Origin of the sequence: Streptomyces piniterrae (assembly GCF_005048155.1) — a bacterium.
GTDB lineage: Bacteria > Actinomycetota > Actinomycetes > Streptomycetales > Streptomycetaceae > Streptomyces > Streptomyces piniterrae.
In genome coordinates, this window is sequence record NZ_SUMB01000007.1 from 230,336 (window position 1) to 288,006 (window position 57,671).

The window sequence follows — 57,671 nt, forward strand, 5'->3', positions numbered from 1 at the left end:
CTCGCTGAAGCAGGCCAACGAGTCCTTCGGTGCCGACCCGTCGGCGGTCGAGTTCGACCCGACCCTGTACGGCATGGCCGCGTCCTACGACGACCAGGGCAACTACATCTACCCCGAGGGCTTCGACCCCGAGACCAACGACTGGCTCGAGGGCTACGAGAGCCAGCGCGAGGCCTGGGAGAACCAGTACGCCGAGGCGCAGCAGCGCTTCGAGCAGCACCAGGCCCAGGTCATCAAGTCCCGCGAGGCCGACGAGCAGGCGGCGGCCGAGGGCGCTGCGGCGCCGGCGGCGCAGGGTGGCGGCCAGGCCGGCGGCGGCCAGGTCTCCGGTGGCTCGTACTCCTCGGAGTCGGCGGACAACTCCGGCGCCCTGGCGTCGGACGAGGCCCTGGCGGCGCTCCGCGAGAAGCTGGCCGGCGGCCAGAGCTGAAAAGGCTCACCCGCTAGGCACTAGCCGATAGGCGAAAGCCAGCTCGAAGGCCCGTTCCCCTCTGGGGAGCGGGCCTTCGGCATATCCTGCGACGCGTCCCGGGCCCCGGGCGCGTGCGTCCGGGCGGGCGTCGGTCAGCCCACCGGGACGCCCGGGTTGGCGATGCCACGACCCCCGGTGACGGTGTTGTCGCCGGCGATGGTGACGGGACACTCCGACGCGTCGTAGTTGGTGACGTTGAATCCGTACTGGCCGGAGCCTGTCGCGCCGCTCAGATCGGACCGGTTGCCGCGGAAGACCGCGCCGCAGCCCCAGCCCGACTGCTGGCTGTGGGTCTCGTAGCCGTTGTTGGTGGTGTGGCGGCCGGTGTTGTTCTCGACGACGACGCCATTGCCCTTCACATCGACCCAGGAATCGTCGAAGTGGGCTCCGGTCAGCCCGCCGCCGTCGAAGGTGTTCCCGCTGATCCGCGCGCCCGTCGTACCTTCCTTGATGTCGATGTTCTCGCCGCCGACACCGGGGCCGATGGTGTTGCCGAGGATCTGGACGTTGTCGCTCTTGTCGTCGGTGCCGCCCGCGCTGCCCACGTACACCCCCTCGCCCATACCGCTGCCGTCCTTGCCGGTATCGCGGATGGTGGAGTTCCTGATGACTCCGTTCCTGCTGGACTTGCGGAAGTGCACGCCCTCCATGTCCAGGTCGTGGACGGTGACGGAGTCGATGACGACACCGTTCGCGGCGTCCATCATGATGCCCTTCTGGCCGCCGGTGACGTTGATCCCTTCGACGGTCCAGTACGAGGCGCCGTTCAGATGTAGCCCATAGCCGCCGCCCGCGGTGAGAACGGCCTTCGACGAGCCGGTGAGGGTGATCCGGGATGCCGCGCTGCCGGCGACGGAGGTCTTGAAGTTCCCGTTGTACGTGCCGTCGGCGAGCTGGATGGTGTCGCCTGGCCTGGCGGCGGCGAGCGCGTCCTTGAGCTCGGCCGCGGTCGACACGTCGACCACCCGGGCGGGGGAGGGGCGGGGGGTGCCTGTCGCGGTGGGCGTGACGGTGAGGGCTGTGCCGGCTGCCAGCAATGCGGCGGCCGACACGGTCAGGAGGGGTCCGGTGCGCATTCAACTGCCTTTCTGTATATGAACGTTGGGCGGGAATGTGAATCGCGAGGGTGGTCGTGAAGGTAGGCGCGCGAAGAAGGGGCGTCAAGGTTCCGGGCTGGGTTGGGGGATTGGGCCTGAGGCCGGGGAGGGTGCCGGGTCGGCTTCGGTGAAGGGATGCTGCAACTCGCCTATGCGGTATGGCCGTTCAGTGATGTGAATTCGCTGGGGGTCGCCCGGGGCCAGGGGCCGTTCCAAACGGCGTCGCCGCCCGGCAACGTGGCGCGATCTCGACTCCGCGACAGGCGCTCGAAGGCGGCGCTGCAGGACCGTGAGGACGCCCGGGAATGCGGGAGCGGCGCTGGGCGTTCTTGCACACGGACATGAGGAGGAGCGGTCACTGTGTTGGATCCCCAGGGGTTGTACGAATGGGAGCCGAGCGGGCTCGCGGCGGTTGAGGCCATCGCGGCCAGGGACTCCGCCGGGCTGGTGTTGCTGTACCACTTCGACGGCTACATCGACGCCGGCGAGACCGGCGACCAGATCGTGGAACGGCTGCTGGGCGGCCTGACGCACCGCGTCATCGCCCGCTTCGACCACGACCGGCTGATCGACTACCGCGCCCGTCGCCCGCTGCTCACCTTCCAGAACCACCGCTGGACCAGCTACGAGACGCCCAGCATCGCGCTGCGCCTCGTGGAGGACGCCACGGGGGCGCCCTTCCTGCTGCTGTCCGGCCCCGAGCCCGATGTGGAGTGGGAGCGTTTCTCGGCCGCGGTGCGCCAGATAGTGGAGCGGCTCGGCGTTCGGCTCTCGGTCAATTTCCACGGCATCCCGATGGGCGTCCCCCACACCCGCCCCGTAGGCATCACCCCGCACGGCAACCGCATCGACCTGATGCCCGGGCACGCCAGCTTCTTCGACGAGGCGCAGGTGCCCGGCAGCGCGGAGGCGCTGATCGAGTTCCGGCTGGCCGAGGCGGGACACGACGTCCTGGGTGTGGCGGCGCATGTGCCGCACTACATCGCGCGGTCCGCCTACCCGGATGCCGCGCTCACGGTCCTGGAGGCCGTAACGGCCGCGACGGGGCTGGTGCTGCCCAGTGCGGCGCATTCGCTGCGCACGGAGGCGCTGCGGACGCAGGAGGAGATCGAACGGCAGATCTCTGAGGGCGACGAAGAGCTGGTGGCGCTGGTCAGCGGACTGGAGCATCAGTACGACGCGGTGGCCGGCGCGGAGACCAGGGGGAACCTGGTGGCCGAGCCGGTGGAACTGCCCTCTGCCGACGAGATCGGCAGGGAATTCGAACGCTTCCTGGCGGAGCGGGAGGGAGACGGGGGCGGGGTCTGACGCGGCGGGGTCAGCAGCTCCCGAAGGTCCCGAAGTCGGTGACCCCGACGTTTCCGGGACCGTATAGCGTGGGCCCATGGTGAAGGTGGGGCTGACCGGCGGAATCGGCGCGGGCAAAAGCGAGGTCTCGCGGTTGCTGGCGTCGTACGGCGCGGTGATCGTGGACGCGGACAGGATCGCCCGCGAGGTCGTCGAGCCGGGGACACCCGGACTCGCGGCGGTGGTCGAGGAGTTCGGGGACGGCGTACTCACCCCCGACGGGAGCCTGGACCGGCCGAAGCTCGGCGGGATCGTCTTCGCCGACCCGGAGAAGCTGAAGGCGCTGAACGCGATCGTGCACCCACTGGTGGGCGTGCGATCGGCCGAACTGGAGGTGTCGGCCGGGCCGGACGCGGTGGTGGTGCACGATGTGCCGCTGCTGACGGAGAACGGCTTGGCGCCGCTCTACGACCTGGTCATCGTCGTCGACGCCGCCCCGGAGACCCAGCTGGACCGGCTGGTACGGCTGCGCGGAATGGCGGAGGACGAGGCCAAGGCTCGGATGGCGGCCCAGGCGACCCGCGAACAGCGTCTCGCGGTCGCGGACCTCGTCATCGACAACGACGGCCCGCTGGAGGCACTGGAGCCCCAGGTCCGCGCGGTGTGGGAGCGCCTGCGGGGCGCGTGAGGCCGGGCGGTAGCCTCACCGCCATGACCGCTACCGATCTCAGCGCTGCCGATCCGAGTGCCACTGATCCGAGTGCTACGGATCTTGGCTCCAAGGCTCCCGAGTCCTTCGTCGTCAACATCTCCGGCCTCGCGGACACCGAGCTGGAGCCGGACCCCCTGGCCCCCGACCAGATCGTCTCCGGAGAGCCCGTGGTGACGGGCAAGGTGCTCTGGGAGTCTCCGGACGGACGGCAGATCCGCGGCATCTGGCAGATCACGCCCGGCGTGGTGACGGACACCGAGGCCAACGAGCTGTTCGTGGTCGTCAGCGGACGCGCCACGATCGAGGTCGAGGGCGGGCCGGTGCTCGAGGTGGGGCCGGGCGACGCCTGTGTCCTGCGCGAGGGCGACCGCACGCGGTGGACCGTGCACGAGACGTTGCGCAAGGCGTACCACATCAGCCTGTAGGGCGCGGTTCCCGGCCCTTGGAGCCCGCGGGAAACCCCGGCAGGTTGGGGCCGATCCGCCGGGGGAATGCGGTGGCCGATGGGATTGTTGTGCCGCACGTGACGCCGGCGGGCGGCGGAAGTCTGCCCGGCTGGCGAGGGAGAGGAGACGGTCGTGCCCGAGCGCACCCCGGAGACGCATGTCATCGACTTCCGCGCCGCGGAGCATCTGCTGGAGGCCCGCGACCCACGCGGTGCTATCCGGCTCTTGGACTCGGTCATCGCCGCGCACCCCGAGAACACGGCTGCCCGGCTGCTGCGCGCCCGCGCCTTCTTCCTCGCCGCCCAACTGCGTCCTGCGGAGCTTGAGTTCCAGATCGTGCTGGAACGCGAGCCCGACAACGCGTTCGCGCACTTCGCACTCGGCCGCACCCTGGAACGCGCCAACCGCCCCGAGGAGGCCCTGCGCCACTTCCGCCTCGCCGCGGCCCTCGAGCCACGCCCCGACTTCATCGAAGCCGCCCGCTTCACGCACGAAACAGGCAACGGCGAAAGCTGAGGGGTGATTTGGTGGCTGGTGCCGCCAGATCCAGGAGTACGTCGACCGCGCTACGCAGCGCCCGGAGGCCTCGCCCTCCCCGCTCCCCTACGGTGCGTTTCCCCCTCTCCGGTTGCCCGCGTTCCATCTGCGGAAGGCTTCGTTGCGGCCTCGGTCAGGTTCGTAGGGGGGTATGTTCCTGCCGGGCTGGTAGTGCGGTCCTTGGTGAATGTGCCGGATCACCATGGCCAGGTCGGTGACTGCCAGCATGGCCAGGGCGGCGCACGCCGCCGCCCATTCCGGTCGGCCTGCCAGTGCGAAGGCCACGGCTCCGGCGATGGCCCACAGCAGCCCCCACAGCGCCAGCCCACAGCGCATCCTCAGCGGGCTGCGTGCGTGAAGGGGCTCATTTCCCGTACGCATCGGCACCCATCTCCCACCTCCAGGATCCTCCCGATCGGTGTTGCAGTCACCTGTCCCTCCGTGTCGTTCGAGCACCCGCCGTAACCCCCGCCGGATCACCCGGCCTGCCGGCCGGCGTAACTCTCGCTGTGACGGGTGGCGCACCGCTCCGGCATTCGGTCCTGGCCCCCGCGCCACCACCTCCGTGATCGCGATCGCGAGCGTCGGCTCGTTCCGTGGGCTTCTCGTCGGCGGGGCGAGGGTCGCCCGCCGGGTGTGCGTTGATCCACGACAGCCCGCCGATGTCGAGTCGCGACCGGGCCCGTGTGACCGCTACATAGGCCAAGCGCGCCTCGTCGATATCGATCGGCCCCGGAAGGGGTGCGCCGTCCTCGCCGTGCTCGTCGAGATCGTCGGGGCCGGTGAAATCGTCCGCGATCCGTACGCTCTCCCATTCCCGTCCCTTGGCGCGATGTGCCGTGGACACCGTCACCTCGGCGGTTTCCTCGGGCGAGAGCCGGGCCAGGGCGCGGAGCAGGGCTTGTGTGCCGTGCTCGTCGACGAGTTCCACCAGTGGCAGAAGATCCCGTCCTGCCGGGTCGAACTCGGCGTATTCCCGCAGTTCCGCCCAGGTCTCGAAGAGCATCAGCTCGGGGTGGGAGGTACGGCGCCCGGCATCCAGGTCGTGAGCGGCCCGTGCCAGTGCGCTCAGCGCCTCACCGCCACCCGCGAGCGCGACCCGGCGGTCCGCCTCCAGCTGCCGTATCACCTCGACCATCGCCCCGACGTTCGATCTGCACAGGATCGCTTGTGGCTCGCGGACCGTGCTCAACTCCGTCTCCAGCAAAGGCGATCCGGTCAGCCGGATCGGCGCGCCGATGATCGTCAACCAGCGATTGGCCTCGGCCGCCAGCGCCGGGCCGAAGCGGAAGGAACGGGAGAGGCTGAGCTGCCGGCCGTCGAATCCGGTCATGACATCGCGGGCACCGCGCCAGCCGTAGATCGCCTGCGCGGAGTCGCCAACCAGCACCAGCTGGGCGTGGTCGCGCTGCGCCGCGAAGACCTGCTCGACAACGGGGTTGGTGTCCTGGGCTTCGTCGAGGAGAAGGAAGTCCCCGGGGATGATCGGCTCTCGCAGGGCCCACATCTTCAGGTAGTGGTCGTGCTCGAAGCGGACGACGCCACGGTCCGGATGTTGCAGATCCGCCCAGGCCTTGCGTGCATAGGGGAGGACGAGACCGGCGAGTTGTTCGTGCAGGGGCTCCGCTTCGGCTCCGCGTAAAGGTGGGACGTGGTGGCGTGCGATCTCTCTGTCGGCCGACTGGCAGAACCGGGTGACGGTGCGCAGGGCCGTGTAGGAGAGCGCCTTGTTGTTGACGTTGCGTGTTCCGACGCGTACGGACGTCCCGTCCTCGATGCCGAGCGCGGCGCCGGTTCTCCAGCCCGATTGCCGAGGGGCGTTCATCCGCGCCGCGTACCTCCTGCCCACCGCGGTGTAGGCGAGGGCGTGAGCGGTTCCGCAGGCCACTTCCGTGGGGAAGGTGCGGGTGGCGTCACGCGCGATGGCCCTGTTGAAGGCGATGTATCGGCCCTGCCGGCGCTGCCGCTGCGCTTCGTGCGCGAGCATGGCGAGGGTGGTCGTCTTGCCTGTCCCGGCTCCGGCCTGGATCACGAGCGGTGAGCCGGCTCGAAAGGCGTCGGCCGCGGCCGCCTGCTCAGCTGTGGGGATGTTCATGATTGCTCCGCATCGAAACTTCTTGATTACCGAGAGTGATGACGTCACTCACTGTAACGGATTTCGGGCGGATGTCGAGAGGCGATCTGCGGGCTGTGGATAACTCTGCTCCAGCCTGCCTGAGCCAGCCGAAAAAGCCGTCGTCGAGCGGCGGAGGGCGGCGCGAGGGACGCATTGTCAGTGCCGTCTGCTTCCATCGATCTCACGCAGGGTCGCCGCGGCGGAACCGCCGCCGACGGCCGGACCGAAACGGGGGAGTGGACGGCATGGGCATCGCTTCGCGGTGGGTCATCAGCCCGCATCACGGCAAGGCCATCGGTACACATCCCATGATCTGCCGGCCGTCCTCCGCGGGGAGGCGTGGTCGCCCGAACGCGACACAGGAGGGGCAGTGCGCACGACCGTAGACTCGCAGGTCGGGGCCGCGAGATTGAGCCGGGCCCGGCAGACGCGGCAGGCGCCACCACCGGCGCAGGGGCATCGGGCTCCGAGGGATCAGACGCTGAACGAACAAGGTCTAGGGGACGGCATGGCGAGGCGGTGGGAGGTGGCACCCAGGGCATCACAGCCGACGGGCGTCCCGCCCGTTGCCGGGCCGGAGGCCGAAGGGGACTCCACCTCCTTCGGCACGGCTGCGGCCCGCTGCGCCGTGGTCTTCCTGCCCGCCCAGCCGCCCCGCGCCGGGAAGCTCGCCTTCTGGCAACCCGACGGCGGCCCGCTGCCGGACGGCGGACCCGGGGGAGAGGCGGGAGCCGGCGGACCGGCCGCCGAGACTGCGCAGCTCACCGTCGCCCGCCACCACGGAAACGGCGCCCGCAGCCGCACGGTCCCCGCCGTACTGCTCCCGCTGGCCGAGGCCGTACCCCTGCTGGTCCGCGCCCGGCACGACCCCACCGCCCACCCGGCCGCGGCCTGCTGGGGTGCGGCCGCCTTGCACGCCCTGCACCTCGCCGCACGAGGAAGGCTGCTCCCGGGGCTGACCGCCGAGGACACCGACGCCTGGCGCGCCGGTCCGCTGGACCCGGACGACATCGCCCACCTCCGGGCCGTCGCGGCGGCCATGCCCGCCGAGGCGTACGCGGTGCCCCTCCCGGGCAGCCGCCCGCTCCACCTGCACGACCCCGTGACGCTGGTACGACTCTTCGTGGACGCGGTCGTCGACGCACTGCCGCGCACCCCCGCCGCCGAGCTCGTGGCCGGCGCCCCCTTCGCCGCGGATGCTCCACAACACATGCCCCGCGCCCGGGAATGGGCCGCGGAGGTCGCGGCCGGGGTCGACGCGGGGGTCCGGCTGTCGTTGCGCCTCGACCTGGCGCCGCACAAGCTCTTCGACACCCGCCAAGACGTCTCGCCAGGCGGCGATGGTGCGGAAGAGCGCAGTGCGGCGGCCGCCGTCCTGCAGGTCCACAGCCTCACCGACCCCACCCTGGTGACCGATGCAGGCCAACTGTGGGAGGGCGCGGGTCCCGACCACTTCGGCCCGCGGTCCCGCGTCGACACCCTCCTCGCGCTGCGCCGTGCCGCTCGCGTCTGGGCCCCGCTCGGCCGCCTCCTGGAGCGGCCCGTGCCCGACGTACTGCCGCTCAGCGAGGACGAGTTGTGCGAGCTGCTCGGCGAGGCCGCGCCCCGGCTGGGCGCCGCTGGAGTGGCCGTCCACTGGCCCAGGGAACTGGCCCGCGGCCTGACCGCGGCGGCGGTGCTGCGCCCCGCACCGGGGTCGGCCGCGGACGGCTTCGGGTTCTTCGACACCAAGGAACTCCTGCAATTCCGCTGGCAGGTGGCGATGGACGGGGCGCCACTGACCGAAGCGGAGATGGACGCCCTCGCCGAGTCGCACCGCCCCGTCGTCCGGCTGCGCGACCAGTGGGTACTCGTCGATCCCGCACTCGTACGCAAGGCCCGCAAACGCGAACTGGGCTACCTGGAGCCGGTCGACGCGCTCGCCGCGACGCTCCGCGGCACCACCGACGTGGACGGCGAACAGGTCGAGGTGGTGCCCCTGGGAGTGCTCGCAGCCCTGCGCGGGCGCCTGACCGCCGACGCACGCCCGCTGCCCCAGCCGCCCGGACTGCGGGCGACGCTCCGCGACTACCAACTACGGGGCATGGCCTGGCTCGACACCATGACCTCGATCGGCCTCGGCGGCTGCCTCGCCGATGACATGGGCCTCGGCAAGACCATCACCGTCATCGCGCTGTACCTCCACCGACGCCCCACCGCCCCCGTCCTCGTCGTCTGCCCCGCCTCCCTCCTCGGCAACTGGCAGCGCGAGATCGAGCGCTTCGCCCCCGGTACGCCCGTACGACGTTTCCACGGCGCCGGCCGCAGCCTCGACAACCTGGACGCCGGCTTCGTCCTCACCACCTACGGAACGATGCGCAGCAGCGCGGCCCAACTGGCCGCCCACGCCTGGGCATGGGTCGTCGCCGACGAGGCGCAGCATGTGAAGAACCCGAGATCCTCCACGGCCAAGGCGCTGCGCGGCATCAGGGCCCCGGCCCGGATCGCCCTCACCGGCACCCCGGTGGAGAACAACCTCTCCGAGCTGTGGGCCCTCCTCGACTGGACCACCCCCGGGCTCCTCGGTCCCCTCAAGACCTTCCGCGCGCTGCACGCCCGAGAGGTGGAGGGCGGCGAGGACCCGGAGGCCACGGAGCGGCTGGCCGCACTGGTGCGCCCGTTCATCCTCCGACGTAAGAAATCCGACCCCGGGATCGCGCCCGAGCTCCCGCCCAAGACCGAGACGGACCACCCGGTGGCGCTCGGCCGGGAACAGGCCGCGCTGTATCAGGCCGTCGTCCGCGAGACGCTCGCCCGGATCGAGGCGGCAGAGGGTATCGCGCGCCGCGGCCTGGTGATGAAGCTGCTCACCGCCCTCAAACAGATCTGCAACCATCCCGCCCAGTACCTCAAGGAGGCCGCGCCGGGCCTGGCCGCCCGCTCGGGGAAGCTCGAACTCCTCGACGAACTCCTGGACACCATCCTCGCCGAGGGCGGCGCCACGTTGGTCTTCACGCAGTACGTGGGGATGGCGCGACTCCTCGAACGGCACCTCGGCACCCGGGGCATCCCGACCCAACTCCTGCACGGCGGCACGCCCGTCGCCGAGCGGGAGCGGATGGTCGACCGCTTCCAGTCGGGGCAGAACCCCGTCTTCCTGCTGTCCCTCAAGGCGGCGGGCACCGGCCTCAATCTCACCCGGGCCGGCCATGTGATCCACTACGACCGCTGGTGGAATCCGGCGGTGGAGGAGCAGGCCACCGACCGTGCGTACCGCATCGGCCAGACCCAGCCCGTCCAGGTCCACCGCCTGATCGCCGAGGGCACGGTCGAGGACAACATCGCCCAACTCCTCGCCGCCAAGAAGGCCCTCGCCGACGCGGTGCTCTCCGGCGGCGAAACCGCGCTCACCGAGTTGTCGGACGCCGAACTCGCCGACCTCGTCTCCCTGAGGAGGCCCGCATGAGCCCTCGCCCGACGTCCGGTCGGCACGCCGCCACCGGGCGCGCCGCCGCAGCGGACCGGCTGGCCCGCGCGGACCGTTCGCGTACGTTCCCGCCGCTGCCGGCCCGTAGCGGCGCCCGCGGCCTGTTCGCCGAATCCTGGTGGGGAAGCGCCTGGCTGGACGCCCTGGAAACCACGGCTCTCGACAGCGCCCGGCTCGCCCGCGGCCGGACCTACGCCCGGGACGGGCATGTGGACACCATCAACATCACACCGGGCCGCATCGTCGCCACCGTACGCGGCAGCAGGCCCCGCCCCTACAGCGCGGAGGTCCGTCTCAGAACCCTCTCCGACACGCAGTGGGACCACCTCCTCGACGCCATCGCCGCGCAGCCCGACCAACTCACCGCCCTCCTGGCCAAGAAGCTGCCCAGCGCGCTGGCCGAGGAGGAGGTGCGCCTCCTCCCGGGACCGGGCGATCTCGTCCCCCGCTGCTCGTGCCCCGACCACGGGCGTCCCTGCAAACATGCCGCCGCGCTCTGCTTCCAGGTGGCCCGCCTGCTGGACGCGGACCCGTTCGTCCTGCTGCTGATGCGCGGCCGAGGCGAACGCGAGCTCCTCGACGAGCTCTCCCGCCGCAACGCCACCCACACCGCCCGCGAGACCCGTGGCCACACCCTCGTCGCGTCGCCGCCGCCCGGCACCGAAAGATCCACCCCCGGGCACACCCCTGACGCCCCCGCAGCGGCCACCGCCCCCGGAGCGCACGCATACCCCACGAACGTCACGCCCCAAGGCGTCCTCGCCCGCGCAGCTCTCGCAGACCGTCCTCGCCCGCCGCTTCCGCCCCCTCTGCCCGTGCCCCGCCACCCCGGTAGACCGCCGGCCCTCCCGGACGCCGACGGGCTCCCCTTCGACCCCGCGGCCCTCGAATTCCTGGCCGCCGACGCCGCGGCCCGCGCCCATGCCTGCGTATCCGCCGTCGGCACCCGGGCTGACGGCGCCCAACGGCCGCCCACCACCAGCCCCTTCCCGGCGCTGCCCCCATGGGAGGACGCCATCCGCCTGGCGGCCACCGCCCATCCCACCGCCGGACTGACCGCCACCACCCGAGCGCTCTTCCGCGACCTCGCGGATGCCACCGGCCGTACACCCACGGACGTGGCCCGTGCCGTCGCCGCCTGGCGCCAGGGCGGCCCCGAAGGGCTCGCGCTCCTCGAAACCCCCTGGGACCCCCCGGCCGGCGACTTCGACCGGGCCCGCGGCGCCCTCCTCGCGGCAGACCTCCCGGCCCTCCGCCCGCGCCACAACCACCTCACCGACCCCGACCGCGGCATCCAGCTCCGCTTCGGCCACGACAGCCGCTGGTACCCCTACGAATCCGAGCCCGGCGCCGAGGACTGGTGGCCCACCGGGCCCGCGGACCCCGACCCCGTAGGCGCCCTCACCACCCTGCTCGCGCGATGACTAACCTCAAGGCCGTGGAAGGCCTCGACACACTCACCCGATCCCTCGCACAGCGCACCCCCGAGCAGCTCGCCGTGCTCCTCACCCGGCATGCCGAACCGCTCGCCCGCCAGCCCGCAGCCACCCAACTCCGTGGTCTGGCCGGTGCCCTGTGGTCGTACGAAACCCTCCACCACCTGGTGCTGCACCTCGACCACCCCCGGCTCCAAGTGCTCGCCGCCGCCGCGCGCATCAGCCAGGAGCGCGCCGGGCGCGCCGCACCGGCCCCCGCCCCGGGAGCCGACTACCAGTCCCTGATGGCGCACCGTTTGTCCTTCCCGCAGCTGGCCACCGAACCCGTCCCGCCCGAGGACGTCTACGCCGCACTCGGCGCCGCCACACCGGGCCCCGCGCGCACCGCCGCCGAGACCGCCCTGCGCTCCCTCTACGAGGACGGACTCGCCGCCCCGGCCGGGGACGGCACCATCGTCGTCCCGCCGCGCATCCCCCAGCTCCTGGCCGCGCACGACCTCGGCCCCTTCGCCGCCCACGCCCCGCGGCCCACCCCCGACGACACCGGTGCCTCCGCAGTCCGCCCCGCGCTCGCCCCGACCTCGCCGTACGACGAATCCCGGGCCGCCGCGGCGACCCTCGCCGCCACCGTGGAACGCCTCCTCGCCTCCCTGGCGACGCAACCCGCTGCGCTGCGCAAGTCCGGTGGCCTGGCCATCCGCGAGATCAAACGGCTGGCCAAAGCAGCCGGCGCCACCGAACCGCACACCCGGCTCCTCCTCGACCTCACCCTCGCGGCCGACCTGATCGCGCTGACCCGCACCCCCGCCGGCATTACCGCGCTTCCCACCGGCGCCTACGACGACTGGCTCACCCGCCCGCCCGGCGAACGCCTCGCCCCCGTCCTGGCCGCCTGGTCCGCGCTCTGGGCCGTCCCCACCCACACCCCGTTCGGCGAGACCCCGACCGCACTCATCCGCGGACACGACCGGCACGCCCCCGCCCTCCGGCACGCCCTTCTGGCCGCCCTCGCCGACGTCCCCCTCGGCGCCGACGCACCCCTACCGCCGCTGCCGCAGCCGGCATCCGCCGAGGAACACCGCGGCACCGCGCCCTTGAAGGCACTGCTCAAGGCGGCCGCCTGGCACCGGCCCCTCGCGATCAGCGGGCAGCCTATGGCCGAGGACCGCGCCGCCCACACCCTGCACGAAGCCGCCTACCTCGGCCTGACCGCCCACGGCACCCTCACCCCCCTGGGCCGCGCGCTCCTCGCCGACCCGCAGTCCCTCGACGAGCCGCTCCGCGACCTGCTCCCCCCGCTCCTCGAACAGGCCCATTTCCAGGCCGACCTGACCGCCGTGGTGCCCGGCCGCCCCGCCGCCGCCCTCGCCGAACTGCTCGCCTCCTCGGCCGACCGCGAGTCCGAAGGCCATGCCGTCACCTGGCGCTTCACCCCCGCGTCCGTACGCCGCGCCCTGGACACCGGCCGGACCGCCGACACCCTGCTCGACGGCCTCACCGCGGCCTCCGTGACCGGCGCCCTGCCGCAGCCGCTCGGCTACCTCATCCAGGACACCGCCCGCAGCCACGGCCGGATGCGCGTCCTGCCCGCCGCCTGCTGCATCCGCTCCGACGACGAAGCCCTGGTCGCCGAACTCGCCGCGCACCGCGCCCTGCGTGACCTCGGGCTGCGGGCCATCGCCCCGACCGTCCTGGTCAGCGGCCGTCCACCGGCCGCCACCCTGGAAGCCCTCCGCGCGGCGGGATACGCCCCCGCCCTGGAGTCCGACACCGGCACCACGACCGTCGAACGCCTCCCCACGCACCGCACCAGGCCCGCCAACCCCGCCCGGGACCCGGGCGCCGCGCTCACCCTCGCGCGGCGCCTTCTGGGGCCCGCAGGTGAGAACCAGGAGGCCGCCCAGCGCAGCGGCGCCTGACGACCGGCCCGCGCCGCGCGCCCGACCACTCCTCGTGCCGCGCCCGACTACTCGTACTCGGTGCCGCCCTTGCGCGTCAGGTACGCGCCGCTGACCACCTTCGCGATGGCCCGCCCGCCCACCGCCGAGCTGTAGCGATCACTCAGCGGACGGACGACCACGCCCTCCCGGAGGTGCACCGCGCGCCCCGACAGCGTCTCGCGTCCCTCGGCCAGCTCCATCACCTGCCGTGCGTCATACGGGCCGCTGAACAGCGTCGGCACCACCGGCAACCGCCCGTCCAGCACCTTCGTGAGCTCCTCCGGGGCCAGCCACCGCACCAGCCCGCCGACCTCCACCGCGACATCGAAGACCGCGTACGCGGGGTCCCCGCGGCGGCTGTCCGCGCCGTACCCGAGGTCCTGTACGCCGTCGCCGAACACCTCGCCGTACACGCCGACCCGCGAAGCCCCCAGCTCCCCGGCGATCTCCGCCGCGACGCGCGCCACGCCATGCCCGCGAACCGCCCGCCAATACAGGTTCTTCGCGTCCTCCACCAGTGCCAGCCGCTGCGCACCGAGTCCCTTGGACGTCACCTGAACACGCTCGTCCTCGGCGCTGTAGGTGAGGCAGCACGCGGTGCCGTGCACCTTCTCCGTGACCGTGACCGGCTCGCCCCCGGTGAAGATCTCCGGATAGCGCTTCAGATTCTCGATATCGATCCACGGCAGCAGATCGGGCGCCGCCTCCACGTCCCCGCTCATCGAAACCGGCACCGGCGGCACCCACTTGACGATCCCGAGCTCCGCCGCGAAGTCGGTGCCGTCCGCCCGCGCCCGCGCCAGGTCCACACCGTCCAGGGCCCGCGGCCGGCAGACCACGCCCTGCGACAGCTCGCCGCGCAGCCGTATCGCCTTGACCCGATTGGCCGCGGAACCGGCCAACTTGCCGGTCAGCCCCAGCTCGGCCACCAACTCCTCGGGGAGCACCGCCTGCTCCGGCACATACAGCGCGAAGTCGCCCGTCCGGTAAGCCCCCTTGGCGACGACGGCACGGTAGAGGCCCACCTGCGCGAGCTCCAGCGCATCGGCATTCGGATGCTCATGAATCGTCAGTCGCTCGACCGTGACGCGCAGCGTCGACATGCCGGTTCCCCGTCCCTGGTCCCTCGTCGGCCGCCGCCCGGTGCGGCAGTCACGCCACCACTGTGATCGACGGCCGGGCGGCCCGGCGAGCGAATTTCGTCGCCCCTCGTCGCGGTCGCGTTGTCAGTGCCGTCACGTAGCGTTACTGACGTAGGGAGTTGGTGCCGATGCCGCTCCCCGCCGCTCGCGACCCATGCGAGCAGCAAAGCGATCAGGGTGCCCGGGAATCGCGAGCGCCGCGGGGCTCGTCCGCGTCAGCCTGCCGGTTTCCGCTTGCCGGTCCCGCCGATGCGCCTGAGCGCCGCCGGTCCGAGGCCGAGCCGGCGGGGGAGGCGCCGGGAGGCGGGCGCCGAGGCGGTGGGGACCGCTGACAGGGCAGCGGAGTCCCCGGACGTCTGCGAGGACGAAGCCGGCGATGCCGCCGGCCCCGGCGATGACACGGCATCCGGCGAGCCGTCGGGAGCCGGGCGAAGGAGCCGGGCCACCGGGACGGCGGGCGTGGCGATGTCGACGTAGGCGCGGCAGACCGGGGGACGGACGACGGCGCTGTGCAGGACGCGCTGCGCGGTATCGCGCACGAGCTTGGAGGCGGAGGGGAACCGCGCCCCGGTAGTGCCGGGGGAGGAGAGGAGAGCCTGGCTGGTGGCGAGCGTCCAGGGCGCCTGGATGATGCGGGCGATGCTCCGTTGCAGGCCGCGCGCGAGCAACGGGTCGTCCAGACCGTGCCGGCGCAGCGCGTCGCGGAGCGCGGCGGCGCCATGGGCCGCGATGGACAGGCCCTGGCCGTAGTCGGGGTTGAACGTGGCCACCGCCCCGCCGAGGGCGACGAACCCGGTGGGCCAGGACCGCAGCTGTTCGTAGCGGCGCCGGCGGTTGGCGCTGTCGCGGGACAGCCGTACCTCGCTCAGCGGCTCGGCGTCGGCGATGAGATCACCGATGACGGAGTTCGGAATGCCACGGGCGAAGGGTACGAACCGGCCCGCATGTTGGGACGGACCGTCGTTTCCGGCGCCGCTGAGCGTGACCAGCCAGCGCCCGCCCTCGATGGGCACCAGCGTCGCCGAGCGCCCAGGAGCCGTACCACCGGCATCCGAACCGACGGTGATCGGGGGGCAGTTCTCGGCGCCGGCAGGGGCACGGAAGATACGCGTGGCACAGACGACTCCGGCGTCCACCACCTCTTCGTGTGCGGCGGGCAGCCCCAGCCCGGTCAGCCGCCGGGGGGTGGTGGAGTGGCGGCCGGTGGCGTCGACGACGAGGTCCGCATCCAGCCGATACGTTTCGCCGGTGACGGTGTCCCGGACCCGCACACCGGTGACATGCTCCGCCGTGCCTGTCAGCTGCTCCGCTTCGGTCGTCTCGAGGACGCTCACCCCGTAGAGGGCCGGCACCCGTTCGCGGATGGCCCGGTCGAGCAGGTCGCGCGAGCAGGCGATCAGATGTTGCGTCCGCGGCCCGCGGCGTAACGGGCGCTGCGGGGGCATGCCGAGCAGACCCGCCGGCAGCGGGATACGGCGGGCCCCCTCGGCCAGCCAGCGTTCGACCGTGCCGGGCAGCAGGGACTCGATGATCCGGGCGCCGTCCGTGGTCAGCAGATGGGCATGCCGGGCCCGCGGAAGATCCGTGGGCAGGGCGGGAGTCCGCGGCAGCCGGTCCCGTTCGACGACGATGACGTCGGCGTGCTCGGACAGCGCCGCGGCGGCGAGCATTCCCGTGAAGCCGCCGCCGAGCACCACGGCGAGATACGGGTGCGTGAACTGGAGGCCGCTGCTGCTTGTACTGCTCGACGCGTTCATGGGCAGTCCCGTTCTCGGCGGTGGAGCGCGATTCCCCCGGGGCGGGGGCGCGGCGCGTCCAGGTAAAGAGGTACGGCATACGGGCGGGACCGTCTGCGGGCGGCGGAGACGACGGCGTCGGCGGCGGCCGTGAGAGACGCCGCCAACGCGGCGGGCAGGGAAGCGGACGCGGTCCGCAGGATGCGCACCGGTGCCGGCGGAACCGGTAGCGCCCGCTGAGGGTCCCGGCAGGCCGACGCGAACGCCGGCCTGCCGCCCCCCGTTTTACCCCTCATGATTCCCCCTCAGGCCATGCCCGCCCCGCCGCACGCACGGCGGCGCCCTTTACCCTCCGCCCTCGCCGGGCGGTACGGACGAGCGCGACCGCCTCGCGGAGGCGCCCTGTCCCGGTGAACGCAGCCATCACATCCGGCCGACGGTGGACACGGTTCCGGATCGTAGGCGGCGCAGATCACATCCGGTACTCGTATGTGATCCAGGGGCGCGAGGGAGCCACCCCACGGATACTGATGGGTATATCCAAAGCAAAACGCTGCAATGGGGAGGAAACGCCCCGCGGCTTTCTCGCGAGGAGAGAAAGTTCCCCAGGATTTCTCGTGAGACGCGGACCGACGGCGCCCAAAAGGCCAAAGGGTTGGCGCGAAATGATCGGGTTCACACGTGCGGTCGAACGCCGTGCCTAACCTGTGCGGGCACAGCACCGGAGAACCAGAGGGAGAGTCGTGCGCGCGATCGTGATGCGAGAATTCGGCGGCCCGGACGTGCTGCGGCTCGAGGACGTCCCCGAACCGGCGCCCCGCGCAGCCCATGCGCTGGTCGAGGTGACCCTGGCCGGCATCAACTACGCGGACGTACACGCACGCGGTGACTCCTACCTGGCGCCCGTCGAGCTGCCGTACATCCCCGGCAACGAGGTCGTGGGGACCGTGGACGGCGGACGACGCGTCGTCGGACTGACCCGCGGCGGCGGCTACGCCGAGCGGGCGCTGCTGCACCGCAAGGTCACCTGGGACGTCCCCGACGGAATCAGCGACGAACACGCCCTCGCGCTGGCGCTCCAGGGCAACAGCGCCTGGCACCTGCTGTTCACCTCGCTCCGCCTCACCAAGGGCGAGACCGTGGTCGTACCGGCCGCGGCGGGCGGCCTCGGCTCGCTGGCGGTCCAGCTCGCCGCGCACGCCGGGGCAAAGGTCATCGGCCTCGCCGGATCCGCCGAAAAGCGCAAGCTGGCCGAGGAGTTGGGTGCCCACGCGGTGGTGGACTCGACCGCGGAGGACCTCACCGAGCGCATCGTCGAGGCGGCCGGCGGGCCCGTCCAGGCGGCGCTGGAGATGACCGGCGGCATCACCTTCGAGCGGACCCTCGCCGCCCTCGCACCACGCGGCCGGCTGGCGGTCTACGGCTATGCCGGCGGCGAGTTGGCGAGCGTGCCCACCCGGGACCTGATGGAGCGGTCGATCACCGTCTCGGGCTTCTGGCTGCCCCAGCTCTACGCGGACCGTACGGCGTTGCCGACCTCCATGCGGGCCCTGTTCGACGCGGTGGCCGACGGCTCCCTCAGGCCGCTGACCGGCGCCACCTACGCCCTCGGCGAGGCGGCCCAAGCACACCATGACCTGGCCGCCCGCACCGCGACCGGGAAACTCGCCCTCGACGTCGCCCGGTAACGCAGGGCGCCGGACGGGCACCGCGGCTCCTGATGTGCACCCCGGGGCCGCCCGGCCGACGCAGGGGGAACCGCGGGCGACGGGCGCGTCGGCCCGCACCGGAATTGCCGTGCGCCTTCGGGCGCGGATCACTGCCAGGGGAGAGAGCACACGATGGGCAACAGCATCACAGCGTCGGGATCCTCGGCTTCGGCCGCCGCCACCACCTCCGCGTCGGACACCAACGGAACGCCGCGGCACACCCCGAGCCGCTCCAAGACCGTGCGCCAGGCGCCCAAGAGCGCCCCGACCGCGGGCCCCCGGACGTCCGGATCCGGCCATGCCGAGCGGGTCTTCCTCGTCCAGACGGCCTTCGCCGAACTCGGCGGATCCGCCCACGGACCTGGCGAGATAGCCGAATTCACCGGCCTGGACGACTCCGTCGTCTACCGCATCCTGCAGTCCGGTATCTATCAGCGCATCTTCGAGCGGGTGGACCGCGGCCTCTACCGCCTGCGGACCTCGGCCGCCCAGCTCGCCTTCACCGCGCTCGACCACGGGCTCGACGGCGCGACCTCGCAGACCGTGCTCCGTGAACTGCGCATGGCGACCGACGGCGGGCTGGCCTTCCTGTACATGGTGGCCCCGTTCTCCGGCGCGCAACGGCAGTGCGTCGACATGGCCGTCGGCGACTCCGACCTCGCCGAGCTGGGGATGACGCCCCGCGATGTGCTGTCCGTGACGCGCTCCCTGCGGACCGGCGCCTCCGGGCGGACGATCCTCGCCTACCTGCCGGAGGTGCTCCAGCAGCGGGTGCTCGCCGAACCCGTACCGGACCAGGCCGGACCGGGCGTCTTCCGGGACAACGACGCCCTGCTGGCGTCTCTCGCGGAGGTCCGCGACCTCGGTCACGCGCTCGGATACGAGGAGTGCATGGCCGGCTGGAACTCCTGCGCGGCGCCCATCATGTGGGACGGCGCCATCATGGGCGCGGCCCTGCTCCTCAAGCTCAAGTCCGTCATGCCGGTGGCCCCCGACAACGTCATCGAGGCGACGAAGGAGGCGGCGGCCGAACTCAGCCGCTACGGAGCGGCCCGCCCGGCCGCCGACCAGCCCTGAACCGCGGCGGCCGGCCTCCCGCCTGGTCATCAGCCGACCCCCTTCTCTACGGTGGCACCAACAGCCGGACGGAGAACACATGACGAACAAGGGGGTCTGATGGAACCGGAGTTGGTGGCACTCGCGGCGTCGGGAGCGACGACGCTGGTGCAGCAGATGGCGACGGACGGCTGGGCGACCGCCCGCAGGAGAATGGCGTCCTTCCTCGCCCGGCGCCGGGGCATGGCGGACGAAGAGGCCCTCGAAGGCGAACTGGAGGTCTCGCGCGCCGATCTTGCCGCGGCCCAGGAGGACGGCGACCGGGAAGGCGTGGAGGGGGTGACCAACGCGTGGCGGCTGCGGCTGCGCCGGCTGCTCCGCGAGGACCCGGCCGCGGCAGACGAACTGCGCGCCCTGCTCGGTGAATTGGCACCGGAGCGGGAGACGGTGCGCGACGTGTACAACACCATCAACGGCGGCGTGCACAACTCCCCGGTGATCCAGTCCGGCATCTCCCACGTCACGTACCACACACCGCCGGGCGGACCGCTCCCCGGCTGACGCCCCGCGCCACCGACCGCGCCGCCGGGCAGAATGGCGGGGTGCGGCTCGAAGCGATCACCTGGGAACGGCTGACCGACGCGCTCACCGAGCGCATCGACACGATGGCGGCCAAGGACGGCGGCCCGTGGCTGCGGGTGGCCGTCGACGGGGCGCCCGCCGCCACCCCCGGCGACCTGGCGGGACGGCTCGCCGAGGCGCTGCGGATCCGGGGGCGGGCGGTGCACAAGGCCGGCGCGTACGGTTTTCTGCGCCCGGCCTCCCTGCGCCTGGAATACGGCCGCCATGACCCGGACGCCTACCATGACGAGTGGTTCGACCGCCGGGCCCTGTGGCGCGAGGTGTTCCAGCCGCTCGACCCGGGCGGCTCCGGGCGGGTGCTCCCGGATCTGTGGGATCCGGTGACGGACCGGGCGACGCGCAGCCCGTACGTGGAACTTCCGCCCGGCGGCGTCCTGTTGCTGCACGGCCCCCTGCTGCTCGGTCATTGGTTCCCCTTCGATCTCGCCGTTCACCTGAAGCTGTCGCCGGCCGCGCTCGCCCGCCGTACCCCGGAGGGCGAGCGCTGGACGCTGCCCGCCTTCGCCCGCTACGAGGACGAGACACGGCCGGAGGAGGCCGCGGATGTCGTCGTACGGGCCGACGATCCCCGCCGGCCGGCATGGAGCGGGCTGGTCTGAAAGCCCGGCCCGGACCGGCCCGGCGGCCTGGCGTCCGCCGCTACGAAAACCGTACGGCCGACCACTGACAATCGACCTCCGACCGCCGCCCGCTGACCGCTGATCAGCGCTTTCGGACCGGCGGATAGCGTGGGCCCGTGACGACTTCATCCAACGCATCCGACGCGTCCACGGCGCTGCCCGGCAGCCAGGGACCCACCGCCACCGTCGAGGCCCGGCCACGCGCCGTCGGCGCCATACGCATGTCCTACGCACCCGACCACGACGGCGACCCGGACCCCGGCGAGATCGTGTGGACCTGGGTGCCCTTCGAGGAGAACGACGGCCGGGGCAAGGACCGGCCGGTGCTGGTCGTCGCCCGCGAGACGGGCGGCACGCTGCTGGCCGTACAGCTCTCCAGCAAGCGGCACAGCCACGACCGGGAATGGGTCGCCATCGGTGCCGGCCCGTGGGACCGCGCGGGCCGCGACTCCTGGGTCGACGTGGACCGGGTGCTGCGGGTGCACCCGGACGGAATGCGGCGTGAGGCCTGCGCGCTGGACCGGGGCCGCTTCAACCTGGTCGTCAACCGGCTCCGCGAACGGTACGGCTGGCGCTGACGGCATCGGGCCGCGCCCGATGCTGCCGGGCGCGGCCCGAGGATCACCAGGACGTCAGGCGTCCGCCAGCGCCAGCAGCTTGGTGACCGTGTTCCAGTTGCGGGAGGTGGCCGTCACCCCGAGCGGGGCGCGGCTGATCGCGTCGGCGAGCTTGGAACGGCCGATGCCGTTGGGGCACCACAGATACAGCTCGCGGCCGATCAGCCGGAACCGGTCAGGCGCGAACGCGGCGAGATCGAGCGCGTCCAGCCTGGCGGTGTCGGTGGGCACCGCCGACAGGAACGTCATATGCAGGCTTTTGGGCTCCGCCGCGGCCTGCGGAAACGGATTCGCGGCGATGGCGGCGGCCAGCTCGTCGCGGGTACGGACGACGACCGGTACCGACAGGCCCAGCTCGGCGGAGATCCGGTCCTCGATGGCCCGGGCGGTCTCCTCCGGCGGCATACCGGGGTCGGCGAAGACGATATTGCCGGTCTGCAGCAGGACGGAGACCTCCCCGAACCCCAGGGACTCGGCCAGCGCCACCTGCCGCGCCTTCGGGAAGGAGTTGTGTCCGCCGACGTTGATGCCGCGGAGCAGAGCGATCTGACGGGACATGACACTGCTTTCGTAGGAGCCGCACACCGGCGGGGAGCGGGAAGCGGTCAGAACAAGGGCGCCGGGAGAACCCCTTCCAGCGCCAGCAGCAGGCGCTTGGTCTCCAGACCGCCACCGAAGCCACCGATTCCGCCGTCGCTCGCCACCACACGATGGCAGGGGACGACGACCGGGAGCGGATTGGCGCCCATCGCCGCGCCCACCGCACGGGCGGCCCCCGGCTCCCCGACCCGGTCGGCGAGGTCCTGATAGCCGACGACGCTGCCGTAGGGAACGTCGGAGGCCAGGGCATGCAGGACCCGGGCGTTGAATCCGGAGGTCAGGGACCAGTCCAGGGGGACGGTGAAGGCGCGCAGCTCACCGGCGAAATAGGCGGTGAGCTCGGTGGTCGCCGTGTCCAGATGGGGTATCTCCGGCAGCGGCGCCGACCCGAAGAGCTGCTCCAGACGGACCAGTGCGCGACGGCTCGTCCGCTCGTCGGCGTGGAAGACGACCTGGGCCAGGCCCTCCCGGGTCGCGGCGAGCAGCAGAGGCCCGATCGGAGTCTCCAGCCGCGCCCAGCCCCAGTCGCGCGGAGGCGTGCGTCCGGCGTCCGGCGTCGCGTCCGGACCCGCGCCCGGTGATGTCGCCGGCCGGGAATCCCGTTCTGCGTCCCGCTCTGAATTCGTCACGTGATCAGCGTAGGACCCGCCACTGACAAAGCGACGGCGAGCGGGCCGGACGGAGGTGTCCGCACCCGCTCGGCGTCGGCCGCGGCCTCAGCGGCGGCTGCCCTCAAGGGCGTCGCGCACCACGTCGGGCTTGTTGGTGATGATGCCGTCGACGCCCAGATCGGCGACCTTGACCGCCGTCGGACCGTCGTCGATGGTCCACGTGTAGAGCTCCATCGGGCGGTGGTGGGGACCGCGCAGGCCGTGCACGGCGGCGATGTAGTCGGAGGTCACCGCCTTGTGGTGCGGGTTGATCTGATCGCAGTACTCCGCGTACTTGGGGAGGTCGGCGACCGACGGGTTGCCCAGGAAGCCCGTTTTGATGTCCGGCCGCACGGTGTGCACGGTCTTGATGGTGTCGGCGTTGAAGCTCTGGATGATCAGACGGCGCTTGACGTGGGACCGGTTCAGCCAGCCCGCGTGGTCCAGCTCGGCGAGGGCCTGCACCTCGATGCCCGGGTAGAGCTCCGGCGACTTGAGCTCCATCAGCAGTTTCTGGCCGTTGTTCTCGACCTCGTCCATGTAGTCCTCGAAGGTGGGCACGCGCTCACCCTTGAACTCCGGATCGAACCAGCTGCCCGCGTCCAGCTTCTCGATCTCATGGAGCGTGAAGTCCGCGACGTTCCACGGCGCGCGGTCGGGAAAGACCTGCTCCACATTGGTCGTCCGGGCGAGCGTGTTGTCGTGCAGGATGACCAGCTCGCCGTCCTTGGTGCGCTGTACGTCGTTCTCGACCCAGCGGATCCCGAGTTCGTGGGCCGCGTCGATCGAGGCGAGGGTGTTCTCGGGCGCGTACGCCGAGGCGCCGCGGTGGGCGACGGCCACCGTTCTGTGCGTGTCGGTCGCGGTCTGGGCGGCGGTTGCGGAGGGGACGAGCGAGGACAGACCCAGGAGCGCACCGGCGACGACGGTGGCGACGGGGCGAATACGCATACGGACTCCTCGTGACGTCGTGGACGTGAGCTGACGTGAAGTGACGTGAACCGGGTCGGACGGGCAGAGGTTCGCAGCCTCGCCGGAGCGGGAGGTAGGCGTGCGATGGCCAGATATTGAACGAGAAGTGGCCGGTGCTGCGTGTTTGAGCCCCGCGGTTGCAGGATGCCCGGAATGGCTGTGCAACAGACGTACGCCCCAACGTCGTCCAACTTGCCGGAGCCACGGCGTCCGCGCATCTCGGCCGACGGTTCGTCACCCATCGGCCTTGTGACCGGTTTTGGTCTTGCGAGCCCATAGCAGTCATCGCTACTGGCTGACGAGGAGAGGACGGCAAGTCGACACGCCGGGAACACACCCGACAGGCCTAACGGGAACGGAGTCGGCGCACCCGAACGGAAGACCTCCGGCGAGGGGAGACCGGAGCCGACCGCGGCGAACGCCGGCCATCGAACGCCGCGTGCTGCTCGCCGCCCGCCGAGCGCTGCCCGCGCGCGCCGACCGCCGGTGGGCATGACATGCGATCGGCGGAGGCCCGCCGGTCGCGTGCCACGCCCACGGCCGCCGCCGCCCCCGGCGAAACCGCTGGTCGGAGCAGCCGCCCCGCCGATTGTCAGTGGCGAGTCGTACGGTGGATCCCATGCGGCCCGTATCGAAGATCGAACGCACGGTGGCGCCTTTCGAGGTCGTCAGCCCCTACCAGCCCAGCGGCGACCAGCCGGCGGCCATCGCCGAGCTGGAACGGCGCGTCCGCGGGGGTGAGAAGGATGTCGTCCTGCTGGGCGCGACCGGCACCGGCAAGTCGGCGACCACCGCATGGATGATCGAGAAGCTGCAGCGCCCGACGCTCGTCATGGCGCCCAACAAAACCCTCGCGGCCCAACTCGCCAACGAATTCCGTGAACTACTGCCCAACAACGCCGTCGAGTACTTCGTCTCCTATTACGACTACTACCAGCCCGAGGCGTACGTCCCCCAGTCCGATACGTACATCGAGAAGGACTCCTCCATCAACGAGGAGGTCGAACGGCTGCGCCACTCCGCGACGAACTCCCTGCTCACCCGGCGGGACGTCGTCGTGGTCGCCTCCGTGTCCTGCATCTACGGCCTGGGCACGCCGCAGGAGTACGTCGACCGCATGGTGCCGCTGAAGGTCGGCGAGGAGATCGACCGCGACCAGCTGCTGCGCCGCTTCGTCGACATCCAGTACACCCGGAACGACGTGGCCTTCACCCGCGGCACCTTCCGGGTCCGCGGCGACACCATCGAGATCTTCCCGGTCTATGAAGAGCTCGCGGTGCGGATCGAGATGTTCGGCGACGAGATCGAGGCGCTGTCCACCCTCCACCCGCTCACCGGCGAGGTCATCAGCGACGACCGGGAGCTGTACGTCTTCCCGGCGAGCCACTACATCGCGGGCCCCGAGCGCATGGAGCGGGCCATCGCCGGGATCGAGGCCGAGCTGGCGGAGACCCTCGCCACGATGGAGAAGCAGGGCAAGCACCTGGAGGCCCAGCGGCTGCGGATGCGCACCACGTACGACATCGAGATGATGCGGCAGGTCGGCTCCTGCTCCGGCATCGAGAACTACTCGATGCACATGGACGGCCGCGAGCCCGGCTCCGCGCCCAACACCCTCATCGACTACTTCCCGGAGGACTTCCTCCTGGTCATCGACGAGTCGCATGTCACCGTCCCGCAGATCGGCGCCATGTACGAGGGCGACGCCTCGCGTAAGCGCACCCTGGTCGAGCACGGTTTCCGGCTGCCGTCCGCCATGGACAACCGCCCGCTGAAGTGGGAGGAGTTCCTGGGGCGCATCGGCCAGACCGTCTATCTGTCCGCGACCCCCGGGAAGTACGAGCTGGCGCGCGGCGACGGCTTCGTGGAGCAGATCATCCGTCCGACCGGCCTCGTCGACCCCGAGGTGGTCGTCAAGCCCACCGAGGGCCAGATCGACGATCTGGTGCACGAGATCCGTGCGCGTACGGACAGGAACGAGCGGGTCCTCGTCACCACCCTCACCAAGAAGATGGCCGAGGACCTCACGGATTACTTCCTGGAGCTCGGCATCCAGGTCCGCTATCTGCACAGCGACGTGGACACCCTGCGGCGGGTGGAGCTGCTGCGCGAGCTGCGGTCCGGTGAGTACGACGTCCTGGTGGGCATCAACCTGCTGCGTGAGGGCCTGGACCTTCCCGAGGTCTCCCTGGTGGCGATCCTGGACGCCGACAAGGAAGGCTTCCTCCGGTCCGGTTCCGCCCTGATCCAGACGATCGGACGTGCGGCGCGCAACGTCTCCGGCCAGGTCCATATGTACGCCGACAAGATCACCCCGGCGATGGAGAAGGCCATCGAGGAGACCAACCGCCGCCGGGAGAAGCAGCTCGCGTACAACAAGGAGAACGGCATCGACCCGCAGCCGCTCCGCAAGAAGATCGGCGACATCGTCGCGACGATCGCCCGCGAGGAGATCGACACCCAGGAGCTGCTGGGCTCGGGCTTCCGCAAGGGCGCCGAGCCCAAGGGCACCCCGGGCAAGGCACCGGTCCCGGCGCTCGGCGGGAAGGCGGCCAAGGGCAAGGCCGCCAAGGCCGGCGCGGTGCTGACGGACCGTCCCGCCGCCGAACTGGCCGAGCTCATCGAGGAGATGACGGAGCGGATGCGGGCCGCCGCGGCGGAGCTGCAGTTCGAGGTCGCCGCCCGGCTGCGCGATGAGGTGAGTGAACTCAAGAAGGAACTGCGGCAAATGAGGGAGGCCGGGGTGCGCTGACGGAGTGCGGGGGGGCGCGGATCTCCGCGCGCTCGTCCGGCGGAATCCGTAGGTTCCCCGCTGGGGCGCCTGGTCCCCCGGGGGAAGGGTTTCGCGGCACGTCGGGCGGCCCGAGTGTTGCAGAAGCGCCACAAACGGCGGGGCTGATGCGCCGTCGACCCGCAGTGGTGCGTAGGGTCGAGGGGGTCGCCCAAAAGGCGGGCGGGGACAGTTCAGAGCAGTACAGAGAGGGGACGGCGCGTGTCGGTCAATTTGTCCAAGGGACAGGGCATCAGCCTGCAGAAGTCCGACGGAGGGACGCTGACCGCGGTGCGGATGGGGCTCGGATGGCGCTCGGCGCCGCGCCGTGGCCTGTTCGGGCGGCGTACCCAGGAGATCGACCTCGACGCCTCGGCGGTGCTGTTCGCCGACAAGAAGCCCGTCGACGTCGTCTTCTTCCAGCACCTGATCAGCGATGACGGCTCGGTCCGGCACACCGGCGACAACGTGGTCGGCGGCGCGGGCCAGGGCGGCGACGACGAGGCGATCCTGGTCGACCTGGCGCGGGTGCCGGTGCACATCGACCAGATCGTGTTCACCGTCAACTCGTTCACCGGGCAGAGCTTCGCCGAGGTGCAGGACGCCTTCTGCCGGCTGGTCGACGAGACCAACGGCCAGGAACTGGCCCGCTACACCCTCACGGGTGGCGGCAACTACACCGCGCAGATCATGTCCAAGGTGCACCGCGCGGGCAACGGCTGGGCGATGACCGCCATCGGCGAGCCCTCCAACGGCCGTACGTTCCAGGACGTCGTGCCGGCGATGGTGCCCTACCTGTAGTCGGTACCCGTAGCGGCAGCGCGCACCGGGCCGCGCGGCCGCCGCACTCCGGGCCGTGCGCCCGTCGCCCGGTCCGGTACGTACGACAACTAGGGGGAACTTCGATGACGGCCGAGCTGGTCCGGGGGCAGAACCATCCACTGGACCGGACCCGTGTGGAGATCCGGGTCGCGGCGGGCGGGCCCGTCATCGCCGGGGTCACCCTCGGCGACGAGCAGGGCAGGCTGTCGGGCGCCGAGGCGGTCGCCCACCCGGGAGCGCCGCGGCGTACCGGAATCGAGGTTCCCCGTCAGGCCGCCGCCGAGCACCGGATCGCGGTCGACCTCGACGCGCTTCCCGAGGCGGTGCACCGGGTGAGCGTGCTGCTGGCGCTGCCCACCGGCATCGGCGGGCTGACCCGGTTCGGCGCCGCCGCCGCACCGTCCGTCGCGGTGACCGGCCTCGACGGCACCGGAATCGCCGGCTACACCGTCACCGGCCTGGGCGCCGAGACCGCCGTCGTCGCCGTGGAGCTGTACCGGAGGCAGGGCGCATGGAAGGTGCGCGCCGTGGGCCAGGGATACGCCGACGGCCTCGCCGCGATGCTGCACGATCAGGGACTGCCGCAGGCGGCGGAGTTGGCCGCGGAGATCGAGGAAGCGGTCAGCCAGGGGCATGCCCGTGCGGTCCCCGCGCCGGCCCCCGTGGCGGCGAGCCGGTCCGAGCAGTCCGGAGCCGGCACGCCGGGCGCGGCCGCCACGGGCCGCCCGGCCCCGGCGGACACCCCGGTCGCGGACGGCCAGGCGGCCACCTCGGCCGCACCCGCCGCGTCCTCGAACGCCGCCCCCGCGAACGGCGGCCCGATCGACTACCGGCACCCGAAGCGACGCGCCACGCCCAAGCCGGCCCCCGCGGCCCCCTCAGGCGCGAACGCGCCGTCCGCCGCAGCCGACGGCACCCCGGCCCCGGTGGCCGGTGACGCCTCCGGATGGAGCATGGAAGAGCGGCTCTACAACCAGGTCTGGGGCATGTTCGAGGATCTGGCCCGCTCGGTCGCGGCCTACCGCAGCGCCTCCGACTTCGCCGAGTCCCGGCTGGAGCAGGAGCTCGACAAGGCCCTCAGCGACCCCCGCAACCGCCTCGGCACGGCCGCCGACGTCGCGCGGGCCACCGCCCGCGACAAGCACGCCTCCCTCATCACCCAGGCCCGCGCCGCCCTCGACCGTGACCTCGCACAGCTCACCGCCGAAGCGGATGTCGTGGAGCCCGCGTTGCCGCCCGCCCTCGCCCGCTGGGACAACCCCGTCTGGCAGGGCTACCACGTCCCCCAGGAGCGCCCCATGGCGCTGCGTCTGGGCGATCTGCACCTCCCGGAGGTGCTCGATCTGCGCATCCCGATGCTGGTACGCCTCCCTCTGGAGCGCGGGTTGTGGATCGACAGCGGGCCGGGCTCCTACGTGGCGAGCGGCGACCCCGAGCGCGAGTACGGCCGTCGGGAGCTGGGCAGCGCGCTGACGGACGGTCCGCCGGACGAGGCCGAGCTCGGCCGGCTCGCCATGGAGACCGCCGTGGCGATAGCCGCCCGGCTGCTCGCCGTGCACCCCGCGGGCGACTTCGCGGTCCAGGTCATCGACCCGGGCGGCACCGCGGCCCCCGCGCTCGCCCCGCTGCTGGAGACCGGGGCGCTCCGGGAGGTCCCGCCGCCCGGCGCCCAGGGCGTGACCACGGTCCTGGAGGCGCTGACCCGTCGGGTGGACCTCGTCCAGATGGCCGTGCGCAACCGCGCGGCGGACTCCCTGCCGCCCGACGTCGACACTGCCGAGCAGCTGCTGATCGTGCATGACTTCCCGCACGGTTTCGACGACCGTGCCCTGACCCAGCTCCGCTATCTGGCCGACGAGGGCCCGTCGGTCGGGGTGCATCTGATGATGGTCGCCGACCGCGCCCAGTGCCAGGAGTACGGCCCGGTACTCGACCCGCTGTGGCGCGCCCTGCTGCGCATCACGCCGGTGCCCGACGCGCACCTCGCCGACCCGTGGGTGGGGCACGCCTGGACGTACGAGCCGCCGCTCGTCCCGAAGGGAAGCCAGGTGGTCCGCCAGGTCCTGGGGCGGCTGGCCGAGGCCCGCGGCTGACCCTTAGGGGACATTCGAACAGATCCCCTAGGGGATGCGAGGGCCCCCTGCGGGTCCACAACGCGGAGGTGGGAGGCGGCTATTCCCGTTACCGGGCGCCGGTAACGGGAATAGCCGCCTCCGCTGCGTGCTCCCCCTTGCACCCCATCCCACCAGCGATTTTACCTTTCTCTTTACTATTACTTGGCTTTCCTTTACCCTTCTTGGTGCGGAGGGGAGTACTCCTACTGCGGCGTACCCGTCATCACGGATCGACGAGCTTCACAAGATCCCGGGGCGCCGGCCCAGCAGTATGCGGGCGGAAGAGACCTCCGGCAGCGACGACGCTGTAAGTGCCGTACGACTCTGCCGGAGGAGCAGTGGACGTTTCCCTGAACCTGTGGGTACTGACCATTCTCGGTCTGTGTGCCCTCATAGCCGCCGATTTCTTCATCGGCGGTCGTAAACCGCACGAGGTCTCCCTCAAGGAGGCCGGAATCTGGACCGGTGTCTGGATCGCGCTCGCCGCGCTTTTCGGCCTCGGATTGCTGCTGTTCGGCGGCGGTGCGCCGGCCGGTGAATTCTTTGCGGGCTTCATCACCGAGAAGTCGTTGAGCGTCGACAACCTCTTCGTCTTCGTCCTGATCATGGGCAAGTTCGCGGTCCCGGCCATCTACCAGCAGCGTGTGCTGATGGTCGGCGTGCTGATCGCGCTCGTCCTGCGGGCCGGCTTCATCGGCGCGGGCGCCGCGATCATCGCCAACTTCTCCTGGGTTTTCTATATCTTCGGCGCATTCCTCATCTGGACCGCGTGGAAGCTCATCAAGGAGGCTCGGGCCGAGGAGCAGGACGAGGAATTCGAGGAGAACCGCTTCCTGAAAATGGTCGAGAAGCGCTTCCCGTCGACCGACAAATACAGCGGCACAAAGCTGTTCATCGTCGAGAACGGCAAGCGGCTGATGACGCCGATGCTGATCGTGATGCTGGCCATCGGCACCACCGACGTCCTCTTCGCGCTGGACTCCATTCCGGCGATCTTCGGCCTCACCCAGGACCCGTACATCGTCTTCACCGCCAACGCCTTCGCCCTGATGGGCCTGCGCCAGCTCTACTTCCTCATCGGGGGCCTGCTGAAGAAGCTGGTCCACCTCTCCTACGGGCTGTCGATCATTCTCGGCTTCATCGGTGTGAAGCTGGTGCTGCACGCCCTGCACGAGTCCGGAGTGGGCGTCCCGGAGATCAGCATTCCGGTCTCGCTGGGCGTCATCTGCGCCGTCCTCGTCGTCACGACGATCACCAGCCTCCGCGCCTCCGCCAAGCAGGCAGCGGTCGAGGCGGCGGACGCACAGGCCGCCAAGCCCAAGGACAGCGTCGACGCCTGACACCCCTGGCGCACCGAAGACGGCGGCCCGCACGCACAGCGGCGGGCCGCCGTCAGTGCGCGACCGTGATGCGCAGCGCGACCCCGTCGACCCGGACCGTGCCGCTGTCTCTCCGCAGGTGGGTTCCCTGAGCGCTACCAGCCGCGTTCGCGCCACTCCGCCAGGTGCGGGCGCTCGGCGCCGAGAGTGGTGTCGTTGCCGTGGCCCGGATAGACCCAGGTCTCGTCGGCCAGTTGGTCGAAGAGCTTGGTCTGCACGCCGTCGATCAGGCTGGCGAAGTGGTCCGGGTTGCCCCAGGTGTTGCCGACGCCCCCGGGGAAGAGACAGTCCCCGGTGAACAGATGCGGGGCGCCGTGCGGGTCGTCGTAGATCAGCGCGATGCTGCCGGGAGTGTGGCCGACCAGGTGGCGCGCCGTCAGTTCGACGCGGCCGACGGTGATGACGTCGCCGTCGTCGACCAGGACGTCCGTGGGGACGGGAATGCCCTCGGCGTCGTGCCGGCCCGCGTAGGTCCGCGCACCGGTCGCGTCGACGACCTCGCGGAGCGCGCCCCAGTGGTCACCGTGCCGGTGGGTGGTGACCACGGACGTCAGGCCGCTGTCGCCGACCAGCGTGAGCAGGGTGTGCGGCTCGGCGGCCGCGTCGATCAGCAACTGCTCATCGGTCGCACGACACCGCAGCACATAGGCGTTGTTGTCCATCGGTCCGACCGCGACCTTCGAGATCATCAGGTCGCTCAGCTCGTGCACGTCGGCAGGTCCGCCGACCTTCACCGCTCCGCTGTAGGCCATCATGGGACCACCTTAAAGCGGCGGGATGGCAGGCAGTGTGGAGCCGGGGGTGTCGAGTTCGCGACCGTCGCCGCGTCCGGTGAGCCAACCGACCAGTGCCGCCGCCGGACCCGTCACCACCACGGGCGCGGCGTCGCCGCCCGCCCCGGTGTCCGTACGCCCGGTGTGCCACCGTCGCCCGTCGTCCGTGCGCAGCTCCAGCGGGGGCAGTTCCGGGTGCCCGGCGAACTTCACCGTGCACAGGAACGTCAGCTCGCTGTCGAGGAACGAGGCCGGCAGCTGGTCGACGGTGTAGCCGACGCCGAGGTCGACGTGGTGCAGCTCCACCTCCGCCAGTCGCCGCAGCGGCAGCCGGTCGGCCCGCTCGACGACGCCGTTGCGCATCTCGACCTCGAACGCCCGACGCCCCTCCGGCAGCGCGTCGGCCGCCGCGTCGAACCGCGCGGCGCTCTGCCGCAGGTCCTCCAGATGGCCGGCCAGCGAGCGGTCGGCGTCCCGGGCGATATCCGCGTCGCGGGCCGCGGCACTGGCGTACATCGGTGTCGGTACATCCGTACGTGCCCAGGTGAGGAGGTTGACCAGGGCGTCCGCGTTGCGCGCGAGATGAGCCAGGACGTGGCCGCGGGTCCAGTCCGGGAGCAGGGACGGTTCGCCGATCGCCGCGTCGTCCAGCTTGGCCACCGAGACGAGGAGTCGGTCGGTGGCCTCTCGGACGGCGGCCGCGTCGTGCGGGAAGTCTGGCGGGGTGATGGTCATGGTCCGACGCTAGCGCCGCGACGGTGAGTTCGGGAGTCGGCCGGCAGGGATCCGTGGCGTACGCGGGTGGTGCGGGAGGGGCGGACGGCGCGCGACGGTGCCAGGGGGAGACGGGGGCAGGGGGCCGGGAGAAGGGGGAGGGGGGACGGGAGAACGGGGGGCTGGGGCGCGGTGCCCCGTGCCACCGCGCCCCAGCCCCCCGTTGTCCCGCGGCCCCGCGTTCGCGGCCCGCCGCCGTGTCAGGTGGCCTCCTCTCAGGCTGCCGCAGCGTCCTCCAGGGTCCCGGTGCCGGGGGCCCCGAACCACCGGCGCAGCGCGGCATCCAGCTCGTCCAGCGGAGCCGGCGCGGCGTCCCGCGCATCGGCCGGTACGTCCGCTACGTCCGCCGCCCACGCCGTGCACCCGTCCGGGCGCACCAGGAGGCCGGCGAGACCCGGCCGCCGCGGGCAGGCGGCGGTGACCAGCCGCACCCGGTCGCCGTAGCCGAGAGCGCGTTTGCGCAGCTCGGGGTCGTCGACGAGGTCGAGCAACAGCGCCTGCCCGCCGTGCAGTTGGTCGGCGAGCCGGCTGCCGTCGGACAGTTCGAGGTCGGGGGCGCTGCGGCTGGTCAGCGGATGCGTACCGGGCAGGTCGTAGCGCTGCCAGACACCGGAGATCTTCTTGGCGAAGAAGGTGGTGGCGTCGACCGACCCCGCCAGCTCGGCGATCACGCCGCGCAGCGCGCGGGCGTGCGGCTCCGGCCGCATCAGCGCCACTTGGGCCCGGGTCCACTCCAGCACCCACGCGCCTATCGGGTGCCGCTCGGCCGTGTAGGTGTCCAGCAGCCCCTCCGGCGCCCGGCCGCGCACCGTCGCGGCCAGCTTCCAGCCCAGGTTCAGCGCGTCGCCGATGCCGAGATTCAGCCCCTGACCGCCGAACGGCGAGTGCACATGCGCCGCGTCACCGGCCAGCAGCACCCGCCCCGCCCGGTAGTCGGGCACCTGGCGGGCGTTGTCCGTGAAGCGGGTGGCGGAGTGCACCTTGGTGATCGTGACGTCCGGTACACCGGAGACATGCCGCAGCGAGGTCTGCAACTCCTCGGCGGTGACGGGTGCTTCGCGGTCCGCGGGCGGACCGTCGAACTCCACGGTGAGGATCCGGCCGGGCATCGGGCCGTGGGCGTATGTCCCGGTGTCGGTCCAGTTCCAGCCCGCCCCCAGGGCGTCGGCGCCGGTCATCTCCACGATGGCCTGATGACCGGTGATCTCGGGGGCGGTACCGGGGAACGGGAACCCGGCCAGCCGGCGGACCGTACTGCGGCCGCCGTCGCAGCCCACCAGCCAACCGGCCCGCAACGAGCCGTCCGAGGTGTGCGCGGTCACGCCGTCCTCGCCGGCGTCGAGGCCGGTCAGGTGTACGCCGCGGCGCAGGTCGACGCCGAGTTCGGCGGCTCGGGCGACGAGCAGCCTTTCGAGGGCCTCCTGGGGTACGAGGCCGACATCGCCCGCCGGGCCGGCCGCGTCGAAGTCCGGGTCGGACTCGTCCAGCAGGTCGCCGCGCAGCATGATCCCGGCGAAGTGCCCGGCGAACTTCGGCGGCCGCTTCAGCGCGGTGGCGCCCGCCGCCTGCCGCTGCCGCAGGAATGAGCTGAACTTCTCGATCGCGCCACGCTGCACCTCCGCGAGGCCGGGCAGCATCCCGCGGCGGTAGAAAGCCTCCGCGCTCGGGGTGTTTATCGCCCCCGCCTTGATCGTCGTATCCACTTCGGTCAGCCGCTCCAGGACGACGACCGAGACATCTGCCAGTGCGAGTTCGCAGGCGAGCATCAGCCCCACAGGGCCGCCCCCTGCCACTACTACGTCTGCGTCATGCTTCATGGGCGATGAGTGTAGTCACTAAAAGTTTGTTGCGGCTAAAATTCTGGTCATGGTGGATGAAGTGCGGGATGAGAGCGGCAAGGGGCGGGCCGGGGGGCGGGAGCGCGGTACCGGTCGTGCGGCGGACGGACAGGCGGCCGATCGCGTGGAGACCGGGCACGTGGAGGCCGGCTACCCGGAGACCGGTTATGTGGAGGACGACGGCCGGCTGACGCTGCGCGAGCGCAAGAAGCTGCGGACCCGTCAGCGGATCTCCGGCGAGGCGACGCTGCTGTTCATCGAGCGCGGCTTCGACAACGTCACCGTCGCCGAGGTCGCCCGCGCCGCCGAGGTGTCCACGATGACCGTCTTCAACTACTTCCCCCGCAAGGAAGATCTCTTCCTCGACCGCATTCCCGAGGGCAGGGAGCTGATCACGCGGGCGATCCGGGACCGCGGGGCGGACGAGTCGCCGCTCGCCGCGCTGCGCCGCCTCGCGCTGGATCTGCTGGCGCGGCGGCACCCCCTGGCCGGGGTGGGGGACAACTTCACGCACTTCTGGCGCACCGTGCTGGAGTCCCCGGCGCTGCGCGCGCGGGGGCGCGAGGCGGTGGAGGAGATCGAGGACGTGCTGGCCGGGCTGCTCGCGGAGGTGGCGGGCGATGCCGGGGGGCGGCGCGGCGACGGCGGGGATCCGAGGCTGGCCGCGGCGCTGATCATCGCGGCGTACCGGGTCGCGTACGCGGGCGCCGCGGCCCGGCAGCTCGACGGTGACCCGGCGGACGAGGTGGCCGTTGAGCAGGCGGCGGTGCTGGAGCGGACCTTCGACGCGCTGGAGCGGGCGCTGCGGGGGTCCCGGGGTTCGGAGTGAGGGGCGGCGGCCGAGGTGGGGCGGTGTACGTGGCCTGCTCGGGACGGAGTGCGCCGGACCGGGAAGGTTATGGGCTCGCCACACGTTTGGGTGAAGAGGGCTTGAGGGCCCCGTGAATCGAATGTGCGTGCTATAGGCTCGTGTATGGCATCACTCAGACAGTGCCGCGGCGGTCCCCATACCCTGGGGCGGGGGCTCCGCTCTTCGCTCGCCGCCTCTGCTCACGTAACTCGGGCGGCGGACGCAGAGCCGCGGCTTCCGCCCCTCATCCCAGAAAGGTGCCGACCGGCGTGGCCGACCGTCTCATCGTCCGTGGCGCTCGCGAGCACAACCTCCGCAACGTCTCGCTCGACCTCCCTCGCGACTCCCTCATCGTCTTCACGGGGCTCTCCGGGTCGGGCAAGTCCTCGCTCGCCTTCGACACGATCTTCGCCGAGGGGCAGCGGCGCTATGTCGAGTCGCTCTCCTCCTACGCCCGGCAGTTCCTCGGGCAGATGGACAAGCCCGATGTGGACTTCATCGAGGGCCTGTCCCCCGCCGTGTCGATCGACCAGAAGTCGACCTCGCGCAACCCGCGCTCGACGGTCGGCACGATCACCGAGGTCTACGACTACCTCCGGCTGCTCTTCGCCCGTATCGGCAAGCCGCACTGTCCCGAGTGCGGGCGGCCGATCGCCCGGCAGTCCCCGCAGGCCATCGTCGACAAGGTCCTGGAGCTCCCCGAGGGCAGCCGCTTCCAGGTGCTGTCCCCGCTGGTCCGCGAGCGCAAGGGCGAGTTCGTCGACCTCTTCTCCGACCTCCAGACCAAGGGCTACAGCCGCGCCCGGGTCGACGGCGAGACCATCCAGCTCGCCGAGCCGCCGAAGCTGAAGAAGCAGGAGAAGCACACCATCGAGGTGGTCGTCGACCGCCTCACGGTCAAGGAGACCGCCAAGCGCCGGCTCACCGACTCCGTCGAGACCGCGCTCGGCCTCTCCGGCGGCATGGTCATCCTCGACTTCGTCGACCTTGACGCGGACGACCCGCAGCGCGAGCGGATGTATTCGGAGCATCTGTACTGCGCCTACGACGACCTGTCCTTCGAAGAGCTGGAGCCCCGCTCCTTCTCCTTCAACTCGCCCTTCGGCGCCTGCCCGGAATGCACCGGCATCGGCACCCGCATGGAGGTCGACCCCGATCTGATCGTCCCGGACGAGGACCGCGCCCTCGACGACGGCGCGATCCACCCCTGGTCGCACGGCCACACCAAGGACTACTTCGGCCGCCTGGTCAGTGCGCTGGCGGATGCCCTCGAATTCCGTACGGACATCCCCTGGGCCGGGCTGCCGCAGCGTGCGAAGAAGGCCCTGCTGTACGGCCACAAGACCCAGATCGAGGTGCGCTACCGCAACCGCTACGGCCGCCAGCGGGCATACACCACCCCGTTCGAGGGCGCCGTCCCGTTCGTCAAGCGGCGGCACAGCGAGGCGGAGAGCGACAGCAGCCGGGAGCGCTTCGAGGGCTATATGCGCGAGGTGCCCTGCCCGACCTGCGAGGGAACCCGGCTCAAGCCGATCGTGCTCGCGGTCACGCTCCAGGGGAAGTCGATCGCCGAGGTCGCGGCCATGTCGATCAGCGACTGCGCCGACTTCCTCCGTGAGATGAAGCTCAACGCCCGCGAGAAGAAGATCGCCGAGCGGGTCCTCAAGGAGGTCAACGAACGGCTGCGGTTCCTGGTCGACGTCGGCCTGGACTACCTCTCCCTGAACCGTGCCGCCGGCACCCTCTCCGGCGGCGAGGCCCAGCGCATCCGGCTCGCCACCCAGATCGGCTCCGGCCTGGTGGGCGTGCTCTACGTCCTGGACGAGCCGTCCATCGGCCTGCACCAGCGGGACAACCACCGGCTGATCGAGACGCTGGTCCGGCTGCGCGACCTCGGCAACACCCTGATCGTGGTCGAGCACGACGAGGACACGATCAAGACCTCCGACTGGGTCGTGGACATCGGCCCCGGCGCCGGCGAGCACGGCGGCAAGGTCGTCCACAGCGGCCCGCTGGCCGAGCTGCTGGCCAACCAGGAGTCGGTCACCGGTCAGTATCTGTCCGGCAAGCGCGCCATCCCGATGCCCGGCATGCGGCGGCCCGCCGACCCGACCCGGCAGCTGACGGTGCACGGCGCGAAGGAGAACAACCTCCAGGACATCGACGTCTCCTTCCCGCTCGGGGTGCTCACCGCCGTCACCGGCGTCTCCGGATCCGGCAAGTCGACGCTGGTCAACGACATCCTCTACACCCACCTGGCGCGTGAGCTGAACGGCGCCAAGTCGGTGCCCGGCAGGCACACCCGGGTGGACGGCGACGACCTGGTGGACAAGGTCGTGCATGTCGACCAGTCGCCCATCGGCCGCACGCCGCGCTCCAACCCGGCGACGTACACCGGCGTTTTCGATCACGTGCGCAAGCTGTTCGCGGAGACGATGGAGGCCAAGGTCCGCGGCTATCTGCCGGGCCGCTTCTCCTTCAACGTCAAGGGCGGCCGCTGCGAGAACTGCTCCGGCGACGGCACGATCAAGATCGAGATGAACTTCCTGCCGGACGTGTATGTGCCGTGCGAGGTCTGCCACGGCGCGCGGTACAACCGCGAGACGCTGGAGGTGCACTACAAGGGCAAGTCCATCGCCGAGGTCCTGGACATGCCCATCGAGGAGGCGCTGGAGTTCTTCGAGGCGGTGCCGACCATCTCCCGGCATCTCAAGACGCTCAACGAGGTCGGCCTGGGATACGTCCGCCTCGGGCAGTCCGCGCCGACCCTCTCGGGCGGCGAGGCCCAGCGGGTGAAGCTGGCGAGCGAGCTCCAGAAGCGGTCCACCGGCCGTACGGTCTATGTCCTGGACGAGCCGACCACCGGTCTGCACTTCGAGGACATCAGCAAGCTGATCACGGTCCTGTCCGGGCTGGTCGACAAGGGCAACTCGGTGATCGTCATCGAGCACAACCTCGATGTGATCAAGACGGCCGACTGGGTGGTCGACATGGGCCCGGAGGGCGGCAGCGGCGGCGGACTGATCGTCGCCGAAGGCACCCCCGAGCAGGTCGCCGCGGTCCCGGCCAGCCACACCGGCAAGTTCCTGCGGGAGATCCTCGGCGACCGCGTCAGCGATGCCGCGTCCTCGGGAAATCCGGGGAATCCGGGGAATCCGTCGGGTAATCCGGGGACGAAGGCCGCGTCGGCGAAGCGGCCTGCGGCCAAGAAGACGGCGGCGAAGACGGTCGCGGCTAAGTCGAGCGGGGTCAAGACGGCCACCGCCCGGACGACTGCCACCAAGACGTCGGCGGCCAAGACGTCCGCGGCGGCCAAGACCACGGCGGCAAAGAAGGCGGCGGCGAAGAAGACCGTGGCGAAGAAAGCCGTGACCAAGAAGGCTGTGGCGAAGAAGGCTGCGGCGAAGAAGACGACGACGCGGGCCCGGCGGGCGACCTGACGCCTGCCGGGCGATAGTGGGGCGCCTGCGGGGTCGGCCTGACGTGCCTGCCGGGCGGCCGGGGTGAGCTGACGAGTAGCCAGTGGTCAGTTCGCCCCGGCCGCGCGCCTACCCCGCCAGTTCCCCTGCGAACGGGGGCTCGGCGCCCGCGCGTGAGCAGGTGACGGCGGCCGCGCGGGCGGCGAAGCCGAGGATGTCGCGCCAGTCGTCAGGGCCGAGCGCGGCGACCGCGGTGTGCGAGAGCGCGTCGTGGGCGGCCAGCCGGTGCAGCAGCGCGGCATTGACCGTGTCGCCCGCGCCGATGGTGTCGACCACCTCGACCCGCTCGCCCGGGACGGTCAGCTCGCCGCCGCCCGGTGTCAGCACCGTCAGGCCGTCGCCGCCATGGGTCAGCACGATCGCCGTGGGCCCCGCGCTCAGCCACTCCTTCGCCGCCCCGGTGACCGCGTCCCGCCCCTCGGCCTCCGCCAGCCACAGCGCGTCCTCCTCCGACAGCTTCAGGAGGTCGACATGCGGCAGCCAGGAGTGGAAACGGGCCCGGTAGGCGGCCGGATCCGGGATCAGACCGGCCCGGATATTGGGGTCGAGCGCGGTGAAGACGCCGCGCCCGGCCTCCCGGCGCAGCAGCGCCTCGTACGCGCTCGCGCCCGGCTCCAGAACGAGCGAGCAGGTCCCGAGCGACAGCGCGCGGACACCGTCGGGCAGCGCCGGCGGAAGGGCGAAGAGGCGGTCGGCGGTGCCCTCGACGTAGAAGCCGTAGCCCGCCGAGCCGTCCGCGCTGATGTCCGCCATCGCGAGAGTGGTCGGCTCGCCGCCGCGCTGCACCAGAGAGGTGTCCACACCGGCGGTCCGCAGCCCCCGCAGCAGCGCTTCACCGAAGGTGTCGGTCGAGATCCGCGAGCAGAACGCGGTGGGCGAGCCGAGCCGGCCCAGCGCGACCGCGGTGTTGTACGGCCCGCCGCCGCGTCGTGGCAGCAGCGCGGGCAACTGGCCGTTGGCGGGCGGGTCCTGGGGACTGGGGACGAGGTCGATCAGCGCCTCGCCGGCGACGACGATCACGGGGTGCGGTTCCTTTCCTGGGCGGCCGGGGGAGCGGCCGGAGAGGCGGCCGGGCGTGGGGACGACGGGCCGGTATCGGGGCAGCCGCACGACGTACGGTGCACAAGGACGCAGGGCAGCCGGACGGTGCGCGGCGGCCGGTCCGGCTCCTCGAGCCGCTCCAGCAGCAGCCGGACCGCCGCCGTCCCGATGTCCTTGCTGGGCTGCGCGATCGCGGTCAGCCGGGGCTCGAACAGATCGGCCCAGGAGAAGTCGTCGAAGCAGGCCAGCGCGATGTCGCGGGGCACTTCGAGACCCAGTTCGCGCAGCGCGCGCAGGGCGCCGATCGTCATCGCGTTGTTGGCGGTGATGATCGCGGTGGGCGGTTCCGGCGTGGCGAGCAGATGGCGGGTGGCGTCCTGCGCGCCCTCCGCTTCGGAGTTGCCGCCGGCGAGCAGTTCGGGCGCGAACGGCAGGCCGGCGGCGCGCAGTCCGTCGCGGTAGCCCTGGACGCGCTCGGTGGTCGTGCTCAGCCCGGGGAGTCCGGCCACCAGGCCGATCCGGGTGTGCCCCAAGCCGGCCAGATGCTCCACCAGTTGACGCGTCGGCCCGGTGTTCTCGGCGCACACCTGATCATGGCCGTCCCCGACCAGCCGGTCCAGGAACACCGTGGGGACCTCGCGCCGCGACAGATACCCGACCATCTCGGCGGGCTCCGCGGAGGGCGCGACGATCATGCCGTCCACCCGCCGCTCGTGCAGCAGTTGCACGACCTTGCGCTCATGTTCCGGGTCGTCGTGCGGATCGGCGATCAGCAGGCTGTAGCCGGCCTCCAGCGCACCGGCCTCGACACCCTGGAGGATCTCGGTGAAGTACGGATTGCTGATCGCGGAGACCGCCAGGCCGATCGAGCGGGTGCGGGCGGTGACCAGGGAGCGGGCGAGGGTGTTGTGGGTGTAGCCGAGCTCGTCGATGGCGCCGAGCACCGCGGCGCGGGTGTCGGGGCGTACCGGCCGGGTCTCGTTGAGCACATGCGAGACCGTGGCGACCGAGACGCCCGCGCGCCGTGCCACATCCACCATCGTCGTCATCCGGCTCTTCCTCCGAGCGTGCGCCACCACGGCGGCGGCGCGTCCCGCCGCCCCGCGGGTGCACCACCTTACGAGCATCCGACCGCAAACGTAAACGTTTGCGTAAGCGTTTACGTCTCCCGTGTGGGCCGCGCCGGCACCGAACCCGTGGTGTGCGCCCCGCCGGAAGCGGAACGATCTGTGCCGGTATCGTCGGGCCCCGACCGTCCGACGGTCGCCGAGAGCGTCGGACGGTCGACGTCCGATCGTCGAGTTCGTCGAGGTCGGACGGCCGACGGAAGCCACCGCCCCCGTGCCCCTGGAGCAGCCATGAGCCAGTGCCCCGACCGCCGAACCATGCTGCGCGGCGCCGCGCTCGCGGGTGCCGCCGGCTTCGGGCTGTCGGCCTGCACCCCGGACTCGGGAAGCGCGGCGTCGGCCGTGCCCACCGCGCCGGTCGACCTGGGCGCCGCCGCGGAGGTGCCGGTCGGCGGCGCCAGGCTCTACCGCGAGGACCGGCTCGTCGTGTCACAGCCCGCCAAGGGCGACTTCAAGTGCTTCAGCGCCATGTGCACGCACAAGGGCTGCGTCCTGACCGAGGTCGACAAGAAGGAGGGCAGCTGCCCCTGTCACGGCAGCCGCTTCGACGTCACGACGGGCGAGGTCATCCAGGGGCCGGCGTCCGCCCCGCTGCCCGAGGTACCGGTGAAGGCCAAGAACGGGAAGCTGATAGCGGGCTGAGGCGGCCCCTGGGTCCGGATCGCGCCGACGGGCACGCGCCGAGGGGCACCACCGACGGGCACGGGCTCGCCGCCCCTAGTGCCACGCCGTCGCACCTCGTGCCGCGCTGCCCCCGCGTCCCACCCACCCGATGCCCCACTACCCCCAGTCCCACCCGATCCCCAGTATTCCGGGCCGTACCCCCTGCTCCACCAGGTGGACGGCCCGGTGCTGTCCGCTCAGCGTCAGCTCCTGCTGGCCGCTGCGCGGGGAGCTCGCCGTGGTCTGGGCGAAGCGCCGGCAGCGCGCCGGCAGCGCCGCCTCGTCGAAGCGCACCTGAAGGACGTACTGGCCGCCCGCGAAGCTGAAGCCGCGGACATACTCGGCGCTCGGGCCGGCGCTGCCGTCCTCGAAGACGTACCCGAAGACATGTGTGTCGCCGGCCCGCAGCCGGGCGTCGAAGAGCAGCTCGGCCACCACCACACCGGTGTCCGCGTCCCCGCGCACCCGCCCCAGGCGGCAGTTCTCCACGGCTCGCACCGCCACCCGGGACGGGTCGCAGCCGGTGTCGCCCCGGTGGATGGCGATATAGCGGTCCACGCCGTCCCGGTGCGCGCGGACGACCTGGAGTGATTCGCGTTCGCTCAGCTCGCGTCGCGGCCCGATACGGACCCGCTCGTGATGTCCGACGGTGTGCAGCCCGCCGTCCGCGGGGGTCTCCAGCTCGGCGAAGAGCTGCTGCAGCGAGTCGGCGGGCGCCACCAGCGAGCGGTACGAGCGGGCGGGCGGCCGCTCGGCCTCGGGACGCGCGCCGCCTTCGGGCACCAGCAGACGGTGCAGTGAGCGTGCCGGCAGGTCGAGGACCTCCTCCAGGGCGCGCACCGCCCGGAGTGACTCGGGGCGCTGCGGGCGCCGGGCGCCCTGCTGCCAGTAACTCAGGCTGGTCACCCCGACTTTGATGCCGCGCTGCGCGAGCTTGTGCTGGACGCGGTGCAGGGCGAGGCCGCGTGCGGTGAGGGCGCTGCGCAGCGCCAGATGGAACGGGCCGGTCCGCAGCAGCTGTGTCAGCTCGGCGGACTCGGGAGTGTTCTGTGCCATTGCCTCAATCCTCCGGCGCGCGGGGTGAATGTTCACAACCGGATCGCACGCCGCGCGCTCTCCCTGCCTGTTCACTGCAGTACGCCGGGCGCCGGCCGTTCACATCTGGGCCCGTCCGTCCACACCCCCATGTCATTTCGCATTGAACCGTGTTGACCCGTGTGCGACAACACCCGATGCTCCTCATCAGCATCCGGATGCGCTCCTCTCCCCCTCACCCCCCATTCGGGAGGAACGCCATGACCCGTGCCCCCCACGCACGCCGTTCGCGCCGCAGATGGCTTTCGGCCGCGGCGGTCGGCGCCGCGACGCTGGCCGCACTCACCACGCTCCCCGGGGCGGCAGCCTCGGCGGCCGCCCCCCACGCGGCCGTCGCGCGCCAGGCGCACACCGCTCCCGCCGCGCAGAGCGCCCTCGCGCCGCGCGCCGCCAACCGCCTCGACATATCCATGCAGGCCCAGGAGGAGTCCAACTGGTGCTGGGCCGCCTCCGGCAACACCATCGCCTCCTGGTTCGGCAAGAACTACAGCCAGAACGCGTTCTGCAACGCCGCCTTCAACTACCAGCAGGGTTCGGCCTGCCCCAATGACCAGGCCACTCTGGGCAATGTGCAGAACGCATTCGACTGGATGGGCATCAATTCCGGCTCGTATGTGAGCGGCTATCTGCGCTACAGCACCGTGCAGAGCGAGATCAACGCCAACCGGCCCGTCGAGACCCGCATCCAGTGGTCGTCCGGCGGCGGCCACATGCACGTCATCTACGGCTACGACACGGCCAACAACTGGGTTTACTGGGGTGACCCCTGGGGCTCCAACGACCGGTACAACTGGGGCGACTTCGACAACTACGTAAACGGCAGCTCCTTCTCCTGGACGCACTCCCTCTACCGGATAGGAGCGTGAGGTCATGACGAAGCGCACCACTCGCACCGGCCTGCGTGCCGCCGTCACCGGGACGCTCGCCACCGCTCTCCTCGGCCTCGCCCCGCACGCCGCCCTGGCCGCGGAGACCCCCGCGCCGCCGCCGGCCCCGTCCCGTGCGAGCGTCGCCGCCGCCCACGACGTGGCCGCCGCGCCCGCGACGCTGGACACGCTCACCCGGTTCTTCGCCGCCGAGGCCGCCCGTAACGGGGCCCGTGCCGGTGCCGCCGCTCCGGGCGCGGCGAAGACCGCCCCGCGCATCGAGGGCGGCCCGGTCCCCGTCTACGTCCTGTCGCCGGACTTCGTCCGCGGCAAGGCCAAGGCGCTAGTGGCCCGGCTAGAGTTCCTCGCCAGCAAGGCCGTCGCCGCCGATGGCCGGAAGGCGTCGGTGTGGAGCGCGCGCCAGGGCACGTCCTGGAAGGTCGTCAACATCGCCAGCGGCGACGACGAGAGCCGCTACACGGCGGCCGGGCGTGCGAAGCCCGGCGCCGGGACGGTCTTCCACGAGCCGCAGATCGACGCCTGGTACGTCCAGCGCGGCGACCGCGTCGAGCCGCTGGACGAGGACGCCGTGAAGGCGGTCGGTGCGCGGGGAACCAGCCTCGCCGCCTACCAGAAGCGGGTGGCGAAGGCGTACGGCGACAAGCTCCCCGGCTCCGCGTACGACAAGCGCGGCGAGGCCGGCGGCTACGGCCCGCAGACCGGTTCCCGGGCCGGGTCCGCCACCGCTGCGGACGTCGCAGCGGACGACGCCGCCAAGGCGGGCGCGCGCAAGCAGCCCGTCGCGGCGGACACGCTGGCCGGCGACAGCTTCCCGGTGACCGCCGCCTCGACCGTCGCGGGCGTCGCCGCCCTGGTGGCCCTGGGGCTGCTGGGCACGGCGGCGGTGCGTAGGCGGCGTACGGGCTGACGGCGTAGGGGCCGGGGGCCCGAGGGCGCGCGGCCCGACGGCTCGCGGTGGCTGACGGCTCGCTGTGCACGTCGGCGCGGCGAGCGGCCCCCCACCCCACCCACACACCCTCCCCCGCCCCCACCTGCCCTCCCCCCGAAGGGGGGAGGGCAGGTGACGGGGGGTGGGGGCGGGGGCCGGAAAAGTCGGGAAGCCGCCCCACCGCCCGGCGCACGGTCCGCCACCGCTCAATGTCAGTGGCGGTCAGTAGGGTGGTGGTCATGGCAGACCCCAGCAGCTACCGACCCAAGCCGGGACAGATCCCCGACTCGCCGGGGGTCTATAAGTTCCGCGACGACCACGGGCGGGTCATCTACGTCGGCAAGGCGAAGAGCCTGCGCCAGCGCCTGGCCAGCTACTTCCAGGACCTGGCCGGGCTCCATCCGCGTACGCGCACGATGGTCACCACCGCCGCCTCCGTGGAGTGGACCGTCGTCTCCACCGAGGTCGAGGCGCTCCAGCTCGAATACAGCTGGATCAAGGAGTTCGACCCGCGCTTCAACGTCAAGTACCGCGACGACAAGAGCTATCCGTATCTCGCGGTCACCCTCAACGAGGAGTTCCCCCGCGTCCAGGTCATGCGCGGCGCCAAGAAGAAGGGCGTGCGCTACTTCGGCCCGTACGGCCACGCCTGGGCGATCCGCGAGACCGTCGACCTCCTGCTGCGCGTCTTCCCCGTGCGCACCTGCTCCGCGGGGGTCTTCAAGCGCTCCGCGCAGATCGGCCGCCCCTGCCTGCTGGGCTACATCGGCAAGTGCTCGGCCCCCTGCGTCGAGCGGGTTTCGGCCGAGGAACACCGCGAACTGGCCGAAGAATTCTGCGACTTCATGGCCGGCCGCACCGGCGCGTACATCCGCCGCCTGGAGCGGCAGATGCAGGACGCCGCCGAGGAGATGGAGTACGAGCGCGCCGCCCGGCTGCGCGACGACATAGGGGCGCTCAAGCGGGCCATGGAGAAGAGCGCCGTGGTGCTCGCCGACGCCACCGACGCCGACCTCATCGCCGTCGCCGAGGACGAACTCGAAGCCGCCGTCCAGATCTTCCACGTCCGCGGCGGCCGGGTGCGCGGTCAGCGCGGCTGGGTCACCGACAAGGTGGAGGCCGTCAGCACCGCCGGCCTGGTGGAGCACGCCCTCCAGCAGCTCTACGGCGAGGAGCGGGGCGACGCCGTCCCCAAGGAGGTGCTGGTCCCGGCGCTCCCCGAGCCCGTCGAGCCGGTCCAGCAGTGGCTCTCCGGGCGTCGTGGCTCCCAGGTCTCGCTGCGTATCCCGCAGCGCGGCGACAAGAAGGACCTGATGGCCACGGTCGGCCGCAACGCCCAGCAGGCCCTGGCCCTGCACAAGACCAAGCGCGCCTCCGACCTGACCACCCGCTCCCGCGCCCTGGAGGAGATCGCCCAGGCCCTCGGCCTGGATGCGGTGCCGCTGCGCATCGAGTGCTTCGACATCTCCCACCTCCAGGGCGAGGACGTCGTCGCCTCGATGGTGGTCTTCGAGGACGGCCTCGCCCGTAAGAGCGAATACCGCCGTTTCCAGATCAAGACCTTTGAGGGCCAGGACGATGTCCGCTCCATGCACGAGGTCATCGGCCGCCGCTTCAAGCGCTATCTCCAGGAGAAGCAGAAGTCCGGCGAATGGACGGAGGAGCCGCCCGCTGACGCCCCTGTAGAGGACGACGGCGCTCCGGACGCACTGTCCGGCCGCCCCACCGACGAAGACGGCCGCCCCAAGCGCTTCGCCTACCCGCCCCAGCTCGTGGTCGTCGACGGCGGCGCCCCGCAGGTCGCGGCCGCCCGCCGGGCCCTGGACGAGCTCGGTATCGACGATGTCGCGGTCTGCGGCCTCGCCAAGCGCCTCGAAGAGGTCTGGCTGCCCGACGAAGAAGACCCGGCCGTGCTGCCCCGCAGCAGCGAGGGCCTCTACCTCCTCCAGCGCGTCCGCGACGAAGCACACCGCTTCGCCATCGGCTACCAGCGCACCAAGCGCACCAAGCGGCTGAAGTCCTCTCCGCTCGACGCCGTCGCCGGCCTCGGGGACAGCCGCCGTCAGGCACTGCTGAAGCACTTCGGCTCGCTGAAGAAGCTGCGGGCCGCGACGATCGACGAGATCTGCGAGGTCCCGGGGGTCGGCCGCAAGACCGCCGAGACGGTCGCGGCGGCGCTGGCCGGGGCGGCACCGGCCGCCCCCGCGGTGAACACGGCCACAGGAGAGATCATTGAGGATGACGGGGCCCCACCGGCCGCGTTGTCAGCAGAACGGGGGCAGGACCGATGAGCACTCCGCACGAAGAGCAGCAAACCGAGAGAGACGGTGCACAGGTGAGTACGGGCACGACCGATCAGGGCGAGAGCGCCGCCATTCCCGAGCTGGTGATCATCTCCGGGATGTCGGGCGCCGGCCGGAGCACGGCCGCTAAGTGCCTGGAGGACCTCGGCTGGTTCGTCGTCGACAACATCCCGCCCGAGCTGATCCCGCCGATGGTCGAGCTGGGCGCCCGCTCCCAGGGCAATGTCGCCAAGATCGCGGTCGTCGTCGACGTCCGCGGCCGCCGCTTCTTCGCCAACCTCAAGGAATCGCTCGCCACGCTCGACGCGCAGAACGTCAAGCGCCGCATCGTCTTCCTGGAGTCCTCCGACGAGGCCCTGGTGCGCCGCTTCGAGTCGGTGCGCCGCCCGCACCCCCTCCAGGGCGACGGCCGGATCGTCGACGGCATCGCCGCCGAACGCGATCTGCTGCGCGAGCTGCGCGGTGACGCCGACCTGGTCATCGACACCTCCAGCCTCAACGTCCACGAGCTGCGCGCCAAGCTGGACGCCCAGTTCGCCGGGGAGGAGGTCCCCGAGCTGCGCGCCACGGTCATGTCCTTCGGCTTCAAGTACGGCCTCCCGGTCGACGCGGACATGGTCATCGACTGCCGCTTCATCCCCAACCCGCACTGGGTCCCCGAGCTGCGCCCGTTCACCGGCCTCAACGAGGAGGTCTCCGACTACGTCTTCAACCAGCCCGGCTCCAAGGAGTTCCTGGACGGCTACGCCGAGCTGCTGCGGATCGTCGCCGAGGGATACCGCCGCGAGGGCAAGCGCTATGTGACCATCGCCGTCGGCTGTACGGGCGGCAAGCACCGCAGCGTCGCGATGTCCGAGAAGCTGGCCCGCAGGCTGGTGTCCGAAGGCGTCGAGACGGTTGTCGTCCACCGGGACATGGGGCGCGAGTGACCGGGCGCGCACGGCGGCTGCACCGGGTCCGCAGATTCGTCCCCGGAGGCCGTACGACCAAGGGCGCCACCCCCAAGGTGGTGGCGCTCGGCGGCGGCATGGGCCTGTCCGCCTCGCTCGCCGCGCTGCGACGTATCACCGGCGATCTGACCGCCGTGGTCACCGTCGCCGACGACGGCGGCTCCAGCGGCCGGCTCCGCGATGAGCTGGGCGTGCTGCCGCCCGGCGATCTGCGCAAGGCGCTGGCCGCCCTGTGCGGCGACGACGACTGGGGCCAGACCTGGTCCCGGGTGATCCAACACCGCTTCCAGAGCGAGGGCGAGCTGCATGATCACGCCGTCGGCAATCTGCTGATCGTCGCCCTGTGGGAGCAGCTCGGCGACCATGTGCAGGCGCTGGACCTGGTCGGCAAGCTGCTCGGCGCGCAGGGCCGGGTGCTGCCCATGTCGGCCGTGCCCCTGGAACTCCAGGCCCAGGTCAAGGGCCATCACCAGGGCCGCCCCGACGAGATCAGCACGGTCCGCGGCCAGGCCACCGTCGCGCTCACCCACGGCGAGGTGCAGTCCGTCCATGTCGTTCCCGAGGAGCCGCCGGCCGTTCCCGAGGCGGTCGCCGCGGTGCGCGACGCCGACTGGGTGGTGCTCGGGCCCGGCTCCTGGTTCTCCTCGGTCATCCCGCATCTCCTGGTGCCGGAACTGCGCGAGGCGCTGGAGGAGACCAAGGCCCGGAAGGTCCTGTCGCTCAACCTCGCGCCCCAACCCGGCGAAACCGAAGGCTTCTCACCGCAGCGTCATTTGGAGGTTTTGGCCCGACACGCCCCTAAACTCGCCTTCGACGTGGTGCTGGCCGACAAGGCCGCCGTGCCCGACATCGAAGGTCTGACGGTTGCCGCCAAGCAGCTGGTGGGCAGTGAGGTCGAGCTGGCGGCGGTCGCCGCACAAGGAGAGGGCAGGGCGGCGGCCGGGGGAGCCCCCGACCGGCACGACCCGGAGCTGCTGGCAGCCGCGTACGACCGTATTTTTCGGATGCATGGAAGGATCGGCCCATGGCGATGACGGCTGCGGTGAAGGATGAAATCTCCCGGCTCCCCGTCACCCGGACCTGCTGCCGGAAGTCGGAGGTCTCGTCGATCCTGCGGTTCGCGGGAGGTCTGCACCTGGTCAGCGGACGCATTGTGATCGAGGCGGAGCTGGACACGGGCATCGCCGCCCGCCGGCTGCGCAAGGACATCCTGGAGATCTTCGGGCACTCCTCCGACCTGGTGGTGATGGCCCCCGGCGGCCTGCGGCGCGGCAGTCGCTATGTCGTACGGGTGGTCGCCGGCGGCGATCAGCTGGCCCGGCAGACCGGTCTGGTGGACGGCCGCGGCCGGCCCATCCGGGGCCTGCCCCCGCAGGTGGTCTCCGGGGCGACCTGCGACGCCGAGGCCGCCTGGCGCGGCGCCTTCCTCGCGCACGGCTCGCTCACCGAGCCCGGCCGCTCCTCCTCCCTGGAGGTCACCTGCCCCGGGCCCGAGGCGGCCCTCGCGCTGGTCGGTGCGGCCCGCCGGCTCGGCATCGGCGCCAAGGCCCGCGAGGTGCGCGGCGTGGACCGCGTCGTGGTCCGCGACGGCGACGCGATCGGCGCGCTGCTGACCCGGCTCGGTGCCCATGAGTCGGTGCTGGCGTGGGAGGAGCGGCGGATGCGCCGCGAGGTCCGTGCCACCGCCAACCGCCTCGCCAACTTCGATGACGCCAACCTCCGCCGCTCGGCCCGTGCGGCCGTCGCGGCGGGCGCGCGTGTCGCCAGGGCCCTGGAGATCCTCGGCGAGGAGGTCCCCGAGCACCTCGCGGCGGCCGGCCGGCTGCGCATGGAGCACAAGCAGGCCTCCCTGGAGGAGCTGGGCGCCCTCGCCGATCCACCGCTGACCAAGGACGCCGTCGCCGGCCGCATCCGCCGGCTGCTGGCGATGGCCGACAAGCGAGCCCAGGACCTCGGCATCCCGGGCACCGAGTCCAACCTCTCCGAAGAGCTGGCCGAAGGCATGGTCGGCTGACCCGGAGTCGAATCTTCTCCGCACGCGCCCCCGGCACCCGTTCATGGGTGCCGGGGGCGCGTGCGTATGGCCGTCGCGATGGGGCCCCTACGGACGGACGTTCAGAGGGGCCAAAGGTCGCTCACTTGAGCACCTTTGGGCGCCGATGTCAATGTCACGTACGTCTCGTCTAGGGGGTAGGGTCGGAGGCGGTCGGGGACATCCCATACAGCTCGGCGGTGCATAAACCGCCGTACCAACGAGGAGATCGGTTTCGTGACGATCCGCGTAGGCATCAACGGATTCGGCCGCATTGGTCGTAACTACTTCCGCGCGCTCCTGGAGCAGGGTGCGGACATCGAGATCGTCGGTGTCAACGACCTGACCGACAACGCCACCCTGGTCCACCTGCTGAAGTACGACACCATTCTGGGTCGCCTCAAGCAGGACGTCAGCCACACCGACGACACCATCACCGTCGGCAGCATGACCTTCAAGACGATGGCCGAGCGCGACCCGGCGAACCTCCCCTGGGGCGAGCTCGGTGCCGACATCGTCATCGAGTCGACCGGCATCTTCACCAAGAAGGCCGACGCCGCCAAGCACCTCGCAGCCGGTGCCAAGAAGGTCCTGATCTCCGCGCCCGCCAAGGACGAGGACATCACGATCGTGATGGGCGTCAACAACGACAAGTACGACGCGGCCAACCACCACGTCATCTCCAACGCCTCCTGCACCACCAACTGTGTGGCGCCGATGGCCAAGGTTCTGGACGAGAACTTCGGCATCGTCAAGGGCCTGATGACGACGGTCCACGCGTACACCAACGACCAGCGCATCCTGGACTTCCCGCACAGCGACCTGCGCCGCGCCCGCGCCGCCGCGGAGAACATCATCCCGACCTCGACGGGTGCCGCCAAGGCCACCGCCCTGGTCCTGCCGCAGCTCAAGGGCAAGCTGGACGGCATCGCCATGCGCGTGCCGGTCCCCACCGGCTCGGTCACCGACCTGGTCCTGGAGCTCGACCGCGAGGTCACCAAGGACGAGATCAACACCGCCTTCCAGAAGGCCGCCGAGGGCCAGCTCCAGGGCATTCTCGAGTACACCGAGGACCCGATCGTCTCCTCGGACATCGTGAACTTCCCGGCCTCCTGCACCTTCGACTCGAAGCTGACGATGGCCCAGGGCAAGCAGGTCAAGGTCGTCGGCTGGTACGACAACGAGTGGGGCTACTCCAACCGCCTGGTCGACCTGACCGTCTTCGTCGGCGGCCAGCTCTGACCGGTGTGACCACCAAGTCACCGCAGATGTAAGCACGGGGCTCGTACGACGCGATGAAGCGTCGTACGAGCCCCGTGCTATGACTGACTTTCCGAACAGAGTCACGGAGTCACCATGAAGACGATCGACGATCTCATCGCAGCAGGGATCGCAGGCAAGCGGATCTTCGTCCGCGCCGACCTGAACGTGCCCCTGGACGGCACGACCATCACCGACGACGGCCGCATCCGTGCCGTCCAGCCGACGATCGCCAAGCTCGCCGAGGCCGGCGCCAAGGTGGTCGTCGCCTCGCACCTGGGTCGCCCCAAGGGCGCGCCGGACCCGGCCTTCTCGCTCGCCCCCGCTGCCGCGCGGCTGGGTGAACTCCTGGGCAAGGACGTGGCGTTCGCGACCGACACGGTCGGCGAGTCCGCCACGGCCGTGGTCGCCGGCCTGGCCGACGGCCAGGTGGCGGTGCTGGAGAACCTCCGCTTCAACGCGGGCGAGACCAGCAAGGACGACGCCGAGCGCGGTGCTTTCGCGGACCAGCTCGCCCAGCTCGCGGACCTGTACGTCGGCGACGGCTTCGGCGCGGTGCACCGCAAGCACGCCTCCGTCTACGACCTCCCGGCGCGCCTCCCGCACGCCGCCGGCGACCTGATCGCCACCGAGGTCGGCGTCCTGAAGAAGCTCACCGAGGACGTCAAGCGCCCGTACGTCGTCGCACTCGGCGGCGCCAAGGTCTCCGACAAGCTGGCCGTGATCGACCAGCTGCTGGAGAAGGCCGACCGCATCCTGGTCGGCGGCGGCATGGCGTACACCTTCCTCAAGGCCAAGGGCCACGAGGTGGGCATCTCGCTGCTCCAGGAAGACCAGGTCCCGGTCTGCCTGGAGTACCTGGCGCGGGCGGAGAAGCGCGGCGTGGAGTTCGTCCTCCCCGTCGACGTACTGGTTTCGGCCGAGTTCCCGGACCTGAAGGCCAAGGCCCCGGTCAACCCCGGGACCGTCGACGCCGATGCCATCCCGGCCGACCAGGAGGGCCTGGACATCGGCCCGAAGACCCGCGAGCTGTTCGCGGCGAAGATCGCCGACGCCGAGACCGTCTTCTGGAACGGTCCGATGGGCGTCTTCGAGCACCCCGACTTCGCCGGCGGCACCTCGGCCGTCGCGCGGGCGCTGCTGAACTGCGACGGCTTCACCGTCGTCGGCGGCGGCGACTCCGCCGCGGCGGTGCGCACGCTCGGCTTCGACGAGAACGCTTTTGGCCACATTTCGACCGGCGGCGGCGCCAGCCTCGAATACCTCGAAGGCAAGACGCTCCCCGGCCTCGCCGCTCTGGAGGACTGAACAACCGTGACTGACCGTACCCCGCTGATGGCGGGCAACTGGAAGATGAACCTCAACCACCTCGAGGCCATCGCGCACGTCCAGAAGCTCGCCTTCGCGCTCAACGAAAAGGACTACGAGGCCGTGGAGGTCGCGGTGCTGCCGCCCTTCACCGACCTCCGGTCGGTGCAGACGCTGGTCGACGGCGACAACCTCAAGATCAAGTACGGCGCCCAGGACCTCTCGGCGCAGGACTCCGGCGCCTACACCGGTGAGATCTCCGGCGCCATGCTCGCCAAGCTCAAGTGCACCTTCGTGGCCGTCGGGCACAGCGAGCGCCGCCAGTACCACGGCGAGAACGAGGAGATCTGCAACGCCAAGGTCAAGGCCGCCTTCCGGCACGGTCTGACCCCGATCCTGTGCGTCGGCGAGGGCCTGGACGTCCGCAAGGCGGGCAACCAGGTCGCGCACACCCTCGCCCAGGTCGACGGCGGTCTCCAGGACATTCCGGCCGAGCAGGCCGAGACCATCGTGATCGCGTACGAGCCGGTGTGGGCCATCGGCACCGGCGAGGTCGCCACGCCCGAGGACGCGCAGGAGGTCTGCGGTGCGATCCGCGGCCGCCTCGCCGAGCTGTACAGCCAGGAGTTGGCCGACAAGGTCCGCATCCAGTACGGCGGCTCGGTCAAGTCCGGGAACGTCGCGGCGATCATGGCGCAGCCGGATGTCGACGGCGCGCTGATCGGCGGCGCGGCGCTGGACGCGGACGAGTTTGTGAAGATCGTCCGCTTCCGCGACCAGTAGCAGCTATGACGACGGGCCCGGCCCGTCGTACCCTGTCGGGGCCGGGTCCGGCGTTTCAGCGCGCCGCCCGGCCCCGCACCGTTTGCTCTTCAGCGGAGCAGCGGGACGTTCCGTCCGACAGTCCTAGAGAGTTGGTCCAGCCGTGGTCATCGGGTTCTCGATCGCCCTCATCGTCTTCAGCCTGCTGATGATGATGCTGGTGCTCATGCACAAGGGGAAGGGCGGCGGCCTGTCCGACATGTTCGGTGGCGGTATGCAGTCCTCCGTCGGTGGCTCCTCCGTCGCCGAGCGGAACCTCGACCGCATCACCATCGTGATCGGTCTGCTGTGGTTCGCCTGCATTGTCGTCCTCGGCATTCTCATGAAGCTCGGGAGCTGACACGCCGTCCGAGGCGCGGCCTATCATGAGGGCGGCGTCCTGGAACGGGTAACTCCTGTCACTGGACGCGCGTTGGGCCTTACGTAGACTGGGGCGCCCGCAGCTCAGTTGCTGTGGGAGCCCGCAGCGCAGCTGATGTCAGAGGCTGAGCGGCACCATTACGCAGGGAGTTACGACCGTGGCAAGTGGCAACGCGATCCGAGGAAGTCGGGTCGGGGCGGGGCCGATGGGGGAGGCCGAGCGCGGTGAGTCCGCGCCGCGCATCCGCATCTCCTTCTGGTGCTCCAACGGGCACGAGACACAGCCCAGCTTCGCCGGCGATGCGCAGGTTCCGGACACCTGGGACTGCCCGCGCTGTGGTTTCCCGGCAGGCAAGGACCGGGACAGCCCGCCGGACCCGCCGCGCACCGAGCCGTACAAGACCCACCTCGCCTACGTCCGGGAGCGCCGCAGCGACGCCGATGGCGAGGCGATCCTCGCGGAGGCGCTGGCGAAGCTCCGCGGCGAGATCTGACGGAACCGTACACGCACCGACCGGCCCGGCCGGAGGGGACGAACACCCTCCGGTCGGGCCGTTGGCGTATCGGCAGGCGAAGGCCCCGACGCGATGCGGGCGTTGTGAGGGGAGAGGCCGAGCCGGCAGATCGGGCCGTCCGGGCGCCGTCGTCCCGATGCCCGTACTTCAGTCGGCCGACAGCGGACAGACACCTGATACCGCGCCCTGATCAATTAGGTTGGGGGATGGCGGGGCCGGCACGAGACAGAGAAGGCTGATGTCCGAGATGAACGCAGAAGGCCGCAACAGGCTCGACCAGAGCTCTGAGTGGACCGCGCTGAGCAAGCACCGGGAGCAGCTGGGGGAGGTGCATCTGCGCGAGCTGTTCGCCGGCGATCCGGCCCGTGCCGAGCGCTACACCCTCCAGGTCGGCGATCTGCACCTGGACTACTCCAAGCACCTGGTCACCGACGAGACGCTGCGGCTGCTGCGCGAGCTGGCCGAGGCGACCGGCGTGGCCGCCCTGCGGGAGGCGATGTTCCGCGGCGAGAAGATCAACATCACCGAGCAGCGCTCCGTGCTGCACACCGCGCTGCGCGCCCCCGGCTCCGCGGTCATCAAGAGCGACGGCGTCAACGTCGTTCCCGGGGTGCACTCCGTCCTGACGAAGATGGCGACCTTCTCCGACCGGGTCCGCTCCGGCGACTGGAAGGGCCACACCGGCCGCCGTATCAAGACGGTCGTCAACATCGGCATCGGCGGCTCCGACCTGGGCCCGGCGATGGCCTACGAGGCGCTGCGCGCCTACACCCACCGGGACATGCAGTTCCGCTTCGTCTCCAATGTGGACGGAGCCGATCTGCACGAGGCGGTACGCGACCTGGACCCGGCCGAGACGCTGTTCATCATCGCCTCGAAGACCTTCACCACCATCGAGACGATCACCAACGCCACCTCGGCACGCGACTGGCTGCTGACCGGTCTGCGCGCTGGGGAGGACGCGGTCGCCAAGCACTTCGTGGCGCTGTCGACCAACTCCGCGAAGGTCGCGGAGTTCGGCATCGACCCGACCAATATGTTCGAGTTCTGGGACTGGGTCGGCGGCCGCTACTCCTTCGACTCCGCGATCGGCCTGTCGCTGATGATCGCGATCGGCCAGGAGCGGTTCCGCGAGATGCTGGCCGGCTTCCACCTCGTCGACGAGCACTTCCGCACCGCCCCGCCGGAGGAGAACGCCCCGCTGCTGCTGGGCCTGCTCGGCATCTGGTATGGCAACTTCTGGGACGCCCAGTCGCATGCGGTGCTGCCGTACAGCCACTACCTCTCCAAGTTCACCGCCTATCTCCAGCAGCTGGACATGGAGTCCAACGGCAAGTCCGTGGACCGCGACGGCCATCCGGTCGGCTGGCAGACCGGCCCGGTCGTGTGGGGCACGCCCGGCACGAACGGCCAGCACGCCTACTACCAGCTGCTCCACCAGGGCACGAAGATGATCCCGGTCGACTTCATCGGCTTCGCCCGGCCGGTCGCCGATCTGCAGCCGGGCCTGGTCGCCCAGCACGACCTGCTGATGGCCAACCTCTTCGCGCAGGGCCAGGCGCTGGCGTTCGGCAAAACGCCCCAAGAGGTGCGCGCCGAGGGCGTGCCGGAGGAACTGGTCTCGCACAAGACCTTCCAGGGCAACCACCCCTCCACCACGATCCTGGCCGAGGAGCTCAGCCCGTCCGTCCTGGGCCAGTTGATCGCGCTGTACGAGCACAAGGTGTTCGTCCAGGGCGCCGTGTGGAACATCGACTCCTTCGACCAGTGGGGCGTGGAGCTGGGCAAGGTCCTCGCCAAGCGTGTGGAGCCCGCGCTGACCGAGGGCGCCGATGTGCCGGGGCTGGACGCCTCCACGGCCGGTTTGGTCGCCAAGTACCGTGAGCTGCTTGGACGTTAATCGCAAAGACGGATAGAGCCCGCAAGGGGCCGGGGAGAGCGTCTCCCCGGCCCCTTGCGGGCCTTCATCGGCAACCCACAATTGAGCAACCCCTACGGTGGGTTACCACCTCCGCGAGTGGGGGCACCTCCCAGCGTCAGCTGGGGGACGGTGCCGGTTCAGGCGCAAGAAGGGGCATACATGTCGCGCGGCAGCTGGGCCGCCGCCGCGTCGTCCAGCAGCCACAGCGTCCGGCTGCGTCCGCGGGCGCCCGCCGCCGGGACCTGGACCTCTCCGGCGCCCGACAGTGCTATCGCCACCGCGTTCGCCTTGTCCTCGCCGGCAGCCAGCAGCCAGACCTCCCGTGCCGCGCGGATCGCGGGCAGGGTCAGCGAGACGCGGGTGGGCGGCGGCTTGGGCGCGCCGTGCACACCGACCACCGTCCGCTCGGTCTCCCGTACGCCGGGCAGCTCGGGGAAGAGCGAGGCGACATGGGTGTCCGGGCCGACGCCCAGCAGCAGCACGTCGAACGACGGCACCGGGCCGTGGTCCTCGGGCCCCGCGGCGGCGGCCAGCTCGATCGCGTACGCCTCGGCGGCGAGGTCCGCGTTGTTGCCGTACGGGCCGCCCGCGGGAGCCATCGCGTGCACCCGGGCCGGGTTCAGCGGGACGCCGTCCAGCAGCGCCTCGCAGGCCTGGGTGTGGTTGCGGTCCGGGTGCCCCTCGGGGAGGAACCTCTCGTCGCCCCACCACAGGTCGAGGCGTGACCAGTCCACCGCGTCCCGGGCGGGCGCCTGGGCCATCGCCGCGAGCAGCCCGTTGCCGTTGCGCCCGCCGGTCAGCACCACCGAGGCGGAGCCGCGGGCGGCCTGCGCGTCCACGATCTTCGTGATCAGCCGGGCCGCCGCGGCCTGAGCCATCAGCTCCTTGTCACGGTGGACGACGACCTGCGGAGCGCTCACTTGGCGGCCGCCTTCTTCGCGGCGGCCTTCTTCGCCGTGGGCTTGGCCGGGGCCGCCTCGGCGGTTTCCGGCGCCGCTTCGGGAGCCTTCTCGGCCGGCACACCGAGCCGGTCCACGCCGAACTTCAGCGCGGAGGCGTAGATGTCGTCCGGATCGAGCCGGCGCAGCTCCTCGGCGAGCAGCTCGGAGGTCTCCCGCCGCTTGAGCGCCACCGCCCGGTCCGGCTGGCCGCGCATGGAGAGCGTGGCCAGCGAGCCGTCCGCACGGTCCAGCACGATCGTGCCGGCGCTGGACTCCATCCGTACGGCGGTCAGACCGGGGCCGGCCGACACCTTGCGGTCGACCGGGACGTCCAGCCGGTCGGCGAGCCACATGGCGAGCAGCTCGCAGCTGGGGTTGAACTCCTCGCCCTCGACCTCGGCCGAGGTGACCGTGCAGGGGGCCTGGTCGAGCGCCGCCGCGAGCATCGAGCGCCACGGGGTGATGCGGGTCCAGGACAGGTCGGTGTCGCCGGGAGTGTAGGTCTCGGCGCGGCCGGACAGCTCCTGGACGGGGTGCTCGGCGGCGTACGCGTCGGTGACGCGGCGCTGGGCCAGCGCGCCGAGCGGGTCGTTCGCCGGGTCCAGGGGGGCGTCCGCCGCCCACCAGACCACGACCGGGGCGTCCGGCAGCAGCAGCGGCAGCACCACGGACTGGGCGTGGTCGATCGCCTCGCCGTACAGCCGCAGCACGACGGTCTCACCGGTGCCGGCGTCCGCGCCGACCCGCACCTCGGCGTCCAGACGGGCCTTGGCGCGGTCGCGCGGCGACCGGCTGACCCGCTTGATGACGACCAGGGTGCGCGAGGGGTGCTCGCGGGAGGCGTCGTTGGCCGCCCGCAGCGCGTCGTAGGCGTTCTCCTCGTCGGTGACGATGACGAGGGTGAGGACCATGCCGACGGCGGGGGTGCCGATGGCGCGACGGCCCTCGACCAGCGCCTTGTTGATCTTGCTGGCTGTGGTTTCCGTCAGATCGATCTTCATGGCCGACGCCAGCTCCGTCCGTCTCGTGCGAGCATTTCGTCCGCCTCGATGGGGCCCCAGGTGCCCGCCGCGTACTGCGCGGGCTTGCCGTTCTTGTCCCAGTACTCCTCGATCGGGTCGAGGATCCGCCAGGACTGCTCGACCTCCTCCAGCCGCGGGAAGAGGTTGGCGTCGCCGAGCAGCACATCCAGGATCAGCCGCTCGTACGCCTCGGGGCTGGACTCGGTGAAGGACTCGCCGTACGCGAAGTCCATCGACACGTCCCGGACCTCCATCGAGGTGCCCGGCACCTTGGAGCCGAACCGCACGGTCACGCCCTCGTCCGGCTGCACCCGGATGACCAGGGCGTTCTGCCCCAGCTCCTCGGTGGCGGTGTGGTCGAAGGGGGAGTGCGGGGCGCGCTTGAAGACGACCGCGATCTCGGTGACGCGGCGGCCCAGGCGCTTGCCGGTGCGCAGGTAGAAG

At 71.3% G+C, this 57,671-nt stretch carries 49 protein-coding genes (2 of these 49 running past the window's edge); 32 read left to right on the forward strand and 17 right to left on the reverse strand.

Annotated features, from left to right (window positions below; translation table 11 throughout):
- Positions 1 to 430, forward strand: partial view of a 30S ribosomal protein S1 gene (rpsA, locus tag FCH28_RS21435; RefSeq protein ID WP_136741693.1) — the end only. Its footprint begins 1,088 nt before the window's first position; 430 of the gene's 1,518 nt are visible here — the last part of the coding sequence; its start codon lies beyond the left edge, outside the window; it ends in the stop codon at positions 428 to 430.
- Positions 431 to 564: 134 nt separating this feature from the next.
- On the opposite strand, the gene FCH28_RS21440 is transcribed toward rpsA, so the two are convergent.
- A complete protein-coding gene (locus tag FCH28_RS21440) occupies positions 565 to 1,548 on the reverse strand; it encodes a right-handed parallel beta-helix repeat-containing protein (RefSeq protein ID WP_136741694.1) in 984 nt (327 codons plus the stop codon).
- A gap of 381 nt (positions 1,549 to 1,929) precedes the next feature.
- On the opposite strand from FCH28_RS21440, the gene FCH28_RS21445 reads away from it, so the two are divergent.
- The 4 genes from FCH28_RS21445 to FCH28_RS21460 all read left to right on the forward strand — a co-directional run bounded on the left by FCH28_RS21445 (position 1,930) and on the right by FCH28_RS21460 (position 4,530).
- A complete protein-coding gene (locus FCH28_RS21445) occupies positions 1,930 to 2,877 on the forward strand; it encodes a PAC2 family protein (RefSeq protein ID WP_136741695.1) in 948 nt (315 codons plus the stop codon).
- A gap of 76 nt (positions 2,878 to 2,953) precedes the next feature.
- Positions 2,954 to 3,544: a dephospho-CoA kinase gene (gene coaE, locus FCH28_RS21450; protein ID WP_136741696.1), complete on the forward strand. Its 591-nt coding sequence runs from the start codon at positions 2,954 to 2,956 to the stop codon at positions 3,542 to 3,544.
- Positions 3,545 to 3,567: 23 nt separating this feature from the next.
- Positions 3,568 to 3,993, forward strand: coding sequence for a cupin domain-containing protein (locus tag FCH28_RS21455; protein WP_169314215.1), 426 nt, complete (start codon positions 3,568 to 3,570; stop codon positions 3,991 to 3,993).
- A gap of 153 nt (positions 3,994 to 4,146) precedes the next feature.
- Positions 4,147 to 4,530: a tetratricopeptide repeat protein gene (locus FCH28_RS21460; RefSeq protein WP_136741697.1), complete on the forward strand. Its 384-nt coding sequence runs from the start codon at positions 4,147 to 4,149 to the stop codon at positions 4,528 to 4,530.
- Positions 4,531 to 4,617: 87 nt separating this feature from the next.
- On the opposite strand, the gene FCH28_RS38690 is transcribed toward FCH28_RS21460, so the two are convergent.
- Entirely contained in the window at positions 4,618 to 4,932 is a 315-nt protein-coding gene (locus FCH28_RS38690; RefSeq protein ID WP_136741882.1) for a DUF6343 family protein, read from the reverse strand.
- 46 nt (positions 4,933 to 4,978) lie between these two features.
- Complete coding sequence (locus FCH28_RS21470; RefSeq protein ID WP_136741698.1) at positions 4,979 to 6,646, reverse strand: UvrD-helicase domain-containing protein; 1,668 nt, start codon at positions 6,644 to 6,646, stop codon at positions 4,979 to 4,981.
- A 649-nt stretch (positions 6,647 to 7,295) separates the two neighbouring features.
- Here FCH28_RS21470 and FCH28_RS21475 point away from each other — a divergent pair.
- From FCH28_RS21475 to FCH28_RS39735, 3 genes are read left to right on the forward strand one after another with little or no spacing between them, the layout of a single operon-like run.
- Positions 7,296 to 10,112, forward strand: coding sequence for a DEAD/DEAH box helicase (locus FCH28_RS21475; RefSeq protein WP_425471969.1), 2,817 nt, complete (start codon positions 7,296 to 7,298; stop codon positions 10,110 to 10,112).
- Positions 10,109 to 11,557, forward strand: a complete 1,449-nt coding sequence (locus tag FCH28_RS21480; protein ID WP_136741700.1) for an SWIM zinc finger family protein — start codon at positions 10,109 to 10,111, stop codon at positions 11,555 to 11,557. Before FCH28_RS21475 ends, FCH28_RS21480 begins: the two co-directional genes overlap by 4 nt.
- Complete coding sequence (locus FCH28_RS39735) at positions 11,554 to 13,488, forward strand: helicase-associated domain-containing protein (RefSeq protein ID WP_136741701.1); 1,935 nt, start codon at positions 11,554 to 11,556, stop codon at positions 13,486 to 13,488. Before FCH28_RS21480 ends, FCH28_RS39735 begins: the two co-directional genes overlap by 4 nt.
- A gap of 47 nt (positions 13,489 to 13,535) precedes the next feature.
- Here the strand turns inward: FCH28_RS39735 and FCH28_RS21490 are convergent, their stop codons facing one another.
- Positions 13,536 to 14,612 carry an RNA ligase (ATP) gene (locus tag FCH28_RS21490; RefSeq protein ID WP_136741702.1) on the reverse strand — a complete coding sequence of 359 codons (1,077 nt, stop codon included), beginning with the start codon at positions 14,610 to 14,612 and terminating at the stop codon, positions 13,536 to 13,538.
- Positions 14,613 to 14,866: 254 nt separating this feature from the next.
- A complete protein-coding gene (locus FCH28_RS21495) occupies positions 14,867 to 16,408 on the reverse strand; it encodes an NAD(P)/FAD-dependent oxidoreductase (RefSeq protein ID WP_136741703.1) in 1,542 nt (513 codons plus the stop codon).
- A gap of 722 nt (positions 16,409 to 17,130) precedes the next feature.
- Between FCH28_RS21495 and FCH28_RS21500 the strand changes: the two genes are divergently transcribed.
- The 5 genes from FCH28_RS21500 (at position 17,131) to FCH28_RS21520 (ending at position 20,992) form a co-directional block, all read left to right on the forward strand.
- On the forward strand, positions 17,131 to 18,075 hold the full coding sequence (locus FCH28_RS21500) for a quinone oxidoreductase family protein (protein ID WP_136741704.1): 945 nt from the start codon (positions 17,131 to 17,133) through the stop codon (positions 18,073 to 18,075).
- Positions 18,076 to 18,228: 153 nt separating this feature from the next.
- Entirely contained in the window at positions 18,229 to 19,173 is a 945-nt protein-coding gene (locus FCH28_RS21505; protein ID WP_136741705.1) for an IclR family transcriptional regulator domain-containing protein, read from the forward strand.
- A gap of 99 nt (positions 19,174 to 19,272) precedes the next feature.
- A complete protein-coding gene (locus tag FCH28_RS21510; protein WP_136741706.1) occupies positions 19,273 to 19,713 on the forward strand; it encodes a hypothetical protein in 441 nt (146 codons plus the stop codon).
- 41 nt (positions 19,714 to 19,754) lie between these two features.
- Positions 19,755 to 20,393, forward strand: a complete 639-nt coding sequence (locus FCH28_RS21515) for a nucleoside/nucleotide kinase family protein (RefSeq protein ID WP_136741707.1) — start codon at positions 19,755 to 19,757, stop codon at positions 20,391 to 20,393.
- Between the two features lie 137 nt (positions 20,394 to 20,530).
- On the forward strand, positions 20,531 to 20,992 hold the full coding sequence (locus FCH28_RS21520; protein WP_136741708.1) for a type II toxin-antitoxin system PemK/MazF family toxin: 462 nt from the start codon (positions 20,531 to 20,533) through the stop codon (positions 20,990 to 20,992).
- Between the two features lie 54 nt (positions 20,993 to 21,046).
- Here FCH28_RS21520 and FCH28_RS21525 read toward each other — a convergent pair whose 3' ends face one another.
- The 3 genes from FCH28_RS21525 to FCH28_RS21535 form a co-directional block, all read right to left on the reverse strand.
- Entirely contained in the window at positions 21,047 to 21,589 is a 543-nt protein-coding gene (locus FCH28_RS21525) for a DUF1697 domain-containing protein (protein WP_136741709.1), read from the reverse strand.
- 47 nt (positions 21,590 to 21,636) lie between these two features.
- Entirely contained in the window at positions 21,637 to 22,260 is a 624-nt protein-coding gene (locus tag FCH28_RS21530) for a methylated-DNA--[protein]-cysteine S-methyltransferase (RefSeq protein ID WP_136741710.1), read from the reverse strand.
- An 87-nt stretch (positions 22,261 to 22,347) separates the two neighbouring features.
- Positions 22,348 to 23,232 (reverse strand): glycerophosphodiester phosphodiesterase, encoded by an 885-nt coding sequence (locus tag FCH28_RS21535; RefSeq protein ID WP_136741711.1) that lies wholly within the window; start codon positions 23,230 to 23,232, stop codon positions 22,348 to 22,350.
- Positions 23,233 to 23,872: 640 nt separating this feature from the next.
- Between FCH28_RS21535 and uvrB the strand changes: the two genes are divergently transcribed.
- The 4 genes from uvrB (at position 23,873) to FCH28_RS21555 (ending at position 30,299) form a co-directional block, all read left to right on the forward strand.
- On the forward strand, positions 23,873 to 26,005 hold the full coding sequence (uvrB, locus tag FCH28_RS21540; RefSeq protein WP_136741712.1) for an excinuclease ABC subunit UvrB: 2,133 nt from the start codon (positions 23,873 to 23,875) through the stop codon (positions 26,003 to 26,005).
- Between the two features lie 240 nt (positions 26,006 to 26,245).
- Positions 26,246 to 26,824, forward strand: coding sequence for a TerD family protein (locus FCH28_RS21545; protein ID WP_136741713.1), 579 nt, complete (start codon positions 26,246 to 26,248; stop codon positions 26,822 to 26,824).
- Positions 26,825 to 26,928: 104 nt separating this feature from the next.
- Positions 26,929 to 28,938 (forward strand): TerD family protein, encoded by a 2,010-nt coding sequence (locus FCH28_RS21550; RefSeq protein WP_136741714.1) that lies wholly within the window; start codon positions 26,929 to 26,931, stop codon positions 28,936 to 28,938.
- Between the two features lie 359 nt (positions 28,939 to 29,297).
- Positions 29,298 to 30,299: a TerC family protein gene (locus FCH28_RS21555; RefSeq protein WP_136741715.1), complete on the forward strand. Its 1,002-nt coding sequence runs from the start codon at positions 29,298 to 29,300 to the stop codon at positions 30,297 to 30,299.
- 134 nt (positions 30,300 to 30,433) lie between these two features.
- Here the strand turns inward: FCH28_RS21555 and FCH28_RS21560 are convergent, their stop codons facing one another.
- The 3 genes from FCH28_RS21560 to FCH28_RS21570 form a co-directional block, all read right to left on the reverse strand.
- The gene (locus FCH28_RS21560) at positions 30,434 to 31,090 is read right to left on the reverse strand and encodes an MBL fold metallo-hydrolase (protein WP_136741883.1); all 657 of its coding nucleotides are present in this window, start codon (positions 31,088 to 31,090) and stop codon (positions 30,434 to 30,436) included.
- A gap of 12 nt (positions 31,091 to 31,102) precedes the next feature.
- Positions 31,103 to 31,846, reverse strand: coding sequence for a maleylpyruvate isomerase family mycothiol-dependent enzyme (locus FCH28_RS21565; RefSeq protein WP_136741716.1), 744 nt, complete (start codon positions 31,844 to 31,846; stop codon positions 31,103 to 31,105).
- 254 nt (positions 31,847 to 32,100) lie between these two features.
- Positions 32,101 to 33,702, reverse strand: a complete 1,602-nt coding sequence (locus FCH28_RS21570) for an FAD-dependent monooxygenase (RefSeq protein WP_136741717.1) — start codon at positions 33,700 to 33,702, stop codon at positions 32,101 to 32,103.
- A gap of 49 nt (positions 33,703 to 33,751) precedes the next feature.
- Between FCH28_RS21570 and FCH28_RS21575 the strand changes: the two genes are divergently transcribed.
- Together FCH28_RS21575 and uvrA are read left to right on the forward strand one after the other, a co-directional pair.
- On the forward strand, positions 33,752 to 34,552 hold the full coding sequence (locus FCH28_RS21575) for a TetR/AcrR family transcriptional regulator (protein ID WP_136741718.1): 801 nt from the start codon (positions 33,752 to 33,754) through the stop codon (positions 34,550 to 34,552).
- 290 nt (positions 34,553 to 34,842) lie between these two features.
- The gene (gene uvrA / locus FCH28_RS21580; protein ID WP_136741719.1) at positions 34,843 to 38,013 is read left to right on the forward strand and encodes an excinuclease ABC subunit UvrA; all 3,171 of its coding nucleotides are present in this window, start codon (positions 34,843 to 34,845) and stop codon (positions 38,011 to 38,013) included.
- A 108-nt stretch (positions 38,014 to 38,121) separates the two neighbouring features.
- Here the strand turns inward: uvrA and FCH28_RS21585 are convergent, their stop codons facing one another.
- Entirely contained in the window at positions 38,122 to 39,072 is a 951-nt protein-coding gene (locus FCH28_RS21585) for a carbohydrate kinase family protein (protein WP_136741720.1), read from the reverse strand.
- Positions 39,069 to 40,142 carry a LacI family DNA-binding transcriptional regulator gene (locus FCH28_RS21590; RefSeq protein ID WP_136741721.1) on the reverse strand — a complete coding sequence of 358 codons (1,074 nt, stop codon included), beginning with the start codon at positions 40,140 to 40,142 and terminating at the stop codon, positions 39,069 to 39,071. Before FCH28_RS21590 ends, FCH28_RS21585 begins: the two co-directional genes overlap by 4 nt.
- Positions 40,143 to 40,451: 309 nt before the next feature.
- On the opposite strand from FCH28_RS21590, the gene FCH28_RS21595 reads away from it, so the two are divergent.
- Entirely contained in the window at positions 40,452 to 40,862 is a 411-nt protein-coding gene (locus FCH28_RS21595; RefSeq protein WP_136741722.1) for a Rieske (2Fe-2S) protein, read from the forward strand.
- A 138-nt stretch (positions 40,863 to 41,000) separates the two neighbouring features.
- Here FCH28_RS21595 and FCH28_RS21600 read toward each other — a convergent pair whose 3' ends face one another.
- On the reverse strand, positions 41,001 to 41,939 hold the full coding sequence (locus FCH28_RS21600) for a hypothetical protein (RefSeq protein WP_136741723.1): 939 nt from the start codon (positions 41,937 to 41,939) through the stop codon (positions 41,001 to 41,003).
- Positions 41,940 to 42,178: 239 nt separating this feature from the next.
- Between FCH28_RS21600 and FCH28_RS21605 the strand changes: the two genes are divergently transcribed.
- The 12 genes from FCH28_RS21605 (at position 42,179) to pgi (ending at position 55,243) form a co-directional block, all read left to right on the forward strand.
- Complete coding sequence (locus tag FCH28_RS21605) at positions 42,179 to 42,844, forward strand: papain-like cysteine protease family protein (RefSeq protein ID WP_136741724.1); 666 nt, start codon at positions 42,179 to 42,181, stop codon at positions 42,842 to 42,844.
- 4 nt (positions 42,845 to 42,848) lie between these two features.
- A complete protein-coding gene (locus tag FCH28_RS21610; RefSeq protein ID WP_136741725.1) occupies positions 42,849 to 43,772 on the forward strand; it encodes a hypothetical protein in 924 nt (307 codons plus the stop codon).
- A 260-nt stretch (positions 43,773 to 44,032) separates the two neighbouring features.
- The gene (gene uvrC, locus FCH28_RS21615; protein ID WP_136741726.1) at positions 44,033 to 46,084 is read left to right on the forward strand and encodes an excinuclease ABC subunit UvrC; all 2,052 of its coding nucleotides are present in this window, start codon (positions 44,033 to 44,035) and stop codon (positions 46,082 to 46,084) included.
- Positions 46,081 to 47,025: an RNase adapter RapZ gene (gene rapZ, locus FCH28_RS21620; RefSeq protein WP_136741727.1), complete on the forward strand. Its 945-nt coding sequence runs from the start codon at positions 46,081 to 46,083 to the stop codon at positions 47,023 to 47,025. Before uvrC ends, rapZ begins: the two co-directional genes overlap by 4 nt.
- A complete protein-coding gene (locus tag FCH28_RS21625) occupies positions 47,022 to 48,080 on the forward strand; it encodes a gluconeogenesis factor YvcK family protein (protein ID WP_136741728.1) in 1,059 nt (352 codons plus the stop codon). The genes rapZ and FCH28_RS21625 overlap by 4 nt, the downstream gene beginning before the upstream one ends.
- Positions 48,071 to 49,060, forward strand: a complete 990-nt coding sequence (gene whiA / locus FCH28_RS21630; RefSeq protein ID WP_136741729.1) for a DNA-binding protein WhiA — start codon at positions 48,071 to 48,073, stop codon at positions 49,058 to 49,060. Before FCH28_RS21625 ends, whiA begins: the two co-directional genes overlap by 10 nt.
- A gap of 255 nt (positions 49,061 to 49,315) precedes the next feature.
- Positions 49,316 to 50,320, forward strand: a complete 1,005-nt coding sequence (gap, locus tag FCH28_RS21635) for a type I glyceraldehyde-3-phosphate dehydrogenase (RefSeq protein WP_136741730.1) — start codon at positions 49,316 to 49,318, stop codon at positions 50,318 to 50,320.
- Between the two features lie 114 nt (positions 50,321 to 50,434).
- A complete protein-coding gene (locus tag FCH28_RS21640; protein ID WP_136741731.1) occupies positions 50,435 to 51,646 on the forward strand; it encodes a phosphoglycerate kinase in 1,212 nt (403 codons plus the stop codon).
- A 6-nt stretch (positions 51,647 to 51,652) separates the two neighbouring features.
- Positions 51,653 to 52,429: a triose-phosphate isomerase gene (gene tpiA / locus FCH28_RS21645; RefSeq protein WP_136741732.1), complete on the forward strand. Its 777-nt coding sequence runs from the start codon at positions 51,653 to 51,655 to the stop codon at positions 52,427 to 52,429.
- A 142-nt stretch (positions 52,430 to 52,571) separates the two neighbouring features.
- A complete protein-coding gene (gene secG / locus FCH28_RS21650) occupies positions 52,572 to 52,808 on the forward strand; it encodes a preprotein translocase subunit SecG (protein WP_136741733.1) in 237 nt (78 codons plus the stop codon).
- A gap of 178 nt (positions 52,809 to 52,986) precedes the next feature.
- Positions 52,987 to 53,322 (forward strand): RNA polymerase-binding protein RbpA, encoded by a 336-nt coding sequence (locus tag FCH28_RS21655; protein WP_016578660.1) that lies wholly within the window; start codon positions 52,987 to 52,989, stop codon positions 53,320 to 53,322.
- Positions 53,323 to 53,590: 268 nt separating this feature from the next.
- The gene (gene pgi, locus FCH28_RS21660) at positions 53,591 to 55,243 is read left to right on the forward strand and encodes a glucose-6-phosphate isomerase (RefSeq protein ID WP_136741884.1); all 1,653 of its coding nucleotides are present in this window, start codon (positions 53,591 to 53,593) and stop codon (positions 55,241 to 55,243) included.
- A gap of 158 nt (positions 55,244 to 55,401) precedes the next feature.
- On the opposite strand, the gene pgl is transcribed toward pgi, so the two are convergent.
- The 3 genes in view from pgl to zwf are tightly spaced (each overlapping or abutting the next) and all read right to left on the reverse strand, a layout consistent with a single transcriptional unit that may run on beyond the window.
- On the reverse strand, positions 55,402 to 56,184 hold the full coding sequence (pgl, locus tag FCH28_RS21665) for a 6-phosphogluconolactonase (RefSeq protein ID WP_136741734.1): 783 nt from the start codon (positions 56,182 to 56,184) through the stop codon (positions 55,402 to 55,404).
- Positions 56,181 to 57,206 carry a glucose-6-phosphate dehydrogenase assembly protein OpcA gene (gene opcA / locus FCH28_RS21670; protein ID WP_136741735.1) on the reverse strand — a complete coding sequence of 342 codons (1,026 nt, stop codon included), beginning with the start codon at positions 57,204 to 57,206 and terminating at the stop codon, positions 56,181 to 56,183. The genes pgl and opcA overlap by 4 nt, the downstream gene beginning before the upstream one ends.
- Positions 57,203 to 57,671, reverse strand: partial view of a glucose-6-phosphate dehydrogenase gene (gene zwf, locus FCH28_RS21675; protein WP_136741736.1) — the 3' end only. The gene runs 1,061 nt beyond the window's last position; only the last 469 of its 1,530 coding nucleotides appear in the window; its start codon lies beyond the right edge, outside the window; it ends in the stop codon at positions 57,203 to 57,205. The genes opcA and zwf overlap by 4 nt, the downstream gene beginning before the upstream one ends.

Coding starts and splice junctions, on each gene's coding strand:
- opcA (WP_136741735.1), bottom strand. CDS start 57,206: ATGAAGATCGATCTGACGGAAACCACAGCCAGCAAGATCAACAAGGCG.
- FCH28_RS21590 (WP_136741721.1), bottom strand. CDS start 40,142: ATGACGACGATGGTGGATGTGGCACGGCGCGCGGGCGTCTCGGTCGCC.
- FCH28_RS21480 (WP_136741700.1), top strand. CDS start 10,109: ATGAGCCCTCGCCCGACGTCCGGTCGGCACGCCGCCACCGGGCGCGCC.
- FCH28_RS21455 (WP_169314215.1), top strand. CDS start 3,568: ATGACCGCTACCGATCTCAGCGCTGCCGATCCGAGTGCCACTGATCCG.
- FCH28_RS21510 (WP_136741706.1), top strand. CDS start 19,273: ATGGAACCGGAGTTGGTGGCACTCGCGGCGTCGGGAGCGACGACGCTG.
- FCH28_RS21490 (WP_136741702.1), bottom strand. CDS start 14,612: ATGTCGACGCTGCGCGTCACGGTCGAGCGACTGACGATTCATGAGCAT.
- FCH28_RS21595 (WP_136741722.1), top strand. CDS start 40,452: ATGAGCCAGTGCCCCGACCGCCGAACCATGCTGCGCGGCGCCGCGCTC.
- FCH28_RS21495 (WP_136741703.1), bottom strand. CDS start 16,408: ATGAACGCGTCGAGCAGTACAAGCAGCAGCGGCCTCCAGTTCACGCAC.
- FCH28_RS21440 (WP_136741694.1), bottom strand. CDS start 1,548: ATGCGCACCGGACCCCTCCTGACCGTGTCGGCCGCCGCATTGCTGGCA.
- pgi (WP_136741884.1), top strand. CDS start 53,591: ATGAACGCAGAAGGCCGCAACAGGCTCGACCAGAGCTCTGAGTGGACC.
- FCH28_RS21610 (WP_136741725.1), top strand. CDS start 42,849: ATGACGAAGCGCACCACTCGCACCGGCCTGCGTGCCGCCGTCACCGGG.
- uvrC (WP_136741726.1), top strand. CDS start 44,033: ATGGCAGACCCCAGCAGCTACCGACCCAAGCCGGGACAGATCCCCGAC.
- FCH28_RS21575 (WP_136741718.1), top strand. CDS start 33,752: ATGGTGGATGAAGTGCGGGATGAGAGCGGCAAGGGGCGGGCCGGGGGG.
- FCH28_RS21560 (WP_136741883.1), bottom strand. CDS start 31,090: ATGGCCTACAGCGGAGCGGTGAAGGTCGGCGGACCTGCCGACGTGCAC.
- FCH28_RS21535 (WP_136741711.1), bottom strand. CDS start 23,232: ATGCGTATTCGCCCCGTCGCCACCGTCGTCGCCGGTGCGCTCCTGGGT.
- rapZ (WP_136741727.1), top strand. CDS start 46,081: ATGAGCACTCCGCACGAAGAGCAGCAAACCGAGAGAGACGGTGCACAG.
- FCH28_RS21600 (WP_136741723.1), bottom strand. CDS start 41,939: ATGGCACAGAACACTCCCGAGTCCGCCGAGCTGACACAGCTGCTGCGG.
- FCH28_RS21605 (WP_136741724.1), top strand. CDS start 42,179: ATGACCCGTGCCCCCCACGCACGCCGTTCGCGCCGCAGATGGCTTTCG.
- FCH28_RS21570 (WP_136741717.1), bottom strand. CDS start 33,702: ATGAAGCATGACGCAGACGTAGTAGTGGCAGGGGGCGGCCCTGTGGGG.
- FCH28_RS21525 (WP_136741709.1), bottom strand. CDS start 21,589: ATGTCCCGTCAGATCGCTCTGCTCCGCGGCATCAACGTCGGCGGACAC.
- whiA (WP_136741729.1), top strand. CDS start 48,071: ATGGCGATGACGGCTGCGGTGAAGGATGAAATCTCCCGGCTCCCCGTC.
- FCH28_RS21640 (WP_136741731.1), top strand. CDS start 50,435: ATGAAGACGATCGACGATCTCATCGCAGCAGGGATCGCAGGCAAGCGG.
- FCH28_RS21505 (WP_136741705.1), top strand. CDS start 18,229: ATGGGCAACAGCATCACAGCGTCGGGATCCTCGGCTTCGGCCGCCGCC.
- uvrB (WP_136741712.1), top strand. CDS start 23,873: ATGCGGCCCGTATCGAAGATCGAACGCACGGTGGCGCCTTTCGAGGTC.
- FCH28_RS21470 (WP_136741698.1), bottom strand. CDS start 6,646: ATGAACATCCCCACAGCTGAGCAGGCGGCCGCGGCCGACGCCTTTCGA.
- FCH28_RS21565 (WP_136741716.1), bottom strand. CDS start 31,846: ATGACCATCACCCCGCCAGACTTCCCGCACGACGCGGCCGCCGTCCGA.
- coaE (WP_136741696.1), top strand. CDS start 2,954: ATGGTGAAGGTGGGGCTGACCGGCGGAATCGGCGCGGGCAAAAGCGAG.
- FCH28_RS39735 (WP_136741701.1), top strand. CDS start 11,554: ATGACTAACCTCAAGGCCGTGGAAGGCCTCGACACACTCACCCGATCC.
- FCH28_RS21550 (WP_136741714.1), top strand. CDS start 26,929: ATGACGGCCGAGCTGGTCCGGGGGCAGAACCATCCACTGGACCGGACC.
- FCH28_RS38690 (WP_136741882.1), bottom strand. CDS start 4,932: ATGCGTACGGGAAATGAGCCCCTTCACGCACGCAGCCCGCTGAGGATG.